This window comes from Caballeronia sp. TF1N1, from assembly GCF_022878925.1.
Taxonomy (GTDB): Bacteria; Pseudomonadota; Gammaproteobacteria; order Burkholderiales; family Burkholderiaceae; genus Caballeronia.
The window spans coordinates 459,365-517,035 of the sequence record NZ_CP084628.1; the positions used below are offsets into that span (position 1 = coordinate 459,365).

Here is a 57,671-nt window from a genome sequence, read left to right on the forward strand (position 1 = left end):
CGAAAGTCACACGCATACTTGCGGAGTTCATCTGCAAGACGAGCTATCAAGACTTGCCCGCGCCAGCACGCAAGGAAGGCGTGCGCACGCTCATGAACTGGGTCGGCGTCGCGGTGGGCGGCTCGCACGATGAAACCGTCAGTCGCGCCGTCGCCGCGCTCACGCCATTCTCGGGTCCGCCACAAGCCAATCTGCTGGGCCGCGCCGAGCGCTTCGACATCATGAACGCGGCGTTTATCAATGGCGTCAGCAGTCATATCTTCGATTACGACGACACGCATCTCAAGACGATCATTCACCCAGCGGGTCCCGTGGCATCCGCGATCCTCGCGTTCTCGCAATACCAACCGGTGTCGGGCAAGGACTTCCTCAACGCACTCGTGCTGGGTGTCGAAACCGAACTGCGCATTGGCAATGCCGTGTATCCCAACCACTACGATGTCGGCTGGCACATCACCGGAACATGCGGCGTATTCGGCTCGGCCGCCGCGACCGGCAAGCTCATGGGACTGAGCGTTCAGCAAATGGTATGGGCGCTGGGACTTGCAGCGTCGCAACCGGTAGGACTGCGCGAGTCATTCGGCTCGATGAACAAGAGCTTCAATCCGGGGCGTGCCGCCGCGAACGGCATCTTCGCGGCCTTGCTGGCGGCAAGGGATTACACGAGTTCTGACGGCATGATCGAAGCCAAGCGCGGATGGGCGAACACCATTAGCACGAAGCAGGATTACCGCGAGATTACCGAAGGTCTGGGATCGCATTACGAATCGACCTTGAATACGTACAAGCCGTTTGCATGCGGCATCGTCATTCATCCGGCAATAGACGCTGCAATTCAGCTTCGCAACGAAAACAAGCTGCAAGCGGATCAAATAGAACGTATCGATCTTCGCGTGCATCCTCTCGTCATTGAGTTGACGGGGAAGAAGACGCCGCAGATCGGGCTCGAAGGAAAGTTCAGCATCTATCATGCGGTAGCGATTGCGATCATCGACGGCGCGGCCGGTGAGAAGCAGTTCAGCGATGCGAAGGTGCGCGACCCGAACACCATCGCGTTGCGCGACAAGGTGAATGCGATCATCGATCCCGCGATAAAACCGGAACAGGTCGACATGACGATCGTGCTGAAGGACGGCCGCAAGCTGCACAAGTATATTCAGCATGCTATCGGCAGTAGCGAAGTGCCGATGACCGATCAGCAATTGGAGAAGAAGTTCTCCGATCTCGCCGATGGCATTCTCTCGCCCGAGCAAACTCGCGCGTTGATGGATAAATGCTGGCAGGTCGAGCAATTAGGGAACGCGGGCGATATTGCGTTGGCGGCGCTTCCACGTTGAATCGTGCATACAGACTCAGCCAAGCAAGTGCTCCAAACCGATACCTCATCAACCGATCCGACCGACTGCCCTTCAGTCCACGCAGTTTCGAACTCTGTGCGTCGCATTGTCCCCGGATGGTTGCTGGCAATAGCGGCACCGCTTAACGAAGGCAAGGTGGTGCCAGCACGGAGTCGTTATGTCGCGACGGGCTGTCACTGTGTGCTCGAACATCGCTCGTCGAATCCTTCGGAGCTTGCCCGGCAAGTCGCGCAATGGCTAATCAACGAAATGCGGAGCGAACTGGCAAGCGCGTGGCCCTTGCTTGACTCGCTTGGGCAATCCGTCGATAAACCGCAGCATCAACCGTCAGGCTAAACTCAACCCGCCAACCCATGCGCCGGCTGCTTCGGCAAGCGCACGCGAAAAATCGCGAACTTGCCTTCGCGCGGATAAGGATTGGAGAAGTTGTTCAACTCATGCAAATGCGAATCCGCGATATACAAGTAGCCGTTTTGAATAGCAAAGCCATCTGCCCATGAAAGCTGCGGATGCTTGCCCACCAGCGTCTTCTGCACGAGCCCGGGCTTGCCATGCTTCTCGACGACATCGAAGCCCACCACGGTCCGGTTCTCCAGATCGCCACCGTATAGCACGCCAGCTGGACTCATGATGAGACCGCCGGTCAACGCGCCGTCGCCGAGAAACTGCACCTTCTTCGATAGGGCGTCAGCAGAAAGCGACGTATCGATAAGCGCCTTGGTCGGCACTCGCCAATAGTGGTGATCCGTGAGCGGCCGGTAATAAAGCCATTCGCGATCGGGCGAAAGCGCAATGCCATCGGTCTGTAAGACGAGGACGCTGCCATCGCCCTTGCGCGCAATCTGATCGCGGAACATGAGATGCTGCTGCGGGTCCGACACGCTCGACTTGTCGCCCGCGAGCACGAGACGCGACTCGCCAGTTGCAAGGTTCGTCACTGCCACGCCGCCCTGATTTGCAGCATTGCTCAAATACACGTAGCCGTGTTTCAGATCGACGCGAATGTCGTTGAGCGAGTCCTTCGGCGTCACCACACTGCCATAGTCGAACCGACGCACGATCTTCTTCGTAGCCAGATCGAACTCGATCAGCTTCGGTGGCTGACGTGTCTGATCGACCGATGTCAGCGACGAGTCGAGCGCCCACAGATGGTCCTGTTCATCGACCCATAGCGCCTGCACCGAGATCCACTGATGCGAACCATCTTCATCCGGTTTGAAAACATTCCAGCTTTCGTCGGGAAACGGCGTGAGCGCGCCGGTCTTCGTATCGACTTCGACCATGCTGTAACGCGATCGCTTCGCCGAAGCCGGCGCCGTGGCGAACACACGCCCCTCTTTCGATACGCCGATTCCCACGAGACGAAAATCATCGTCGAAAGTTGCCACGGTTTCCAGACGAGGCGCGCTTTTTGCACCTGCAGCAAATGCCGCCTGCGTCGCTGCACCCACACTCATCGTGCCGAGCAAACCCGCGCCGATGGAAGCAAGCACGCGTCGCCGCATGTTCGATTGTCGTGATTCATCGTTGTGCATCAAGTCTCCTTCCCATGGCTTGGAATGTTTCCGTGGCGCGTTGAAAGGGAGTAACCCGTGTTCAACACATAAACCGATGCCGCAAGTTTGGAACCAGCCCGCAGCAGAGGTGTCGCACCAGTATTCGAGCGGTTCGCGTCGTTCGGCAATCCTGCACCATTCGAGGGACGCGCGCCGTTTAATCAATCGATACGCTCATCGAAAGGAGCCCGCATGTCACGTTTGACGATCGCTTTCGCTTTTCTTTTCACGTTGCTGACAGGATGTAGCGCTATTCGAACGCATGAAGCCCGCAACACCGACGGCGCGCTCATCGGCTCCAATGTGCTCGATCTGGTGCAGTCCGTCGGCATTCCCGACAAGACCATGAAGCTCGTGGATCGCAATAGCCCAAGCGACCGTATGGAAGTGCAGTGGAATTTTTCCAACTCCGATGCGGCGCTCGACTTGAACGCGCTCGTGCTGGATTTGAAGGTGGGTGGCGCTGGCAAGTGCAGCATGACCGCGACCGTCAATCGTTGGGGCGGTCAGGTCACGGGCGTGAACTTCCCACAAGCGCATAGCGACAGTGTCGGTTCGGATTACGGCGCATGCGAACCGCTCGTGGCTGAAGCGCTCACGCACAATCCGCACACGCCTATCGATCCGACCTGGGACGCTTTCTCGCTCGTCGGCGCAGCCAAGTAAGCGCGCCCTTCGTTTCCTTACTGCGCCTCGGCGACGATCTTGCGGATGGCCTCCTCGAACGCTTCCACGGGCTGGCCACCGCTCACGAGATATTGTCGATCGAAGATGATCGCGGGCACCGAACTGATGCCGAGTTGCTGGAACTCTCGTTCCTCGTCTCGGACTTCGTTCGCATACGCACCGCTCGTCAACACTTCACGCGCGGCGTCGCCGTCGAGTCCGACGGCCTTGGCGGCTTCGATCAATACATCTCGATTGCTCGGGTCTTTACCATCGGAATGATACGCACGCAGGAGTTCGAGCTTGAGCGGCACTTGCTTGCCTTCGATACGCGCCCAATGCAGCAACCGATGTGCATCGAATGTGTTGTACACCCGATCGCGCTGACCAAAGGTAAAGCCGGCGCTCGCGCCACGCTCGCGGATCATCGCTTGCGCTTCCTTTATTTGCTCGGGCGTGCGGCCGTACTTTCTGCCCAGGTAATCGACAATACGCTCGCCTTCCGGACCCATGTCCGGGTTCAGTTCGAACGGATGCAGCGTGATGGTTGCATCGACGGTATCGCCTAGGCGTTCCAGCGCGCGTTGCAATGATGAAAGACCAACGGCGCACCACGGGCACGCGATGTCGGAAACGAAGTCGATTTGCAGGGGACGAGACATGATTTTGCAGCCATGAGTTGAGTCGAGACATCAAGCCTAGCTCAAAACTCGAAGGCTGGCTAACTCCGCCCCATGCACGCCGTACTCACGAAGCGCCGGTGCGCTTCAACCGCGCGCGCGGCCTTGCCTCTCGCTCCAGATAGCCCAGACATAGCGACTCGAGTTGACGCGGCAGGGCCCGCAACATGGCGCGCGGTGCTCCGCCTTCGACCATCAAGCGCGTGGGTCCAACCATCGCCGCTGCGAGCATGAAGGCAGTGGTATTGAGATCGTCGAAGATGGCGTCCGACGCTGTCGCGAGCATGGCAACGAGCGTCGCTCGGCTTCGGCGTTCCGCGCCTTGCGCAAGCTCCCGCACATCGAGTTCGGCCGCGACCGTATACAGCGCGCGCGCTTCATCTATACGTGCGGTCTTTGCTCGTACGAATGCCTCCACGACTGTAGACACCATGGTCGCCAGCGACTCGCCATGCACCGACTCCGCCGCCTGCTGGAGCACGTCGCCTACTCTGCCGAGATGCCGCTCCAGCACCGCGAACAACAACGCCTGCTTGTGCGGAAAGTATTGATACAAGGTGCCGATGGACACACCGGCCCTCTCGGCCACGCGAATGGTGGTGAGCCGCTGCAAACCATCGGCCAGCAAAACCTGAATAGTGGCGTCGAAGATTGCATCGACGGTGGCCTGCGAACGCGCCTGGCGCGGCAGCTTGCGGGGCTTCAACGCGGTCTTGTTGTCGCTCGACATATGCGAATGCACAATCTGAAGGATTATTCGTATTATAGACGAGCAGTTTCAAGAATCCATTTCGCATCGACGGATGCAAGGAGCATTGCAATGACCGACGCAAACCGCGCTGGCCTCTATCAACTCGGCGAATCGTCCGTGACGCGCATGGGTTACGGCGCCATGCAACTCGCAGGGCCGCATGTGTTCGGGCCACCCAAGGACCACGACGAAGCCATCGCCGTGCTGCGTGAAGCGATCGACAGCGGCATCACGCATCTCGACACGAGCGACTTCTACGGCCCGCACGTGACCAATCGACTGATTCGTGAAGCGCTCTATCCGTATCGCGACGATCTCGTGATCGTCACCAAGGTTGGGGCCAAACGCGGCGACGACGCATCGTGGAATCTCGCGCGGTCTCCCGCCGAACTCGAATCTGCCGTGCACGACAATCTGCGCAATCTCGGCGTCGACGTGCTGGACGTCGTGAACATGCGCGTCATGTTCGACATAGCCGGTCCCGCTGAAGGCGATATCGAGGAACAGGTTACGACGCTTGCGGAATTGCAGCGCAAGGGCCTCATCCGGCATATCGGCCTGAGCAACGTCACGGCGAAGCAACTCGCGCAAGGACAGAGCATCACGCCCATTGTCTGCGTGCAGAACCAGTACAACCTCGCGCATCGCGGCGACGACGCCATGATCGATCATCTTGCGCAGCAAGGCATAGCGTATGTGCCGTTTTTTCCGCTCGGCGGCTTCTCGCCCTTGCAATCCGACATCTTGAATCGCGTCGCGCAACAAGTGAACGCCACCACCATGCAAGTAGCGCTTGCATGGCTTCTGCAACGCTCGCAAAACATCCTGCTCATTCCGGGTACGTCCTCACGCGCGCATTTGCGGCAGAACATCGAAAGTGCGGGCCTCGAATTGTCGCCGGAAGTGATCGAGGAACTGAACGGCATCGGGGCTGCCGCGAAATAAGCCTTACGGAGTCGGATCAGGAACACGCCGGAATGCGCCGAATCGTCAATGTGAAGTAAGAGGTGCGAAAGCGCTTCGACTTCGACGCGCAACACGCGAGTGTTGTAATCCGCGTCGAGGAGAAGCCTTTGCGCCTCATCAAGCAAAATCACATCGACCCCCGGAGTTCCTTCATGTTTCGTCGAGCCATCATGGTCGCAACATCGGCCGCGATCGCCGCCTTCGGCCTCTACGCCTGCGGCAGCGATCACGACAACAACGCTCAACAGAGCGCGCAAAACAAGCTCGTCACCGCCACGCCCATCAAGCACGTAGTCGTGATCTTCAACGAGAACGTCTCGTTCGATCACTACTTCGCAACCTACCCGAACGCCGCCAACCCCGCGGGCGAGCCCGCCTTCACGGCGGCCGCCGGCACGCCGACGGTCAATGGCCTCACTGGCACGCTGCTCACGGCCAACCCGAACTTCGTCAACACGCTGAACGGCGCGGCTGCCGCCAACCCGTTCCGGCTCGATCGCACGCAAGCCGCGACCGCCGACCAGAACCACGCTTACACCGCGGAACAACAAGCCTATAACAACGGTGCAGCCGATCTCTTCCCGAAATACACGGGTAAGGGTTCGAGCGGCGGCGCGGGTGCATTCGGCACGGCAGGCCAGGTCATGGGCTATTACGACGGCAACACGGTCGCCGCGTTGTGGAACTACGCGCAAAACTTCGCGATGAGCGACAACGCGTACACCGACACCTACGGCCCGTCCACGCCCGGCGCGCTCGAAGTCGTCTCCGGCCAGAACAACGGCATGCAGATCGTGAAGACGAGCAAGCCTGTGTTCAACCTGACGACGGCATCGGGCTCGTACTATGTCGCCGACGGTCAAGGCGGCTTCTCGATGATCAACGACGTCGATCCCGCCAACGACGTCTGTTCGAGCACGACGGATCAGGCGTTGATGACCTCGAAGAACATCGGCGACTTGCTCAATGCGAAGAGCATCACGTGGGGCGGCTTCATGGGCGGTTTCAATCTCGCCACCGTGAACAGCGACGGCTCGACCGGTTGCAAGCGCGCGACCTTCTCGAACGTGGTCAATGCATCCACGGCCGACTACGTTGCACATCACAACTGGTTCCAGTACTACGCGTCGACGGCGAATCCGCAGCATTTGCGTCCGAGTTCGACGGCGGCCATCGGTTCGTCGCTGGAGGCGGATGGCAAGACCGCCGAGCCCGCGAATCACGAATACGATAGCGACGACTTCTTCGCTGCGGTGAAGGCCGGCAACTACCCTTCGGTGAGTTTCATCAAGGCGCCCGCGTTCCAGGACGGTCACGCGGGCTATTCCGATCCGCTCGACGAGCAGGCGTTCACGTCGAAGATCGTGAACTTCCTGCAGCAACAGCCGGACTGGAACACGACGGCCGTGATCGTTGCATGGGATGACTCGGATGGCTGGTACGACCACGCTTATGCGGTACCGACTTCATCGTCGTTCGATCCGCAAGCCGACCAGTTGAACGGTGCGGGCAAATGCGGCTCGGGCGCGGCGCCCGTCGGCGTGAACGGCGGCGCGGTGAATGGCCGCTGCGGTCCGGGCACGCGCATTCCGTTTCTCGTGATCTCGCCTTGGGCGAAGGTAAATTACGTGGATCACACGGCGATCTCGCAGGCTTCGGTGGTGCGCTTCATCGAAGACAACTGGCTTGGTTCGACGCGTCTCGGCAGCGGTTCGTTCGACGCCACGGCCGGCAGCATCATGGGCTTGTTCGACTTCTCGGGCAAGGGCAACAACCCGAAGGTCTTCGTCGATCAGTCGCTCGGTTCGCCGGTCGCATCGGTGCCCGCAATCTGAAGGTGGCGCATGGCGTGCGCGTTCAATGCGCGCCATCGCCACTCGTATCGTGTCGCCGCTCGCCGGCGACATCGCGTTTTTCCGAACTCATCCGCACATGTCCGCTACTGTCGAACCCCCCTTCGGTCGTTCCCTTCACAAGCCGCCGCTCAGGCGTCATGCGTTACGCGGCGTTGCTGCCCTCGTGATCGCCGCAGGCGCGTTCGGTGCGTTTGCGTCGATGTATCCATCGCATGTGCCTGCGGCCGTCGGCGAGATCGTGGAAAACCTGACCGGCGCGAATCCCGCGCCGGTTGTCTTGCAGCGTCCGCCGGCCGTGCAACTGAGTGCGGTCGCGCAACTCGGCAAGAACATCTTCTTCGACAAGACGCTTTCCGCATCCGGCAAGCAGTCGTGCGCGTCATGCCATGACCCGGCCCATTCGTTCGGGCCATCCAATGATCTGTCCGTGCAGGAAGGCGGACCGCATTTGAGCTTGCAGGGTTATCGGCCGCCGCCTTCGCTCATGTATCTGTATCGGCAACCGAACTTCAGCATTGGTCCCGATGCAGGCGATGCCGACGCCCCGCCCGATCTCGCACAACTCGCCGATCAGGCCAAAAGCACGCAGCGCGCCACGAAGAACGCAGGCGTGGCGCCCGCCGCACCCGCGCTGGTTCCACAAGGCGGCCTCTTCTGGGACGGCCGCGCGGATACCTTGCAGGCACAGGCATCCGGTCCCATGCTCAACCGGGTCGAGATGGCGAACACGAGTCTCGACGAAGTGTCCGGCAAGCTCGCGCATACGGCCTACAAGGGCGAATTCGAAAAGCTCTTCGGCCCGCGCATCTTCGATACGCGCGGCCTGGCCGTGTCGGAAGCCATGTTCGCGGTGGCGCGTTATCAGGTTGAGGAACAGGCGTTTCATCCTTATACGAGCAAGTACGACTACTGGCTCGAAGGCAAGACGCGCCTCACGCAAGCGGAGTTGCACGGCCTGCACCTCTTCAACGATCCCGCCAAGGCCAATTGCGCGGGATGCCATTTGTCGAAGCCTGGCGGCGATGGCCTGCCGCCCATGTTCACGGATTATCAGTACGAGTCGCTTGGCGTGCCGCGCAACGACAAGCTCGCGACCAATCACGATCCGAAGTTCTTCGACATGGGCGTATGCGGACCTTTCCGTGACGATCTGCGCGACCAGACGCAGTATTGCGGCATGTTCCTCACGCCAACGCTGCGCAACGTCGCTACGCGCCACGCGTTCTTTCACAACGGCATCTATCATTCGCTCGACGACGTGATGGCCTTCTACAACGAGCGCAATACCGCGCCGCAAAAGTTCTACTCGAAAGACGCGAAGGGCGCGGTGCGTAAGTACGACGATCTGCCGCCGCGGTATCACGCGAACATCGATGACAAGGACGCGCCGTTCGACCGCAAGTTCGGCGACAAGCCCGCGATGACGGACGCGGATATTCGCGACATCGTCGCGTTCCTGCAGACGTTGAACGACGGCTACAAGCCCTGAGCTTTGCGATGGCTTCATCGCCTCGTGATGAAGGCGATTTGCGCTGAAAATCCACGCGAGCGCAGGACACTTCGCCGTGCCTCGTCCGGTGAACGGCTTCAATGCAGCTTAGAAAACCTTCCCTTCGGTCAAATGGGTGGTCACGCCGTTCAATTCGTAGTCACCGATCACGCGTGCCTTGTGCAGCAGCGGATTGTGGCTGAAGATGGTCCGCAGATTGCGCCAGTGCCGGTCGAAGTTATGCGCCCGGGAAGTCGCCGATGCACCGCCCGCCTCGAACATCCGCTCGCCTGCAAACAGCGCGAGCTTGCTGACCACGATCTGCGTGCGCGCCGTCGCAAGCGCGCCTTCGAGCACGAGCGCCTCGGCATTCGCAACGCCATTGCGAATGGCTTGCGCGGAACGCTCCAGCTCGCGCGCGTTTTCGCGCACCAGTGCATCGATGCTGTGACTATGCGCACTCAGTTCGCCGATCACCTGCTGAATGAACGCATCCTCGCGCGCGGTGGGCGCGGTGCTGTGCATCACCGGCCGGCCATGCTTCAGCACATAACGCTTTGCATCCGCGACGATATTGCGCACGATGCCCGCCGCCACCGTCACGAGATGCAACTGACGCAACGCGCCGCCATGACGTCCCGTGAGCGTCGATTGCACGCGCGGCGTGACTTCATCGGCATGCACGAGCAGATTGTCGAACTCAAGACTGCCGCTTGCCGTCATGCGCTGGCCCATGCCGTCCCAGTCGTCGATCACGCGAAAACCCTCACGTTGCACGGGTACGATGGCAACGGCCGCATCGCCGTTTTCGTCCTGCACGTTGAGGCGCGCGTAGTCCGAGAACGCCGTGCCCGTCGAGTAATATTTGCGGCCGCTCAGGCGAAAGTGTTCCCCGTCGCGCTGCAAACGGGTCGTGATCTCGCCGGGACGCGACGTGCCCGCTTCGGTCGAAGCTCCGCCGAAGATCGCGCCATCCACCACGCGCCTGATCTGCAATTCGTTGAACGGCGTGCGGGGCGAGAGCAACAGCGCTTCGGTCTGATCGAAGTGAATACGCAGCGCATGCGCGACATTGCTTTCATGCGCGGCAAGCGTGGCGATCACATGAAACACGTCTTCGAGCGACCCGCCGAGACCGCCCCATTCCACCGGCAAGCGCAGCTTGCCAAGACCCGACTGACGAAACAATGCGAAGCCCTCGAAGGGCAACTCGCGGCGCACCTCGCGTGCGGCCGCATCTTCGCCGATCGCCTCGGCGAGCGTGGGCAGCGCATCGAGCGCGGCCTGGCGCGGGTCCTGTTGTGACATACCTTCTTCCTTGTTTGAATGGTTCTGTGTCATGCGGCTTCCGCATCGAATTGCTTCACCGGAATGGCTTCGAGCAGCGTGCGCGTATAAGCATGCCGCGGCGCTCGCCATATCTCGCGATGATGTCCACTCTCCACGATGCGTCCGCCCTGCATCACATGCACGCGGTCCGCGATATAGCGCACCACCGAAAGATCGTGCGAGATGAAGAGATACGCAAGCCCGAGATCGCGCTTGAGTTCGACCAGCAGATTGAGAATCTGCGCCTGTATGGATACGTCGAGCGCGGACACGGGTTCATCGCAGATGAGAAGCGCGGGTTCGAGAATCAGCGCACGCGCAATGCCTATGCGCTGACGCTGACCGCCCGAAAATTCATGCGGATAGCGCCCGAGCGCGGCAGTGGGCAAACCGACGCGGTCGAGAATGGCCGCAGCGCGTGCATGCCGTGTCTTGCCATCGCCGATGCCATTTACTTCGAGCACCGCTTCGAGTATTTCACCCACGCTACGGCGCGGATTGAGCGACGCATACGGGTCCTGGAACACCATCTGCACCTGACGGCGCAGCGGGCGCAAGGCACGTTCGGAAAGCGGCGCGAGGTCCGTGCCGCGCAGTTGGATCGCGCCGGCAGCGGACGGCACGAGCCGCATGATCGCTTTCGATAGCGTGGACTTTCCGCAACCCGATTCGCCAACGAGACCGACCGTCTCACCGCGTGCGATGTCGAACGACACGCCATCGACCGCACGCAGCAAGTCCTTGCCATGACGATGCGCGTAATGCACCGACAAATCCCGCACTGAAAGCAAGGGCACATCGTCCGCCTGTGCGGTCGGCACGATCCGATGCGGCGCAAGCGGCGTAACGTCGAAGACGGGCTTACCGTCTTCGGTGACGGTGTGCCTTATCTCCGGCAGCTTCCACTCGCGATAATGCAACTCGCCGGACAGATTCAACGACGCCCCGAGCAATCCCCGTGTATAGGCATGGCTGGGCGCGGTAAAAAGCTGCTCCACGCTTGCTTCCTCGACCTTCTCGCCCGCCAGCATCACCGCCACCCGGTCCGCATGGTTCGCGACGACGCCGAGGTCGTGCGTGATGAGCAACAACGACATCGAGAGTTCGCGCCGCAGCTCCGCGAGCAATTCGAGGATGCGCGCCTGAATGGTCACATCGAGCGCGGTGGTGGGTTCATCGGCGATGAGAAGACGCGGCCTGCACGCCACCGCCATGGCGATCATCACGCGCTGACGTTGCCCGCCCGAAAGCTCATGCGGATAGTCGGACACGCGCCGCTGCGGCTCGGGAATATGCACGAGGTCGAGCAATTCGATGGCACGTTTATGCGCGGCTTCCTTCGAGAGCGCCTCATGCTGCCGCAAGGTCTCGACGATCTGCGCGCCGATCGACAGCACCGGATTGAGCGATGTCATCGGCTCCTGGAAGATCATCGATATCTGTCGGCCGCGCATCGCACGCATTTCACGTGGGGCCAGCGCAAGCAGATCGCGTCCGTCGAAACGCACGCTGCCCGTCACGCGGCCGGGCTCCGGCACGAGACGCATGAGCGAAAGCGCGGTCGCGGACTTGCCGCAGCCCGATTCGCCGACGAGCGCCAGCGTCTCGCCTTCCGCGATATCGAGGTCGATGCCGCGCACCGCGTGTTGCGCGCCGAAGCTCACGCGCAGGTCGCGCACTTCAAGTAGATTGGCCACGTCGCGCCTCGTCATGGTCGTTCGCGCATGCGCGGGTTGAGTGCGTCGTTGAGACCGTCGCCGAGCAGGTTCAATGCGAGCACGGCGAGCACGATGGCCGCGCCCGGTATCGCCGTCAGATACCACGCGGTACGCAGCGAATCGCGTCCCGCGCCGATCATGCCGCCCCACGTGACGACGTTTGGGTCGCCCATGCCGAGAAACGAAAGCGACGATTCGATCAGGATGGCGCTCGCCACCATCACGGATGCAGTGACGATCACCGGCGGCAACGCGTTCGGCAGAATCTCGCCGAAGATGATGCGCGCGTTGCTGAAGCCCTGGCTGCGCGCCGCAAGCACGAAGTCCGACTGACGCAAGGCGCGGAACTCGGCACGCACGATTCGCGCGACCGTGGGCCACGAAGCAATGCCGATGGCAAGCGCAATGATCGTCACGCTGGGCCGTCCTATAGCGACTATCACGATCACGAGCAGGAACGACGGCACGGTCTGAAAGAGTTCGGTGATACGCACGAGCAGATCATCGACGAGGCCGCCGAAGAAGCCGCCGATAGCGCCCACGAGCGTGCCGATCAACAAGCCGATCGCAGCCGCCGATGCGCCGATCAGTAGCGACACGCGCGTGCCGTGGGCTACGCCCGCGGCGACATCTCGGCCAAGCGAATCGGTGCCGAGGCGATACATCGGATCGGCGCCAGGCCATTCGAATGGAAGCGCAACCATGTCGAGCGGATCGCCCGGAAAGAAGTGCGGCGCGCTCAACGCAAGCACGATGAACGCCGCGAGCAACACGAGTCCCGCAAGCGCCGAAGGGTTGCGCAATAACGCGTGCCATGCGCCACGCCGCGCGCGGGCCGTGGGTGCGCCTCCACCACGGCGGGTGCCGAACAACGCGCCCGCGAGCTGACGTCGCCAGGGCGAGGCATGGGATGAAACGAGTTCGGGGGAATCGGAAGCCATGCGTCCTCGAATGAATGTCAGGCGTGCCGGGCGTGCCGGGCGTATCAGGCTATACGCGGATCGAGCCATGCCTGCAACAGATCGACCACTACGTTTGCCACGATCACGAGCAGCGACGAAAGCAGCAGCACGCCGAGCAGAACGCTGAAGTCGCGCGCCATGACGGCATCGAGCGCGAGGCGGCCAAGCCCTGGCCAACTGAACACGGTCTCGGTCACGGCCGCGCCGCCGAGCAAGGTACCGAAGTGAATGCCGACCATCGTCGTGAGCGGCATCAGCGCATTGCGCAGCACATGCCGCACGGTGACGCGCAACGGATGCAATCCTTTTGCATGCGCCGTGCGCACGAAGTCCTGCCGCTGCACTTCGAGCATGGCGGCGCGCGTGAGACGCGCATAGATCGCGACGAAGAACGTGGCGAGCGTGACCGCGGGCAACAGCACGTGCTTGCCGATATCGGCCAGATAAGCGAAGCCATGCAGGTTCGCGCCAACCGTCACGTCGCCGCCGCTCGGCAGCCAGCCGAGATGCACCGAGAACAGCACGATGGCGAGAAGCCCGATCCAGAAGCCCGGCGTCGAATAGAGCAACAACGCAAGCACGGACAGCACACGGTCCGGCCACTTGCCGGCCCAATGCGCCATGACCGCGCCGAGTACGATGCCCGCCACGATTGCAATGCCAAGTGCCGCGCCCATCAGAATGAGTGTATTGGGCAACCGCGAAAGGATCAGCTGCATGACGGGCGCGTCGTAACGCGGCGAGAAACCAAGACTGCCGTGCGCGAGATGCGAGAGATAAGACCACAGCTGATGGAGCACCGTCTGATCGAGACCGAACTTCGCGCGCAATGCCTGCAAGCTCTCCGTCGTAGCCGAGCCGGACTCTCCCGCGATGACATCGGCGGCATCGCCCGGCATGAGCTTCAGCAGGAAGAAGTTGAGGATCACGATGGCAAGCATCGTCGGCACGGCTTGCCAGGCCGTGCGGCGAACGATGGCGGCGAGGCGCGTGCGTCGGCTCATGTGGATGCCTTCACGCGCTCAGCCAGACATCGGCGAGATTGCCTTCCAGACCTTGCGCCGACACCGTGTGGTTATGCACGCGCTTGTTGGCGACCGTGATCATGCGCGGCGCGATGAGGTTCAGAACAGGCAAGTCGCGATTCACGATCTGCTGAAACTGCTGATAAAGCGCGACCCGTTTGCCTTCATCCGTTTCCACGGATGCCGATTCGAGCAGCGTATCGACTTCCGCATTGCTGTAGTGCGGCGCATTGGAAAACGGCACGCCCGGACGAATATTCTTCGACCAATAAAGACGCTGCACGCCCACGCTCGGATCGAACAGCGTATTCACGCCTATGCTGGTGAAGTCGAACTGGCGGTCCGCATACACGCGCTTCAGGAACGAAGGCAAGTCCTGCGAGCGCACTGTCACGTCGATCCCCACGCGCGAGAGCGCCGACTTCACATAGTCCGCCTGACGCCGATGCATATCGCCATAAGGCAGGAAGTCATGCGTGAGACTGAAACGCGGCCCGCCGTTCTTGCGCGGATAACCCGCCGCATCGAGCAGCTTCTCGGCGCTCGCCGTATCGAACGCATAGGGCGTGATCTTGGCGTCGTGATAGGGCGATGCAGGCGTGATCGGTGTCGGCGAAATATCGGCGTAACCGTATGCAATCGTGCGCTGCACTATCTGCGGATTGATGGCGTGCGCAATGGCCTGACGCACGCGCAGATCCTTCAGGATCGGATGATCGAGATTGAAGTCGATCTCCGATTGCGGCTGAAGAAAACGATACCCGCGCGTTTCCGTGGCAAGCTGCGGCAGTTGCCCAAGACGCGGCAAGTCCGTGAGCGGCACCGGATTCTCGCCGCCAAGATCGAGCGCGCCGGTTTCGAACGCAGCGGAACGCGCCGCCGCATCGGGAATGACCTTGAACACGAGCGAATCGATATACGGCTTGCCCGCATCCCAGTAGTCCGGGTTGCGCTCATAGACGATATTCGCGCCGCGTGTCCACGACTTGAAGCGGAACGGTCCCGTGCCGACGGGTGCGTTGTTGTGCGGATTCGAGAGCGGGTCGCCCGTGGCGTAGAGATGCTTCGGGACCATCGGCGATTCGCCCGCCGACAACGCCTTCAACAGATACGGTGCGGGCTTCGACAATTCGATCACGGCGGTGCGCGCATCGGGAGTCGAGACCTTCACCACGTTGGCAAACGTGCTGCGCCCGCGAGGATGGATCGACTTGAGCAAATCGATGGAAAACGCGACATCGGCCGAGCTGAACGGCTGGCCGTCGTGCCATTTGACGTTCTCGCGCAGCGTGAACGTGTACTTGAGACCGTCCGGGCTTACGTTCCATGCGGTCGCCAATTGCGCTTTCGGTTTCAGATCGAAGTCGTAGGCGAGCAAGCCTTCCAGCACTTTCGAGCTGGCGACGAGCGCGGGTCCCGTCGTCTGAAAGATGGACACTAGCACGGGCGGCTCGGGATTGATCAGCATGTTGAGCGTGCCGCCGCGCTTCGGACTTCCGGCGTCGCCCTGAGCGAACGCCAGTGAGGACAGGCTTGCGGACGCGAGCGCCGCGCCCGATGAAATGAGAAATCCCCGTCGATCGATGCCTGCCATGTAATGCCGTTCCTTTGTTTCGTCTGTCGTCGATGATCTTGGCGGCGTTGCTGGGCTGCTGCCGCAGCGCACACGTTAAAACGCCGTCACGCGGACGCGAACGAATCGATTTGCATATGCAAAAGCACGAACGGGTGGAAAGCTTATGACGGGATTGGGACTGCAAGGACGACTTCGCCTAATCGTCAGACATGAATCCATGGCATTGATGCGATGAATTTCGTCGCATCTGAAGATTGTTTCGGGTTCCGATCTAATTCCATGCAAGCGATGACGCCGAGGCATCGCCCTTCGGTTTCCTTTCATATTCCCCTCTCACGGATTTCAACGCCAACCGGCTTTTACCGTCTCGCTCGGGTCATCGTGTGGTGAAGCGAACAGATCGAAAAAGATTAGGGATACGACATTCTTCCAATCACCTAATGTCCTCTTGCAGCGAGCCAACCGTGTTCGTCCATGCAAGGAGCGGATCATGAAATCCCTCGTTCGTCGTTTCAAAAGCGCTCTGCCGATCGTGCTTCTTGCTTGTGCATTCGCGCCCGCTATGAGCTTCGCGCAGAGCACGTCGAGCACGCTGACCACACGTTCGTTCGACGATCTCAGCGACGACTCCGACACCACGGCGGACAACACAGCGGTCGCAACGCCGGGCGGGCTTGCTTCGATACTCGCGCGGCTTCAGTGCTTGCAAGGGCTGAATCCATCGGGTAATTCGGCCTCGGTCACGCTGTCGGTGCAAAAGGGCAGCTACCGCATCTACAACCCCTCCACCAACGCCTTCGATACCGTGTCGATGCGTTCGTACAATGGCTGCCCATCCGGGCCGACCATCAGCATCAAGCCGGGCGCCACGCTCAGGCTGAAGCTCAACAACAGGTTGCAGGTGAACGATCCCGTGGACGACTGCCCGGACAATCCGGATCACTCTTCGCCGCATTGCTTCAATCACACGAACATCCATACGCACGGTCTGCATGTCTCGCCTTCCGGCAAGTCGGACAACGTGCTGCTGACGGTGCTGCCTCAGCAGTCGCAGCAATACGTCTACAACATTCCGTCGACGCATCCCTCCGGCACGTTCTGGTATCACGCGCATCTGCACGGCTCGACTGCCATCGATGTCGCGAGCGGCATGGCCGGCGTGCTGATCGTGCGCGGTTCACGTCAGGCGCGCCGTGGCGTCGTCGATGGCAGCGCCGATATCGACACCATCCTGCATCGCCGCTTCCTGCTGTTGCCCTTGCCGATGCGCGAACACGTCATGCTGTTTCAGCAGATCGAATACGGCTGCTTCAGCGACGCGCAATCCACCGTGCCATTGGCCGACCCGACCACCTTCGAATGGATCTGCCCTTCTGGAAAGATCGGCGAGATCCGCGGCTATACGAACCAGCTTTCCTTCGTTCAGGACCCGCGGCCCGGTCACACGGGGCAGTTCAATTCGACGTGGCAAATATCCGGCCGTTACACGCAGATCAACGGCGTGGTTCAACCAGTCTTTCCGAGCGCAACGACCTTCGTACCCGCAGGCGAAGTGCGCCGTCTTCGCATGGTGCATGGCGGCAATCGCGACACCATCAATGTGAAGATCGTGCGTGCAAATCTCTCGGCCGTTGGCGTGGCGGATTCGCAGTCCTTGAGCGCGGCGCAGGTCAACACGGCGACGAGCGCGGCAGCCTCGGCGCTCGCGAAGGACAACACCAAGACGTCGCAGACCCTGACGCTCGATCAACTCTGCAGCGGTGAAACCGTCAAGCAACTCGAGTTCGCCGAAGACGGCATCACCATGAACGCGATGGTCGAAAAGGACGTCAATTCGATGAACCCCGGCTACCGCAGCGACGTGCTCGTGGCCTTTCCATCGCCGGGCGTGTATTGCATACTCGACGAAGCCGCCTCGGCTTCCGCGACCATCAACTTCAGAACCAATTCATCGAAGGCGAAGGACCGGCGTCTGTTGTCGCTCGCGCGTGTCGGTCCCGGCGTCAACATTCCGAACACCACGGTCGGCAATCACTCGCGCTACTGGCAATACATTCGCAACCAACTGGTCGCGGCCAATCCCACGCTCGCGGAACCCGCGAAGACGGATCTCGCATCGCTTACGTTGCGAGCGTTCGCGCCCAGTGTGCCGGTGGATGGCAAGGTGGTCAACGTCGTTCCTGCCGTGTTCGACATCAAGCCGCCCGCATTCACCATCAACGGCAAGAGCTACGATCCGAGCGTCACTGCTTACACCGGCGTGCTCGGCAACATCGATCAATGGAACGTCTCCGCCACGGCCTTCGCCACACACGTGTTTCACATTCACACGAATCCGTTCAGGATCATCGACATCAAGAACGCAGCCGGCAACTCTATTTTCAATGGCTCGGGGGGTTGCACCGACGAAGAGCTTCAAACCGGCGACACGGAGTACTGCAACCTGCAAGGCGTGGAGCGCGATACGCTTTTCATCAAGGCCGGGTATCAGCTTTCCATGCGCACGATCTATCAGGACTTCACGGGCGAATTCGTCATGCATTGCCATATCCTCGATCACGAAGATCGCGGCATGATGGAGAACGTCAGTATCGTCTCGCCGATGACAGCCTATCTGCAACGCGTGACCGCGCCGTTCGCTACTGCATCGGCAAACGCGGGCAAGTGGCTCGCGCGTCTGCGCGGCGAGGATGAAACGCAAGTCGCGCTGGCAGCCTCGCTGTGTTCGGCGAAAGACTATGCCAGGCGTTGAGATGCTTTTGTAAGTTATCCGGGTCGGGACGTTTTGATGTTTAATGAAGACATCGAATGCGTGCACACCCGGAGAATCATCTTGGCTCAGTCGAAGTTTCAGGCCGTCTACATGCGCGGCGGCACCAGCAAAGGCGTATTTTTTCGCGACGACTGGCTACCCGCCGACGCTGCCGTGCGCGACGCCGTCCTGCTGCGCGTGATCGGCAGCCCCGACCCTTATGGCCAGCATATCGACGGCTTGGGCGGCGCGACCTCCAGCACGAGCAAGGTCGTGATCATCGGTCCTTCCTCGCGTGAAGATTGCGACGTGGACTATCGCTTCGGTCAGGTCGCCATCGACCGGCCGGTGGTCGACTGGTCCGGCAATTGCGGCAACCTGACTGCGGCGGTCGGTCCGTTCGCCATCGCGCAGGGTCTCGTCGATGCCCCGCGTAACGGCACGGCCACCGTGCGCATCTGGCAGGCGAATATCGGCGCGAAGATCATCGCGCATGTGCCGATGAAAGACGGCGAAGTGGTCGAAGAAGGCGACTTCGAACTCGACGGCGTGACCTTCCCCGCAGCCGAGATCAAGATCGAATTCCTCGATCCGGCCGGCGATGCAAACGAGACCATGTTTCCGACCGGCAACGCTATCGACGTGCTCGACGTGCCCGGCGTCGGCTCGGTCGAAATGACCATGATCAACGCGGGAAACCCGGCCATTTTCGTGGATGCGGCATCGCTCGACTTGAAAGGCAGCGAACTGCAGCGCGACGTGAACAGCGACAGCGCCTTGCTGCAACGAGCCGAAGCCATTCGCGCTCACGCCGCGGTGCGCATGGGTCTCGCCGCGTCAGCTGACGAAGCCACGCAATCGCGCCCGCATACCCCGAAGCTCGCCTTCGTCGCGAAGCCCGCGAGCTATGTCGCATCGAGCGGCAAGCATGTCGATGCGAGCGCGCTCGACATCAACGCGCGCATCTTTTCCATGGGCAAGCTGCATCACGCGATGACGGGCACGGGCGCCGTGGCTATCGCCGTCGCGGCGGCCATTCCGGGGACGGTCGTCAACCGGCTCGTCGCGAATGCGCACGCACCGGTGCGCTTCGGGCATCCTTCCGGCAGTCTCGAAGTGGGCGCGAAAGCCGAGCAACGCGACGGAAGCTGGACCGTGACGAAAGCCATCATGAGCCGCAGCGCGCGTCGTCTGATGGAAGGTTTCGTCTTCGTGCCGTCGTCCGTCACGACGAAGTAAGCTGGACGTGGCGTGACTTTTGGTGCACCCTCGCACAGGTCATCGCCCGTGCCTCGCCTTTCATGAACGCCTCTTTCGAATCTTCCACGCGCGACGCGTCTCACGTCGGCGTCTATGTTCATCCCGCCGATGCAAACGCCGGCCAATGGACCGTCAGTCACGCGGACCGGCCGCATCTGTATCGCATCCTGCATCGTCTGAATGCGGGCGAAGTCCGTGTCGATACAGTGGTCGATCTCGACAATCTCGAAGCCAAGCTGCAAAAGTGGCGGCGTGAAGGCTTCGTGAAGCATCGGGAAGATCAGGCGTCTTCGCCTAATCGTCATGCGTTCATGCAGGACTTGAAGCGCGCGGCCGTTGCAAGCGTGGGCGTCGTGAGCATGGTGGGCAGCACGGTCATCGACTCCGTGCCCATGCCGACGGGTGCGGGCGGACCCTTCGTTCCCGCACGGAACCCGGCCTATCTCTTCGCGGCACGCTCACGCGACATCCTCTTGGACATCGTCGAGAACCGGCGCCTATTGCTGATCGGGCATACGGGAACGGGCAAGACGAGCCTCATCGAACAAGTCGCCGCGCATACGAATCAGGGCGTGCTGCGCTCGAACATGAACGGCCAGACGACAGTCGGCGACTTCGTCGGCTTCTGGACCGTCAAGGGCGGCGAGACTATCTGGATCGACGGCGTGTTGCCCACCGCCATGCGCGAAGGTCTCTGGCTGATCGTCGACGAAGTGGACTTCGCCGAACCCGCTATACTCGCCGTCCTCACCGCCGTGCTGGAACCCGGCGGACGTCTCCTGCTCAAGGAGAAGGGCAACGAGATCGTGACGCCGCATCCCTCGTTTAGATTGTTTGCGACAGCCAATGCAGTCGGCGCGATGAGTCAATATCGGCACTTGTATCAGGGCGCCAACGTGATGAACGAGGCGTTCCTCGACCGCTGGCGCGTGTATCAATTCGACTACCTTTCTCCCGCCGATGAAGCCGAGGTGCTCATGCGTACCTTCGGCGAAGGCGTGAGCGCATCCATGGCGACGACGCTTGCCTCCATCGCGGCGGACTGTCGCGCTGCCTTCGCGCGCGAAGATCTGTCGAGCGCGTTCTCCACGCGCAGACTGCTCGACTGGACCGCGCTCATGCTGAGAAGCGGCGACCCGGAAGCCGCCGCGGGTCCGACGATCTACGCCAAGGTCAGCGCCGAGGACGCCGCGTTGATCCGCGATATCGTGCAGCATTACATCGCGAGATGAACGCATCGACGCCGATGGATGACGACAATCTCGCGAAGCTCGCGCGCACGCTGGCTCGTCGTGACGATCTGGAAATCGGCTTCTCACCGGACGGGCCTGTTGTGCGCGGCAAGCTGCTTTTGCTGCCGGATACGCTCGACCCGACGACGCAAAACGACATGGTTAAGGGCTATCTCGACTTGCTCGTCGCGCGGCATTGTCATTGCGATTCAGACGCACTCGACAAGACGGCAGCAGGTGCACGCGGTATCGCTCGCGCACTCGACGACAGACGCGCATGCGCCCTTCTGCTCGATGCTTACCCCGGTGCCGAAGCGTTATTGCGTTCGTACCGCGAGCATCGGCAGGAACTCGTGCTTGGCGGCTGGCAGAAGCTCGGTTGGCGCGAGCAACTTGCTTGGCGCGTCGAACGCGCGCTCTGGAACGAGCAAGCGACGGCCGTGGAGGACACGCCATCGTTGGGCACGGCGCTTCATGTGATGGAAGATATCCTGCGCGAAGGGCGCGCGAGCGTATCGACGGAACAAAGCGTGCGTCTTGCAATGCGCGCGCTCGTACGCATTGCAGCGCTATCGGCGGGCGACATCAACAACATGATGTTCATCGTGGACCACGAGTCGGCATCCGAGCCCGAATACGACGCAAGCAGCGAAGAGTCGACGCCCGCGCATTCCAGCGCGGCGCCACTCGACGATTCCTCGCCCGATTCTCAAGGCGATGCCATCGCGCCCGAACGCAATGCATCGCCGATCGAACGACCGACACGCTCCGTTCCCCTCACCACGGAATTCGATCGCGTGACCGATCTCACCGGCATGGGCGACCCCACCGCATGGCGCAAGCTGCGCACGCTGGCGCGCGCACAAACAGGGCCGTTGAAGGCACGTCTTGAACGCGCATTGAAGGCCGACGAACAAACGCACTGGCAGCGCGAACAGGAACGCGGCGAACTCGACCGGCCGTCGCTCATGCGTCTTGCAACATCGCCTGGCTATCGCACGCCGTTTCGTGCGGCACGCGCGCGTCCCGGCCGCGATGCCGCCGTCACGCTGCTGATCGATCGAAGCGGCTCCATGGCTGGGCGCAAGATCGAACTTGCACGGCTATGCGCGACCGCGCTGTGCGACGCGCTCGAACAACTCGGCTTCGCGTGCGAAGTGCTGGGCTATAGCTCGATAGAAGACGCGGACATGCGCGCTTATTACGAGCGCTGGCTCTCTAGTGGACACACGCCGCCCGAAGGCTTCAATCGCTTTGTCGAAAGACTCGATTTGCAAGTCTTTAAGCGCTTCGATTCGGCCAATCTCAGCGGGCTTGCGCGCATAGCATGCGGCCACGAAAATCCCGATGGCGAAGCGCTGACCTGGGCCGCCGAACGATTGCTCGCGAGACGTGCGCGCCGTCGCATACTGATGGTTTTGTCGGACGGTTATCCGGCGACGGGAGAAGGTCATCCCGCGCTTTTGCGTAGCGATCTGCGCGAGCGTGTGCGCGAAGTGCTCGCGCGTAAGGTGGAACTCATCGGTATCGGAATACTCGATGACGCGGTCGAAGAGTTCTATCCCGTATGCAGCGTCGTGGAAGAGCTTCAGCAGTTGCCCGCGGCGGCGTTCGAAGTGCTGGGGCAGACACTGCTCGGGCATCGGGAATGGATGCTGGAACACATCTAAACGCGCTTCCTCGCCATATAGCGGCCGGGCGTCGTGCCGAAGGTGCGGCGAAACACATCGATGAATGCGCTGATTGACCTGAACGATGTGGTGTTCTGGCGTTGCGACGGGTTCGGCGAAGTCGCCGTAGAACGGTTGCTGTCCTGCTGCATTGACGATTGCGGCTTTCATAGTGCCTCCATGACGAATGCATCCAGTCTAGCCATGCGAGCGCGGCCAATCTCCGGTATAAAAGCCAATCGAAACGGCAAACCGGCCATGACTACACCGCTCATTCGCCCCGACCTTGTCACTTCGCAAGACGGGCCTTTTCTCGCTGCCGCCGAACACACGCAAGCCGCGCCACGCGAAATGTCCCTGCACAGTCACGCGCGCGGACAGTTGATGGGCGGGTTGAGCGGCCTCATGTCGATAGGTCTCGAATCTAGGGCGCAACGCGGCGGTGCTCGACGCGCTGCGCGAAGCCGGCGCCGATGTCACGATCGCCCTTAATGAAAACGAGGATGCGATGTCGCGTGCTTTCGAAGCGCAGTTCGCGGAAGGCGTCGATATCGTGCTCGACTATCTCTGGGGTCCTGGTGCGCGTGCCTTGTTGATCGCCGCCGCGAAAGCGTTGGACGATGGCCGTGTCATGCGCTTCGTGCAGATCGGCTCGATTGGCGGCGCCGAGATCGGCTTGCCGGGCGCCGTGTTGCGCTCCACTGCAATCACGTTGATGGGCAGCGGGATCGGCAGCGTTGCACTGCCGCGCTTGCTCGAATGCGTGAAGGCGGTACTGAACGCGGCTGCATCGGGAGCATTACGTGTCGATGCAAAAGCGGTGCCGCTCTCGCAGTTGAGCGAGCACTGGGACGGCAACGACAGCAAACAGCGCACGGTGTTCGTCATGCGTTGAAGTTTAAAGTCCCGGCGCACCGCTCTCAGCGCAAGTCCGCGCGAAGGTCCCGCACACCGCGTCCCAGGCGTTGACGCAAGAGCGTGCGCAGCGTTGCGCCATCGACATAACCGACTTCGGCCGCGATAGCTTCGAGGTCGAGACCGCTGCCATGCAAAAGCGCCTGCGCGCGTTCCACCCGCAGATCCTGAAAGTACGCGAGCGGAGACTTGCCGAGCACGTCCTGACACCGGCGTTGCAGCGAACGCGTGCTCGTCGCAAGCGCGCTGGCGGCCTCCTGAAGCGAGAAGCCTGACTTGAGGTGCTCTCGCGACCATCGCTCGAAACGCAGAATGAGCGGATCGGCTTGCGCCAGATGATTGGGGATCATGTAAGGCGCTTGGGAGGAGCGAAGGTCCGCAAGCAGATAACGCGACACCAAATTCGAGAGTTCTGGGCTTGCCTTGCGGATCAGCCACAACGCCAGATCAAGATGTCCCAGTGCCGCGCCGGCCGTCACGCCCACATCGGTCGGCACGAGCATGCGCGATTCGTCGAGCAGCACATGCGGATAGCGCTGCCGGAAAAACGGACCGAGCCACCAGGTCGTCGTCGCTTCGCGATGATCGAGCAGCCCGGTTTCCGCCAGCAGGAACGTGCCGATGCACGACGCTGCGATAAGCGCGCCCTCGTCGTGCCATTGCAGCAGTTGCGCTCTGGCCTTTCTCACATCCGGCCGTTCGAGCGCGGGAACGAGCAACTCGGGTGTGCCGGTGCTCAATGCCGGCACGATCACCCAGTCGGGCTTCAGGTCGGCTGCAACCGGCCGAACCGGAATGCCGAATCCCTGCGCCGAGCGGACCTTCTTGCGCACACCGACCAGCGAAACATCGAACCGAGGCGCACCGCCCGTGGCCTGAGCGGAGAACTTGTTGGCGAGCGTGAACGCATCGAGCAGGACCGTGAGCCCGGTATCGAACAGGCCTTCCAAAGCGACGATTGAAATTCGCATGGCGTAAATGCCCTCAAAGTTGGCATTTGCGACGATACCGGTTTTTGCGCCCTAAGACTACAGTGAGCTCCGTTGTACATCGCAACGCAGTCAAGGAAGGAGTTCACCCATGAAGGTATTCGCAGTTGGATCGATCACCAATCCGCCCACACCGGAGCAGCAGCAAAGGATCATGCCGAAGGAGGTTCCGCATACCCTGCAACTTTATCTCGATGGCAAGATCGAGCAATTCTGGTTCCGTCAGGACCGTCCGGGCGTGATGTTTCTGATGGACGTCGAATCGGTCGACGCGGCCCGAGCGGAAGTCGGCGCGCTGCCGCTGACCGAAGGCGGTTTCATGACTTTCGACCTGATTCAGGTGGGTCCGCTCGCGCCGCTTGGGCGGTTGATTCAGAAGGGCTGATCAGGCGCGTCATGAAAGTCGAAGGGCGGCCATTCATCGGCCGCCCTTCGACACGCTACTTCGCAAACGTCTACTTCTTTCCGTCGATCACCGCGACGACCTCATCCCGCGTGTATTCCTTGTTAGCCAGTGCGCCCGTTGGCGTCTTGGCCAACACCGCGTCCAGTTCTTCAGGCTTCACTTCGAGCACCGGCATGCGGATATCGTGCGGAATCTTCTTCCCGGCCAGCACCTGCTGCGTGACCCAGAACGCAAACGACGAAGCCCCCGGCGGAATGGTCACCGACATGGTCTCGTAGCCGGTCTTCTTCTGCTCCGCCCACCACGCCAGTTCTTCCTGCCGGTTGCCGAGGATGATGATAGGCGTCGGCCGGCCCGCCGCCTTGATGGCCTGCGCCGTACCGAAGCCATCGCCGCCTTGCGTGACCACGCCATCGATCTGCGGCAGGGTCGGCAAGATACCCGCAACCTGCTTCTGCGCCACGGTTTGCGTCCAGTCGCCATGCACCGAACCGACGATCTTCAGGCCCGGATACTTCTTGAGCTGATCGACGATACCCTGATGAATCTCGTCATCCACGGAAACGCCCGCGAGCCCGCGAATTTCCAGCAAGTTGCCCTTGCCGTTCAGACGCTTCGCCAGATAATCCACCTGCATGCGCCCCATGCCCTGAAAATCCACGGCGATGCGATACGCGCACGGTTCGGTCGCGATGCCGTCGAACGACACGACCGTCACGCCCGCGCCGCACGCCTGCTTGATGACGCCATTGAGCGCGGAGGGCGAGACGGCATCGACGGCAATGGCCTTGAAGCCCTGCAAAATGAGATTCTGAATCTGCTGGACCTGTTCGGTCGCCTGACTCTCGGCGGTCGTAAAGGTGGGTGCGGCCGCGACGACCTTTTGCTTTACAGCCGGGTCCGCCACGTTCGCCCAGCTCTTCAACATCTGCTGACGCCAGCTATTGCCCGCGTAGTTGTTCGAAAGCGCGATCTTGAGCGACGAAGTATCGCCCGTCGCGACTTGCGCCGATGCGCTTGCCGACAACGCCACGAAGCAGGCGCCGGCAAGAAACGACAATACTGTTTTCACGTTGCTGTCTCCTTGTAGATGTGTCTTTATCGTCCGACGCCGCGCACGCTCACGGCCACGGAATAGAGTGAAGAAGTCGCCGCGATGAACAAGCGATCGCGATTCAACCCGCCGAAGGTCAGGTTCGCCACCACTTCGGGAATGAGTATCTTGCCGAGCAACGTGCCGTCCGGCGCATAACAGTGCACGCCGTCTTCCGCGCTCGTCCAGACATTGCCATGTTCGTCCAGACGCAAGCCATCCGGCACGCCGCTTGGCATGTCCACGAACACGCGGCTATTGCGCAGCGCTCCGTCCTTCGCGACATCGAACACGCGGATATGACGCGGCGCGGTGTCGTCGTGCGATGCCGCCGAATCGGCGATATACAGCAATGACTCGTCCGGCGAGAACGCAAGACCGTTCGGCTTGACGAAGTCATCGCAAACCAGCCGCACGTGCGTGTCGTCGGGGGAGACGCAATATACGTTGCATCGGCCGATCTCGCTTGGCGCACGATGCCCTTCGTAATCGCTCATGATCCCGTAATCGGGGTCCGTGAACCAGATCGCGCCGTGTGAATCGACCACCACGTCGTTCGGTGAATTGAGCCGCTTGCCTTCGTATTCCGATGCAATCACGACGATGCTGCCATCGTGCTCCGTGCGCGTCACGCGGCGCGCGCCATGCTCGCAACTCACGAGCCGCCCTTCGCGGTCGCGCGTATTGCCGTTGCTGTAATTCGACGGCGCGCGAAACACGCCCACGCCCATGCCTGGCGCCCAGCGCAACATGCGGTTGTTGGGAATGTCGCTCCAGATGAGCATGTCCGCCGCCGGAAAATACACCGGACCCTCGGCCCACAGACAATCGCCCGTGATCTTCTGCAGTGGCGCATTGCCCTGCATCAGCCACTTGAAACGCGCGTCGTGAATCTCGAACTCTCCTGACTTCATGTGTCTCCTCCTTTTTTGAATCCGTTTCAGCGCACCACCTTGCCGCCCGCAGCCACCGTCACCGCAATGATGAGCACGCCATACACGATGGAGCGCACGCCCGCATCCGCACCTACCGCGTTGAGCACGGCATTCGTGAGAAAGAGGAACATGGACGCGCCCCACACGCCCGTGATGGTCGGCTTGCCGCCTGTCACGAGCGTGCCGCCGATCACGACCACCGCAATCGATATGAGCATGTATTCCACGCCCATGTCGAGCGATGCGCCGCCCGATACCGAAGCGAGCAGCAAGGCCGTGAGCGCGGCGATCATCGAAGAAAGCACGTACGCGATGCAGCGCGTGCGGTGCACGTTCACGCCCGCAAGCCATGCCGCGCGCGAGTTCTGACCGATAGCGGAAAGCTGGCGCCCATACACCGCGCGATGCAAGAGCACGCCCAGCACGAGGGATAGAACCAGCGCCACGAGCGCGATATACGGCACGTTGAGGAAGCGTCCCGTCGCAAAGGCTCCGAGCGCGGGAGGTGGCGGTGGCAGTTGCCGTCCTTGCGTGATGGCGACCGACTGAATGATGAAGCTCGACGACAGCGTGGCGATGATCGGCGGAATGCGCAGCAAGCGAATCAATGCGTAATTCACGAGGCCGATCACGATCCCCACGCCCAGCACCGCCGCGATGCCGAGTGCAATGCCGCCGTTCGTGCCGCCCATCACGTGCATGCCGACGACGCCCGCAAGCGCTATCGTCGATGGCACCGACAAGTCGATATTGCCCACGCCCGACGTGATGACGAGCATCTGCCCGAGCCCGACGAGCACCATGAAGACGCCGTAAGTGAGCGCGGTCTGCGCGACATTGCTCGCAATGCCGAAGCCGAAGATCACGACGATGGCGAACCACACCAGCACCGCGCCGACGAACGACCAGGCCCAGGGCGCCTGAATGCTCTTGAGGCGCGTCCAGGTGCTTCCATTCTTGTCCGCGAATGTGTTCATCGGCGCTCTCCACGTTGCAGCAGCACGCGCAACGAAAGCACGACGATGAGAATCGCGCCTTGCATGCCGACCTGCCAGTCCGACGAAATGTTGAGGAACGCGAGGAACGATGCCGCGAGCGTCAGCGTGATCGCACCCAGCACCGCGCCGATCACCGACACGCGTCCACCGACGAATTCGCCGCCGCCGAGGATCACGGCCGCGATGGAAAGCAGCGTGTAACGCAGTGCAAGGTTGGCATCGGCGGAAGTGGTGAGACCGAGCAGCGACAGACCCGACAGGACGCCGAACACGCCCGCTATGCCATACAGTGTCGCCTTGCTGCGCACGAGCGACCAGCCGAAGCGGCGCATTGCGCGCGGATTGCCGCCCGCACCGCGAATGCGCACGCCCGCCGACGAGCGCATGAGCAGCAAGTGACCGATGATCGCGATCAGCACCGACCACACGATAGGCGCGGCGATGAAGGGCGTCTGATAATTCATTGCGTTGCCGAGCCACGTAGGACTCGTCCCGCCAGGCGACGGCAAGAGCACGATTGCAAGGCCGCTCCACACGAACGAAAGCCCGAGCGTGACGACGATAGACGGTATCTGCCGCAACTCGATGAGCGCGCCGACAGCCGCGTATGCAAGCACGCAACCGACGAGCGTCAACGCGCCGAGCCACGGCGTCTTCACGAGCAGCGTCGCGCCGATGCACGCGACGAGACTCACGAATGGCCCGATGGAAAGGTCGAGGTCGTTCACGGTGATGATCGCAAGCTGCGCAAGCGTGGCGAGCACGATCGGCACGGCGAGATTCAGCAGCAGGCTGGAACCGAAGTAACTCATCACCGTGGGCTGCATGACGAGAATCGGCACCAACACGGCGACGAGCGAGATGGCGGGAAGCAAGGCGCGCAAACGTGCTTGCGGATTCGATGCGTTGGCGCGGGTGTTACTACTGGCGGGCGTCATGCTGCTTGCTCCTCGAAACTCGCCGCGAGCAGCGCTTCTTCCGTGCATTCGTCCGCATGCAGCACACGCGTGACGTGACTCGAACGGAACACGTAAGTGCGGTCGCAGTGCGACAGTTCCTCGTTTTCGGTCGTGTACCAGATGAACGTGCGGCCTTTCGCGGCTTCCGCATGCACGAGCTGATAGATGTCGCGTTTCGTGCCGACATCGACGCCGCGTGTGGGATCGTCCATCAGGATGAGTTCCGCATTCGATGCAAGCGCGCGGGCAAACAGCACCTTCTGCTGATTGCCGCCCGAGAGCGACAAAATGCCCGCGTTCATCGACGCACCGCGTATGCCGATCTTCACGCGCCATGCTTCGACCACTTCACGGGCCGCCGCGAGATCGACCAGACCGCGCGCGCGTTTCATGCCGCCCGCAAGCCAGCGCAAGTCCAAATTCTGCGCAATCGACCACACCGGGAACACGCCGTCGCGAGCGCGATCGCCCGCCACGAAAGCGACTTTCGCATTATTCGTCGCGGCTTCGTAGATGGCGAGCAACGCTTCGGTCTGCCCTTGTCCCGCAAGTCCCGCAAAGCCGACGACTTCGCCACGCGCGGCATCGACGGATGTCTCGCGTTTGGCACCCAGCGTCCAGCGAAAATGCCGCTCGTCATTGCGCGCGTTCTGCTCGCGCACCGCGCCCGGCGTCTTGTCGGCTTCAAGGTGCTGCCCCATCGCCTGGATGATCGATTCGCGCTTCGCATCGTCACGGCCCAGCACGCTGACGATACCGCCATCGCGCATGACCATCACGCGGTCCGCCACGCGCTCTATTTCACCCAACATATGCGTAATGAGCAGACACGTAATGCCGCTTTGCGCCGCCTTGCGGACGAACGCAAGCAACTGGTCGGCGGTGTGAGCATCGAGCGAAGACGTCGGTTCGTCGAGAATCACGAGACGCACGGGCGCATCCGTCACCGTGAAGCCGCGCGCGATTTCCACCATCTGTTGCTGCGTGAGGGTGAGATCGGAAACGAGCTCATTGCCCTTCAATCCGTTGCCGGGAAAAATCTCTTCGAGCTTCTCGCGCATCAACGCCGTGGCGCGACGCCGCCAGCCGCGTCCATGCAATTGCGGGTGCACGACGCACATGTTCTCGGCGACGGTCAGGTTCGCGCATAGCGACAGTTCCTGGAACACGCAGCGCACGCCTGCATCGCGTGCGGAGTTGGCGTCGTAGCCTTCGGCATGCTTGCCGTCCACTTCGATGGTGCCCTGCGTCGGTTCGTACACGCCCGCGAGCACGGCCATCAGTGTGGACTTGCCTGCGCCGTTATGCCCGGCAATACCCACGCACTCGCCTTGCAGGAAGGTGAAATCGACATCGGCCAGCGCGCGCACGCGGCCGAACGTCTTGCCGATGCCTTCGAAGCGAATCAGCGCGGCGCGCTTACCGGCATGACCGGTGCCGCCGCTGTTACCGGTATCAAAAGTTGCACTCATTCACGTGCTCCATGTGTGGAGAAAGCGGCGCGGCCCTTTGAGGCATGCGCCGCCATGGAGATCACTTCTTGTCGAGCAGCGCGACGGTTTGCGGCAACGTGTAGGTGACATCGCTGATGCCGCCCGGCGGCGTCGCCGCGAGCTTCGCGGGCAATTCCTGTTGCGAGATTTCAAGCAGCGGCACGTTGATGGTCACTTCCTTCGGGATCTTCTTGCCTGCCAGCACTTGCTGCGCGACCCAGAAAGCAAAGCTCACCGCGCCCGGCGGATTCGACAACGAACGCGACTGATAGCCGGTTTTCGTCTGCTCATTCCACCAGTTGAGTTCGGGATACGTGCTGCCGATAATCATCGGCGGCGTCGGGCGATTGGCTGCCTTGAACGCCTGCGCGATACCGAAGGACATTTCGCCTTCGGTCGCGACGCCATCCACTTGCGGCAGCGTCGGCAAGATACCCGCCACGGCCTTTTGCGCGACCGATTGCGTCCAGTCGCCATACACGGAGCCGACGAGCTTCATGCCCGGATGCTTCTTCATGCCTTCGAGCACGCCTTCATGCATGAGGTTGTCGACCGAGATGCCGGCCACGCCACGCACTTCGAGGATATTGCCCTTGCCGTTGAGACGCTGCGCCAGAAAATCGACGCCCTGTTCCGCCCAGCCCTTGAAATCGAAGTTGACGCGATACGCGCAGGGTTCATCGACGATGCCGTCGAACGACACCACGACCACGCCGGCCGCGCATGCCTTCTTGATGGTGCCGTTGAGCGCGGTGGGCGAGACGGCATCGATCACGATGGCGTTATAGCCTTGCAGGATGAGGTTTTGCACCTGTTGCGCCTGCTCCGTGACCTGATTCTCCGCCGTGGTGAACGCGGGCGCGGCGGCGACCTTCTTGTCCTTGACCGCCTGCTCCGACACGGCGTTCCAGCTCTTCAGCATCGACTGCCGCCAGGCGTTGCCGCCGAAGCTGTTGGACAACGCGATCTTCTTCTGCGAGGTATCGCCGGTTGCGACTTGCGCGTGCGCACCGGTTGCGATGAGGCATGAGGCCAGCGCGAGCGCGGCCGTCTTTCCATTGCGGAACATCCTTGTGTCTCCTTTCATGTCGCCTGCTATCGTTGATTGAATTAGCGTTTTGTCAGGCCGAATGCGTATGGACGATCAGGGCGCGTTCGGCCCTCCCTCTGTGTCGAGGGATAAAGAATGGCACGACTGTTCGAGAAAATTGCGGGCGTTGCGCGGGGCGAGGCCGAGGCTTTGAGACGACATCATGATCACACGCCTTTCGTAAGCGCACGGGCGCGAATGCCGGTGCGATGCTTGCCAGGAGTTGCCATTACCTTTGTCTGTCGCGGTCAGGCCAATTGCAGTGGTCAGGCCACTATGCCGCCGAGGCAGTATAACGACTGCCTTTGGCTCGCGCAATTCGATTAACGGAACGGGTAAGGAGATGTCTCCGCGAGCGCGGAGCGCGGGCAACGCCGCGCCTGACGAAGATAAGCCTAGCGCGAACGCAAGCGCCGCTCGACCGCGCGGGTCGCAAGCGTCACCGGATAGCAATAAACGAAGAACAACGCGAGCGCGCTCATGTACATGAGCACGGTGAAGCTCGAATGCGCGACCGTCGTGCTGGCGATCTGCGCGGTATCGAGCACGTCGTGAATGCCGACGAGCGATGACAGCGCCGTGCCCATCGTGATGATCGCGTAGACGTTCATCCACGGCGGCAGCATGCGGCGCATGCATTGCGGCAGCACGATCAGCAAGAGAATCTGCCAGCGCGACATGGCGAGCGAACCGGCGGCATCCCATTGCGTGGAGGGAATGGACTGCACCGCGCCGCGAAATACCTCGGCAATATTCGCGCTCGCCGGCAGCGCGAGCGCCGCAACCACCTTGAGCCAGTCGGGAAACGGCACGATATGTCCGCCGAGATCGAACTCGAACGGAAACACATAGGTCGTGAAAAAAATCAGCACGAGCCACGGCGCATTGCGAAACGCCTGCACCCAAAGCCGCGCCGCCCGGCCGACGATACCGCGAGCCAGCGAGAGCGAACCGACGAACACACCCAGCACCGTGCCGAATGTCAACGCGCCGATGCTCACCGCGACATTGATTGCGAAGCCGTGCAGCAACGCGGGGAGCCATTGAACGAAATCGGCAAGCAGTTGCGCGCCGGGAATATCGCGCGGCGCCATGAGCCATAGCACGAGCGCGGCCACGGCGATGGTCGCGCCCGCATAGGCGCCGGGTCTATCGCTGACCATAACCGGGCACCGCAAGCCGCCGCTCTATCCAGCGGCCCGACACATTGACGAGCGCCGTGAGCGCGTAGAAGAACGCGAGTATCAGCAGCATCAACGCGAGTACGTTGTCGCGCTGCGTCCAGATCATGATCGATTGATACGTGATGTCTCCTACCGCGATAGCCGATGCAATCGCCGATGCCTTGACCAGTTCCACCGCATTGTTGACGAGCGCGGGCAGCGCCGCGCGTAACGCCAGCGGCAACTCCACGCGCAAGAAGCGCGTCTTGCGCGAGAAGCCGAGCGAGTCCGCGCCTTCGAGCGTTTCGCGCGGCAAGGCATCGAAACCGGCGCGCAGCGCTTCGGCATGAAACGCGCCCTTGTTGATCGAAAGCACGATCACGACCCACAGAAATGGTTTGAGCGGATTGTCAGCGCCATGCGCCTGCAGATGCTGCGTGATGAGCGTATTGAGCACGAGAAACGCGCAGTACAGTTGCACGATGGTCGGCGTATTGCGCGTGAGTTCGATCACGCCGCGCGCAATGCCTTCGAGCAACGCGCTGCTCGAACGCAACGCCACGAGCAAGACCACGCCGACGATTGCGCTGCCGAGCAGCGTCGCCGCAACGATGCCGATCGATAAGCCGATGCCGCCCACGAACGACGCGCGATCGTAGCTATCGAGCAGAAAGCGGTAGTCGAGTCCCGCGTGCTGCGCGCGTGCAATCAACTCGTGCGCGAACGATGTCATTTCGACGACACCTGCGTCGTGTGCCATTGCGCGAGCGCGGGCGATGGCGGTGTGAGTCCGTTCTTCGCTTCGACATCGATCAGCCAGCCTGTGCGATGCCAGTCGCGCACGAAGGTATCGATACGTGCGGCCGTGTCCTTTTCGCCCTGCCGCACCCAGATCACCGAAGGCGCGGGCGCGAGTTCGGGCTGCAAGGTTCGATACGCGCGCCACTCGGGATCGCGCTGTTGCAGCGGATAGAGCAGCGGCGCGGCATCGTGAACCGCGGCCACGCAGTTGCCGCCCCTCAGCGCGAGCAGGGACTCGGCCGCGCCGGGAAACGCGCGCGGAATCGCGCCATACTTTTCGACCACGGGTTTGATGTAGCTGCTGCCCTGCGAGATGCAAACCGGTTTGCCGCGCAGATCTTCCCAACGCGTGATGCCGCTCGTATTCGCCGTGATCGCCGTGCCGCCCACTTGATAGTAAGGCGTCGCGACATGATCGAGAATCTCGCCGCGCTGCTCGGTGAATTCCATATTGGCGACGAGTATGTCCACCTTGCCCTGCTGCAAGAACTGCACGCGCGTGGAAGGCTGCACTGAGACGAGTTGCGCGTTCACGTTCAGACGCTTCGCAATGTCCTGCGCGAGATCGACATTGAAGCCGCGCAGCTTTTGCGTGGCTGGATCGATGGAACCGAATGGACCGCCTGTGATCATCACGCCCACGACGATCTCATGACGCGAGTCGATGCGATCGAGCGTGGCATCCGCGTGCGCCGTTCCTGCGCTAATGCTTGCGAGAGTCAGCGCGGCGAGCGTCGCGCGCTTGAGCGTGAAAAGAAGAGAAGATTGAAGCGATACGGCAGATGACATCGAAGCCTCGGCTTGCATGTTCGAATTGCGGGACACGCTAGCGTAGGCACAGCGCCGCGCGCTGCAAACGAATCTGATCTGCTAAGGAAAGCACGCGCCGAGAAAAGCGCCGTTACGCCGCATATAAGGTTGTGAAGATTGCTTCGTTCGGAAAGCATCGCGCCATTCCTACAATGGGCCTCTCACCCAAGAGGTAGCGCCGGAGCGCCGAATGATTCCCCTTTCTAGCCACGCATGATGTCTCTCGTCTACGGGCGCGCCGTCGCCAGACTCGATATGGAACCGCCAGCGGGCCTCGTCACGATGCGCGACGTCCATCTGTCGTATGGGACCACGCCCGTGCTGCGCGGTATCGATCTGAGCGTGAAGCGCAATCAGGCCGTATCGATCATCGGGCCTTCGGGCTCGGGCAAGTCGACGATACTGCGTTGCATCAACGGCCTCAGCACGCCCGAGCGTGGCGAAGTGCGCGTAAACGGTGTGGATGTCGCGGCCTTGACGCGCGACGAGCAGAAGATCGAATTGCGCAAGCGCATTGGCTTCGTGTTTCAGCAATACAACCTCTTTCCGCATCTCACCGCGCTCGAGAACCTCACCATCGCGCCCGTCCGCGTACTCGGCACGAGCCGCGCCGAAGCCGAACACACGGCGCGCGCATTGCTTGCCAAGGTGCGTCTCGCCGATAAAGCCCACGCGTATCCCGGCGAACTCTCGGGCGGACAGCAGCAACGCGTGGCCATTGCACGCGCGCTTGCCATGCGGCCCGAACTCATTCTCTTCGACGAAGTGACCTCCGCGCTCGATCCGCAAACGGTCGGCGAAGTGCTGAACGTAATCGGCGAACTCGTGGACGAAGGCCTTACGTGTGTGCTCGTCACGCACGAGATGCGCTTTGCCGAGGACATCAGCGACCGAGTGGTCTTCACCGAAGGCGGCGTGATCGTCGAGGAAGGCACACCCGCACAACTTTTTCATGCGCCGCGCGACGAACGCACGCAGCGCTTTCTCGACAGCGCGGGCACACGCGTGCGGCGCACGCGTTCGCGCTCATCCCTCACGCTAGCATCGAATCAATCGTGACGACACCCTCCATCGCCCCTCACATCACGCAGCGCGTCGATACGCTCGTCGCTCAAACGCATGCCATTCTCGAACGCGATGGGCTCACGCGTAACGCGCTCGCCAACATCGCGGCCGCATTGCAGACACTTGCAGACCAACCCGAGCTTTTCACCCGCGAAGCCTTTCCTCCGCCCGATCCGGCCAGTGGCGATACGTCGACGCGCTACCGTCTCAATCCGGGCAGCGATGGCATCGCGCTCTATTTGAACTCGCTGTTGCCCGGCAAGGCGACGATCCCGCATAACCACGACACGTGGGCCGTGATCGTCGCGGTGGAAGGCAGCGAGTTGAACCGCGTGTATCGCCGCACGGACGACCGCAGCGACGAGGACCGCGCGAGCGTCGAGGTGGACCGCGAAGTGCTGGTCGAACCGGGCACGCCCATCGCTTTCCTGCCCGACGATATCCACAGCATCCACGTGACCGGCGAGCAGCCGACGCTGCACTTCCATCTCTACGGCAGGCCGCTCGAAACGCTCACGGGACGTCTCGGTTTCGAAAACGGCAAGATCGTTCGATACAACCAGACGCATCTGCACCATCAGACCCAGGCGGTCGGCTGATGACGGACGAGCGTACCGCGCTCGCCACGCGGCTCATGCACGCGGGTCTCGCTGGCTTCGAGAATGGCGCGGCGCCGGTGAACATGCCTGTGGTACGCACGAGCACCGTGCGCTTTGCCAGCAGCGCCGACTACGAGCGGTTGCACAAACAACGCCACGATGGCGAGGATGTCGCGACTTACGGCCGTCATGGCACGGCGACGCATCGAGCGCTCGAAGCGGTGATCGGCGAACTCGAAGGCGCGGCGCACGCGTTGCTTGCGCCGTCGGGTGCATCCGCGATTACGCTGGTGTTCCTCGCGTTGTTGTCGCCGGGCGATCACGTTTTGATTCAGGACAGTGTGTATGGCCCGGTGCGCGAGCGCATCGAGCCTCTGCTTGCGCGGTTCGGCATCGCAGCCACTTACTTTGCCGCGCAAGACGGGCCGCCGCGCCATGCGTTGCGCGCGACGACGCGGCTCGTCTATGTCGAGTCGCCGAGTTCGTTTCTGTATGAGGTCGTCGATCTTCCCGCGTTCGGTGCGTTCGCCCGCGAGCACGGCCTCTTGCTCGCCGCGGACAACACGTATAGCGCCGGCGTTCTGCATCGACCGCTCGAACACGGCGCGCATATCTCCATTCAGGCGACGACGAAGTACATAGGCGGACACTCGGACATCATGCAGGGTGCGGTTGCAACGAACGACCGCGCGCTTGCACTGCGTCTGCGCGATACCCACGATGCTCTCGGCCTGGCTGTCGGCGCGGACGATGCCTATCTGGCGCTGCGTGGCGCGCGCACGCTCGGCGTGCGGCTTGCGCAACATGCGCGGCATGCGCTGGCCCTCGCCGAATATTTGCAGACGGAGAGCGCGGTCGCGCGTGTCTATCATCCCGCGTTGCCGGACGATCCGTCACACGCGCTTTGGCGTCGTGATTTTCAAGGCGCGAACGGTCTCGTGTCGTTCGCATTCGCACGCGGCAAGACGCCCGATGCAACCCGCGCCTTCGTCGATGCCCTGCGTCTCTTTTCTCAAGGCGCGTCGTGGGGCGGCTTCGAAAGCCTTGCGCTCATCGCACCTGCATCGCGGCTTCGCGTGCATGGCTATTTCACTGAAGATGCGCCGGTCGTGCGGCTGCACGCGGGTCTCGAAGACCCTGCCGATCTGATCGATGATCTTCGCCGTGCCTTCCGGCTCACCTGTACCTGATCTCCCATGCCTTCAACATTTGACGCCGTGCGCTTCATCGACGCCGAAACGCTACGCCAGTGGCTCAACGACGGCCGCGAACTCGCGCTGCTCGATGTGCGCGAAGCGGGCCAGTTCGGCGAAGGCCATCCATTCTTCGCCGTACCGTTTCCCTTCAGCCGGCTCGAACTCGATGCGCCGCGCCTCCTGCCGCGCGCCGATGTGCGCATCGCGCTATGCGACGATGGCGCCAACGAAGACGCCGTGGCGCGTCGCGCGGCAGCCCGTCTGCAAGGGCTCGGCTACGGCGATATCGCGATCCTGCAAGGCGGCACGGCCGCATGGCGGCAAGCAGGCTATACGCTCTTTCGCGGCGTGAACGTGCCGTCGAAGACCTTCGGCGAACTCGTCGAACACGAATACGGCACGCCGCATGTCAGCGCCGCGCAACTGCAACGCTGGCGCGCCGAACGCGGCGGCTGTCCGATCTCGCTCATCGACTCACGCACGCGCGACGAACATCGCAAGATGGCGATTCCGGGCGCGGTGTGCGTGCCGAACGGCGAACTGGCGGCGCATATCGACGCCTTCGCGGGCTCGCCCGATACGACCATCGTCGTGCATTGCGCGGGGCGCACGCGCAGCATCATCGGCGCGCAGACCTTGCGCAATCTCGGCATCCGTCGCGATGTCTTCGCGCTGGAAAACGGTACGCAAGGATGGGCGCTCGCCGGTCTTGCGCTGGAACACGGCAGCACGCGCAGTTACGCCGACATCATCCCGAGCGCGGCAAGCGCGCACGACGAGGCCAAGGCACGCGAGCGTGCGCAAGCGCTTGCGCGACGCTTCGGCGTGATTGCGCTCGATGAGGCGAACGCGAACCAGTGGCGTCGCGATACCGCACGCACGACCTATCTGCTCGATGTCCGCACGCCCGAGGAATACGCGCGCGATGGTCTGCCCTTCGCCGCCCATGCGCCGGGCGGTCAGCTCGTGCAGGCGACGGATCAGAGCGTGGCGGTGCGTCATGCGCGTCTCTTGTTGATCGACTACGACGGCATCCGCGCGCCGGTCATCGCTCACTGGCTCGTGCAATTGGGCTACGAAGCGGCGACCATCGACGTGGCCATCGTGTCGAAGTGGAATACGCATGCGCCCGCTGCCGCTGCGCTGGATCGAACCGATCTCCTCGAAGAAGCGCCATCCGCGAACGCAATCGTGCTCGACCTGCGGTCGAGCGCGGCGCATGAGAACGGCCGGCCGGTTGGCGCGCGCTGGACCGTTCGCCCGCGCGTCTTCGATACGTTGACCGCCTTGCATGCGCGCCTCGACACGCCGCTGGTTTTGTTTGCCGATGCAGCGTCGGAAGCATCGGCGCGTCTCGTCGCCGCCGATCTGCGCGAAGCAGGTTTCACCGATATCGAACTCGCCGCGTTTGGGCTCGATGCGTGGGAGCAACGTGGCTTGCCCGTGGATCGCGATGCCGTGAAGTTGCCGCAAGAGACGCGCATCGACTATCTCTTCTTCGTGCATGACCGTCATGATGGCAACCTCGATTCCGCGCGCGCGTATCTCGCATGGGAGACGGGGCTGATTGCGCAATGCGAGCCGGACGAGCTCGCCGCGTTCAAGGTCGGCCGGGCGGCGGAACTCGTCTGACGCCGCTTCGCCTTACATGACGAAGCGGGTCGCGCGCTTCAGCTAGCCGGCTGTGCATCCGTTTTCTCACGGAGCCGATGCGCGTAGCGCGAGGCGTCGAAATCGGCGGGCACGTCGCCATGCATGCGCGCTTCGTGCACATCGAGGTCTTCGAGAAACAGATCTTCGCTAATGCGCCGGATCACGGCCGGTATGTCGCGCTTCATGCTCGGCACGTCGCCGACGGGCACGCCACGGCTCACGAATGCCGCCGGATTGAACACATGAATGTTCTTCAGAAACGGCGCGCTGCCCGGCGTTTTCTCGAGATATTCCAGTGCATCTCCAAGGTACGGATGCGCGCCGAGGGCGTCGTCGCGTTCGTCGGCGGCAGCGTCGTATCGATCGCGCCAGAGCAGAACGTGATCGGCTATCCGCGCAAGCTCGGGCCGTGCATGCAGGTCCACCGCGTAACCCGTGCCGGCGATGACGAAATCGAACGAGAACGTTTCGTCGCCGACTTGCGCCTTCACTTGCTTGCCCGCGGCTTCGGCATGCTGCCAGGGCGCGCCGAGATGCAAATGAAAATTGTCGAAGCGCGCGACGCGATCGATCGCATCGGCGGGCGCGGTCGAACCGGCGCGTCTGAAGCGCAGGGCGAGCTTCCAGCGCGTGGCATCGGGCAGAGCGGGGAAATTGTCGTAGGCGCCGGGATATGCCTTTGCGCGGCTCACAGGCACCGAAGGCAGCGACGCACGCCGCACGAACAGATGCACGGTGGCCGCGCCCGATTCGAGCGCGGTCGCGGCGGCATCGAAGGCCGAAGCCGCCGAGCCGATCACCGCCACCGACTTGCCGCGCAACGCGTTGAAATCGATCGCGTCGGTGGTGTGAGCGACGTGCGTGGCGGGCAGACCGGCGAGCGGCGGCACGATATTCGGCCGGCCGTTGCCCGCGACGCCATTGCCTAAAATTACCTTGCGCGCGGTTTCCACGCGCGTCTGAGTGCCTTCGTCGGTCCGCACTGAAAGATGCAGCCGGAAATGCGTGCCCAACGGTTCGATCAGCGTCAGGGTCGTGCCGTATCGAATGGGAATGGCGAGAAAGTGCCGGTACCACGCGAGGTATTCGGCCCATTGCTCGCGTCCGAGGCGCTCGATATCCGCATACGACGCTTGGCCATGCCGCGCCTCGTGCCACGCCTGAAAGCTCAAACCCGGCAAACCGGCCTCGGGTCCGGCGAGATTTTTCGGCGTGCGCAGGCGATTCATCCGCGCATAGGTTTGCCAGACGCCCGCGCGCGTATCGTCAGGCGCGGCATCGATCACGCTCACCCGCCCGATGCCCGCGCGCCGCAGCCCGAACGCGAATGCCGCGCCCGTCTGGCCGCCGCCGACGATCACGACGTTATGGTCGATGCCCTCGCGGCTCGCGACCCAGTCGTCCGGATCGGGACCGATGAGGCGCAGCGTTTCGCGTGCTTGCTGATCGAAAGCTTGGGTCATGGAACGGGGCATCCTGAGATTGTCGGGATACCGAGTATCGAGCCTCGGATTGGCGGTGCAAACGAAGGAATCATGCTTTTCTAATGAGCACGCCGCGAACCGCGCCCATATCCTTATGCCAATCCGCTATTTCGCTTGCGCCCCGCGCGGTGATAGCCTCGAACGCCTGGAAAACCGATGGAAGACCGCACGACATGAAGACCTATCCCGTTCGCACCTTCGAGGACGTGCGCGAGCGCTTGCTTGCCCGCCAGGAGATCGCGCTGCTCGACGTGCGTGAAGAAGATCCGCATGCGCAGAGCCATCCGCTTTTCGCAGCCAATTTTTCGTTGACGCGTCTCGAACTCGACGTGCATGCGCGTCTGCCGCGCCGCGATGTGCCGATCGTTCTCTTCGATGCCGGCGAAGGTCTCGCCGTGCGCGCCGCCGACAAGCTCGACGCGCTCGGCTACACGAACATCGCGCTGCTCGCAGGTGGTCTCGATGGCTGGATTCGCGCGGGCGGCGAAGTCTTTCGCGATGTCAACGTGCCGAGCAAGGCCTTCGGCGAGTTCGTCGAAGCGAAGCGTCACACGCCTTCGCTTTCCGCTGAAACGCTCGACGCGCTGCAGAAGAACGGCGACGATCTCGTCGTGCTCGACGCACGCCGCTTCGACGAATATCAGACCATGAACATTCCGGGCAGCGTGAGCGTGCCCGGCGCGGAACTCGTGCTGCGCGCACCCGCGCTCGCGCCCGATCCGGCTACGCGTATCGTCGTGAATTGCGCGGGGCGCACGCGCAGCATCATAGGCGCGCAATCGCTCGTGAATGCAGGGCTGCCGAACAAGGTGGCGGCGCTGCGCAATGGGACCATCGGCTGGACGCTCGCGGGGCAGCCGCTGGAACACGGCAGCAAGCGCCGTTTCGAGGATGACACGGGACGCGCGCCTCGCGATCTGCAAGCGTCCCGGCAGGCCGCGTTTGCCCTTGCGCAACGTGCAGGCGTTCGACGTTCCTCGCTCGATGAAGCCGCCCGCTGGGCGCGCGATACGTCGCGCACGACGTATCGTTTCGATGTACGCACGCCAACCGAATACGAAGCCGCGCACGCGCCCGGTTTTCAGAGCGCGCCGGGCGGTCAGCTCGTGCAGGAAACGGAGATGTTCGCGCCGGTGCGCGGCGCGCGCGTCGTGCTCTTCGACGACGACGGCGTGCGCGCCAACATGACCGCCTCATGGCTCGCGCAGATGAACGTCGAAGCGTATGTCGTCGATGAAGCCGGCCCCGATGCGTTGACCAAGAGCGGCCCGTGGCGTCCCGAACGGCCCGCGCCCGCTCCCGTGCCGACCATCGCGCCGAAGGAATTGTCGGCTTTACTCGACGATCCCGCGAGCGGCGTCGTGTTGCTCGACGTTGCACCGAGCGCAAACTACGTGAAGGCGCATATCGTCGGCGCGCACTGGATTCTGCGTTCGCGCATCACGCCCGCTCACGACGATCTGCGCGACCTTCCCGATGCGAAGCGCTACGTCGTCACATGCGGCACGAGCGCGCTTGCGCCCTACGCCGCAGCTGAAATCGCGACGCTCACGAACAAGCCCGTGCATGTGCTCGAAGGCGGCAACGCCGCGTGGGTGCGCGCCGGTTTGCAGACCGAAGGCGGGGAAGCACGGCTTGCGTCGCCACGCATCGACCGGTATCGCCGTCCGTATGAAGGCGTGGGCAATGCGCGCGAAGCCATGCAGGCTTATCTCGACTGGGAATACGGCCTCGTTGCGCAACTGGAGCGCGATGGCACGCATGGGTTCTTCGTGGTGTGATGTCGGGAGAAAGGCGCGTGGTCGGTTCTCATGACGACGCGCCTTTGCGCAATGGCCGCGAGCGGCCTTTAAATCAATGGTCGGGGTTCCAGGCTGCGTTGGGTTTTGAATCGGGGCATGCTCGTGTTCGCTCGATGAACCCGAGCCGAGGTTGGCATGACATCGTCTCGTACGTTTTCATGCGCGAGTACCGAACAGCGTACAACCCCAGCCCTCACGACCGCCGCAGAACCCGCGACAAAACCGCCTCCTCCAACTCCGCAAACCCCTCCGCCGCACGCGAGCGCGGACGCGGCAGCGCCACTTTCGTATCCAGCGTGATACGCCCTTCCTCGATCAGCACCACGCGGTCGCCAAGCGACACCGCTTCCTGCACGTCGTGCGTGACAAGCAGTGCGGTGAATCGATGCTCTCGCCACAGCCGTTCGATCAACCCGTGCATTTCGATGCGCGTCAACGCATCGAGCGCACCGAGCGGTTCATCGAGCAGCAGCAAATCCGGCCGATGCACCAGCGCCCGCGCCAGCGCCACGCGTTGCCGCTGACCGCCCGACAACTGCGAAGGCCAGTCGCGTTCGCGCTCGGAAAGGCCCACTTCGGCAAGCGTCGCGCGGGCTTCGTCACGCGCCGAACGCGGCAGACCGAGCATCACGTTGTCGAGCACGCTCTTCCACGGCAAAAGACGCGCGTCCTGAAACATGATGCGAACCTGCAACTCGGCATCCGGCGTAGCGGCCCGGCGTTGCAGCACGCCAGCCGTGGTCGCTTCGAGGCCGGCTATCAGCCGCAGCAGCGTGGACTTGCCGCAGCCGCTGCGTCCGACGATCGACACGAAACTGCCGCGTTCGATCGAAAAATCGAGCTTCGACAACACCGTGCGCTCGCCGAAACGCTTCTCCACGCCTTGCAGCCATACCGCGAGATCGCCCTCCGCCGCACGCGCGACCGAGCCTGGACGAGGAGCATGACGCGCGATAACGCCGCGTTCGAGAGTGGGATTCACCGTGCTCATGTGCGCGCCTTGGTCTGATAAGCCGGATGCCAGCGTAGCGTGACGCGCTCGATGGCCCTTGCCGCCATGTCGGCGAGCTTGCCGAGCAGCGCGTAGAGCAGAATGCCGACGAGCACCACGTCGGTCTGCAAAAATTCACGGGCGTTCATCGTCATATAGCCAATGCCCGATTGCGCCGAAATGGTCTCGGCGACGATCAGCATTACCCACATCAGCCCGAATGCGAAGCGCACGCCGACGAGTATGGAAGGCAACGCGCCCGGCAAGATCACATGCCGATACAACGCCATGCCCGACAGCCCGTAGCTGCGCGCCATCTCGATGAGATCGCGATCCACCGAACGAATGCCGTGATACGTGTTCACGTAGATGGGAAAGAACACGCCGAGCGCAACCAGCACGAGTTTCGCTTCCTCGCCAATGCCGAACCACAGGATCAGCAACGGAATCATCGCGAGTGCAGGGATGTTGCGGATCATCTGCACAGTCGAATCGAGCGCAACTTCCGCAGGCTTGAAAAGCCCCGTGGCCAGGCCGAGCACGAAGCCGGTGGCGCCGCCCATCGCAAAGCCCGCGAGTGCACGCCACGCACTGACCTTCACGTTGGCCCACATGTCGCCGGACAAGATGAGCGCCCACGCCGCCTTCACCACGGCGAGCGGTTCGGGCAGCACGCGCGAAGAGAGACCGCCCGTGCGCGCCGCCGCTTCCCATGCGACGAGAATCAGCAGCGGCACGAGCCAGGGCAGCGCCTTTGCACCGATGCCGCTCAAAGCCGTTCGAGCAGATTGATTTGCCATGACGATACTCAGCTTTGCGCGACCTTCGGCAGTTCGGACGTGCCGATCACTTCGCCGAACGGCCCCGAGAGCGGCCCGTTCGCCGCTTCCTTTTGCTGGCGCGGCAAGAGCGGGAACACGAGTTCGGCGAACCGATACGACTCTTCCAGATGCGGATAGCCCGAGAGAATGAAGGTATCGATACCGAGTTCCGCGTACTGCTTCATGAGACCGGCGACCTGTTCCGGATTGCCGACGAGCGCCGTGCCCGCGCCGCCGCGCACGAGGCCGACGCCCGCCCACAAATGCGGATACACCTCGAGCTTATCGCGATTGCCGCCATGCAACGCGGCCATGCGGCGCTGTCCTTCCGAATCCATTTTCGCGAACGATGCTTGCGCGCGCTGAATGGTTTCATCGTCGAGCTTGCTGATGAGGCGGTCCGCGTCGGCCCAGGCTTCCTTTTCGGTTTCACGCACGATCACATGAAGGCGAATGCCGAACTTGATGCTGCGGCCTTCGGCGGCAGCGCGCTTGCGGATGTCCGCGAGCTTCTTCTCGACTTCGGCGGGCGGCTCGCCCCACGTGAGATAAGTGTCGATATGCTTGGCCGCGATCTCGTGCGCAGCCGGCGACGACCCGCCGAACCATAGCGGCGGATGCGCTTTCTGCACCGGCGGATACAGCACCTTGCCGCCTTGCGAACGCAGATGCTTGCCGTCGAAATCGATACTGCCGCTGTCGTGAGACTTTTCGAGCAGACCGCGCCAGATGCTCAGGAACTCGTCGGTGATTTCATAGCGCGTGTCGTGGCTTTCGAAGACGCCATCGCCCGCGAGTTCGGTCGGGTCGCCGCCCGTCACCACGTTGATGAGCAAGCGCCCGTTGGAAAGCCGGTCGAACGTCGATGCCATGCGCGCCGAGAGCCCCGGCGTACTCAAGCCCGGCCGGATCGCGACGAGAAACTTGAGGCGCTTGGTGGCGGGAATCAGGCTCGAAGCCACGACCCAGGCGTCCTCGCAAGAACGGCCCGTCGGCAAGAGCACGCCTTCGTAGCCGAGCGTGTCGGCGGCGACCGCGATCTGGCGGAAGTAGTCGTAATTAGCGGCACGCGCGCCTTGCGACGTGCCGAGATAACGACTGTCGCCATGAGTTGGAATGAACCAGAAAACATTCATCGGGAGGTCTGCCTTTCGAATTCGTTGTGTCGTGAAGACGGGCGTGCGGCTATGAGAAACAGCCCGGCGCTCGGGTCAGTCTAGCGACGCGGCGACGCTTGCCCAACCATCGATTCGCGCTAAGAATGTGCGCGAAACTGCTAACCCGAATTTACTGAGAATTACGCGACGTTCCAGCGCGCTTCGGTGACGTCGAGCTTCTTCGGAATGAGCTTGAGGTTGCTGAAAACGTCGGCGATCTGCTGCTGATATTCGAGCGTTGCAGGCGCGACGCTCTGCACGCCGTAAGCCGTCCGTTTCAGCGCGACTTCGAGAATGCCCGCATCGAGACCGACGAGGGGCGCGAGTTGCGTGGCGACGGCAGGGATGTTGTCGCGCGCCCAGCGATCGACCAGATCCAGTTCTTCGAGCACGGCACGCACGAGTTGCGGTTGCGCGGTGGCGAACTTGCGCGTGGCGAGGTAGTACTGGATGTTGCGCACGAGGTTCGTGCCATCGGTGATTTGACGTGCGTTCGCCTGCTTCTCGGCGGCGGCGAGATACGGGTCCCAGATCGCCCATGCATCGACGCTGCCTTGCACGAAGGCGGCGCGTGCATCGGCGGGGGCGAGATAGATGGGCTGGATATCCGTGTAGGCCAAACCCGCTTTCTTGAGCGCTTCCACGAGCAGATAGTGAACGTTGGAGCCTTTGTTCAGCACGACTTTCTTGCCGCGCAGCTCGGCCACCGTTCGAATGGGCGAATCCTTCGGCACGACGATGGCTTCGGCGCGCGGCGCGGATGGCTCGTTGCCGACATAGACGAAATCGACACCCGCGGCTTGCGCGAAGATCGGCGGCGTTTCACCGACGGTGCCGATATCCACCGCGCCCGCGTTGAGCCCTTCGAGAAATTGCGGACCAGCGGGAAATTCGAGCCATTGCACGGTGACGCCTTGCGCCGCAAGCCGCTTGTCGAGCGTGCCGCGTGCCTTCAACACCACGAAGTTGCCGTACTTCTGATAGCCGATGCGCAAGGTCTTGCCTGCATCGGCGGCAAAGAGGCGGCTCGACGCGACGGCGCCTGCGCTGACGGCGGCCAGTTGCGCGAGCGCACGCCGGCGCGACAGCGAGAGAGAACGATCGGACATGCGGAGTTCCTTGGGATAGGGTCGTAAAGCCGAGGCAGACAGGCGCCAGAACGTCTTCAGAAAAGACGTCTATAGCCATCAATCCCTACTATGCGAGACGCGCGCCAAAAGCGGAACCAAGCAAATGTCATTTGCAAATGAATACGCCGTGACGCGGCTAGGCGCACGGCGCATATAAGGCGGTGGACATGCGTGTGTGCGAATAAGCTTATGCGTTATTCACGGGGAAAAAGCGATTGCCGGGTCTTGGTAAGCCGAAGTGCTCGCGCAACGTGTTGCCTTCATACGCGCGCCGAAAAATGCCACGCCGCTGCAATTCCGGCACCACCTTGTCGACGAAATCGTCGAGACCCGCGGGCAGATACGGGAACATCACATTGAAGCCGTCGCTGCCTTCCTCGGCGAGCCACTGCTCCATTTCATCGGCGATATCGGTTGCCGTGCCGATCATCTGCAAGCCCGAAAAGCCGCCCGCGCGTTGCGCCAGTTGCCGGATGGTCAGCCCTTCCGTGCGCGCCATTTCGACCACGCGTTCGCGCGCGCTCTTGCTCGCATTGGTCTCGGGAATCTCGGGCAACGGACCATCGGGATCGAACGAGGAGACATCGTGACCGAGCGCGATGGAAAGCGAAGCGATACCGCTTTCGTAATGCACGAAGGTATCGAGCAATGCGCGCTTCTCGCGTGCTTCCTCGCGCGAGTCGCCTACCACGACGAACGCGCCGGGAAGAATCTTCAGATGCTCGCGCGGGCGGCCGAGTGCATCGAGCCGGCTCTTTACATCCGCAAAAAAACGCTTGCCCGCGGCCAGATTCGGTTGCGAGGTGAAGACCGCGTCGGCGGTTTCAGCCGCAAGCTGCTTGCCCGCTTCCGATGATCCGGCCTGCACGACGATCGGCCAGCCTTGCACCGGCCGCGCGATGTTCAACGGGCCGCGCACCGACAGATATTCACCCTTGTGACCGAGCACGTGAAGTTTGGCGGGATCGAAGAAGAGGCCGCTTTCGGTATCGCGCACGAACGCGTCGTCGGCCCAGCTGTCCCACAGGCCCGTGACGACATCGTAGAACTCGCGCGCGCGGCGATAGCGCTCGTCGTGCTCCATGTGATCCTCGCGGCCGAAGTTCAATGCGGCATCCGGGTTCGACGTGGTCACGAGGTTCCATCCGGCGCGTCCGTCGCTCAAGTGATCGAGCGAGGCAAAGCGCCGCGCGATGTGATACGGCTCGTCGAATGTCGTCGATGCCGTCGCGACCAGCCCGATCTTCTCCGTCACCGAAGCCAGCGCGGAAAGCAGCGTGAACGGCTCGAAGGATGTCGCGGTGTGGCTGCGTTTGAGCGCGTCCACGGGCATGTTGAGCACGGCGAGGTGATCGGCCATGAAGAATGCGTCGAAACAGGCGCTCTCAAGCTTTTGCACGAACTGCTTGAGATGGCGGAGATTGAAGTTGGCATCCGCATACGCGCCGGGAAAACGCCACGCGCCGGTATGCAGGCTCACCGGCCGCATGAATGCGCCGAGATGCAGTTGTCGGGAAAGGGTCATGTGAAAATCGGTTCGAGTCCAGGTCAGCGCTTACGTTACTTCAGGCATGCAAACGTTGCTTGGATCGACGATGAACCGACGCGCCGGAATCGTGGCGCGTCGATGCGGATGCGGATTTAGTGCGGCGGAAGATCGGCGGGCGACTGAAATAGATCGACCGTATAGCCCATGTTGAAGTAGCCCGCGCGCGCATAGAGCGCGATGTGTTCGAGCCGGTCGGCGCGCGTGCTTTCGTCGTCGGGCAGCTCGATTACGCTCGTGGCATTGCAGCCGCATGCGGCGCGCGCGCGTTCCAGCGAACGCAATTGCCAGCGCTCACGCATGCGTCCGGCGGGCGCGTAGATGGCTTGGAGATAGTGCGACAGGAACTGCGGCATGGCTCATCCCCTTCAAATGGTGAATGAATCAAATCTAGGCCGCCCGCAACGCTTTCACAAACAAGGTTTTCTGCAAAGCAATACACCGCCTGCATGCCTTATATAGCGCTCAAACCGCCCGTCACGGCAAACGAAAAGGCGCTATATCGATAGCGCTCGATATTATTTGTCGCGAGGCGCTGCCGCCTCTAGCATCACGTCTCTCCCAACTTATCAGCTTTTGCCCCATGAAAATAAAGTCGCCGATAAAAACCGCGCTGTTTTCCCTGCTGCTTGCATGCGGCGTGATGAGCGCCGCACCGTCGTTCGCGGCGAATCAGACGGTGCGCGTGGGCATCATGTCGGGCGAGGACGAGGATGTCTGGCGCACGGTAGCGGCCAACGCAGCCAAACAGGGCCTGACGGTGAAGGTCACCACTTTCGCGGATTACACCCAGCCGAACGAAGCGCTCGCGCAACACGATCTCGACGCCAACTCGTTCCAGCACAAGCCTTATCTCGATGCGCAGATTCAGGCGCGCCACTACGACATCGTGCCGGTCGGCTTCACTTACGTGCAGCCTATCGGCCTCTATTCGCGCAAGGTGAAGTCGGTCGCCGCGCTGCCGCAGAACGCAACCATCGCCGTGCCGAATGATCCGAGCAATGAAGGCCGTGCGCTCTTGCTGCTGCAGGCGAACGGCGTCATCAAGCTGCGCGACAACGTCGGGTTGCTGCCGACGGCGCGTGACATTGCCGACAATCCGAAGCACGTGCAGATCATGGAACTCGATGCGGGCATCGTTGGCCGCGCGATCGGCGACGTGGACGCTGCCGTGGTGAACACCGACTGGGCCATCAAAGCGGGCATTCAAATTCCGCAGGAACGCATTGCGCAGGAGAAAGTGCCGGGCAATCCGTATCGCAACTTTCTGGCGGTGAACGCGAAAGATGCACAGGCGCCGTGGGTCAAGACGCTGCAGACGAGTTATCAGCAGGCCAACGTCGCCGCGACGATCCTGAAGGTGTATCACGGTGCGACCTTGCCAGCATGGGACGGCGCGCCGCAGAAGTAATGCGCGTGTGATGTAAGCGACGACGCCCGGCATGACCGCCGGGCGTTGATCGACTGAGCGCTGTCTAACTCGCCTAAACCGCCTCTTCCACTCGATACCCGGCCGGCACATCGAGCCCGAGATGCCCGCGCAAGGTAGTCCCTTCGTAAGCGCGTCGGAAGATTCCGCGCTTTTGCAGAATGGGCACGACGCCATCGACGAATGCTTCGAGCCCGCCCGGCAACGCGTCGGGCATGAGGTTGAAGCCATCGGCGGCGCCGTTCTCGAACCAGTGCGCGATGTCCTCGGCAACCTGTTCGGGCGTCCCGACAATCACGCGATGCCCGCCGCCGCCCGCCAACGCGCGGATGAGTTCGCGCACCGTATAGCCATGCGCGCGCGCCTGCGCGATGGTCGCGTGAAAGAACGTGTGATTACCGTTGCCGTTGTTGGGCAGCGTGAGATTCTCGGGAAGATGCTCGTCGAGCGAGAGCGAATCGGCCGGAATGCCGAGCGTGCCGGCAATCCGGTTCAGGCTGTAGCGCCATGGAATGAGATCGACGAGTTCATCGCGACGGCGGATGGCTTCGGCCTGCGTCGCGCCGATGATCGTCGTGAGACCTGCGAGCACTTTCACCGCATGCGGCCCGCGTCCGTAACGCGCCGCACGCGCGTTCAGATCCTCGCGATACGCCTTCGATTCGTCGAATGATTGCGACGCCGAGAACACCGCTTCCGCATGACGCGCCGCGAGATCACGCCCGTCGCCGGATGCGCCCGCCTGCACGAGCACCGGATGCCCTTGCTTCGAGCGCGGCAGATTGAGCGCGCCTTGCACCGCGAAGAAGCGTCCGCGATGCGCGGCGGGATGCAGCTTGCCGAGATCGACGAACTGGCCGGTCGCTTTGTCGGCAACGAGCGCATCGTCCTCCCAGCTATTCCACAACGTCTTCACGAGCGTGGCGAACTCTTCCGCGCGCGCATAGCGTTCGGCGTGATCCGGGACGGCTTCCAGCCCGAAGTTGCGTGCCGAAGGCAGATCGGCCGTCGTTACCATGTTCCAGCCCGCGCGGCCGCCGCTGATCAGATCGAGCGTGGCGAAGCGCCGCGCAAGGTTGAACGGCTCGTTGTAACTCGTGGATGCCGTCGCGATCAGCCCGATATGCTTCGTCGCGGCCGCGACGCTCGCGAGCAGCAGCGTGGGTTCGAGCGCCGTGATCGGGCGCATGTCGAGTTGGTCGGTGATCGCGGCGCTATCGGCGAGGAAGATCGCGTCGAGACAGCCACGCTCCGCGATCTGCGCGAGACGCACGTAATGATCGATATCGATGAAGGCGCGCGGATCGGCGTCGGCCAGACGCCATGCGGAAGGCACGAAGCCGGAATGAAGCGCATTGATGTTCAGATGCAACTGGCGCGGGGCTTCGCCGCTCATGGGTGACACTCCGGGAAAAGTCGGACCTTCGATTGTCCGATGCGAACCGGGTGCCGCGCCACGAACAATTTCGTGGATTCAAATTCGCTGGGGCGCTAAGGGACGAGCGGCATTTATCGATAGCTCGCGCCGACGTGCGGCGCTTGCAGATAGGCGCCGTTGCCAAACAGCTTCTCGCGCAGGGTGCCTTCTGCATATTCGGTCTTGTACGCACCGCGCCTTTGCAATTCGGGCACGAGATATTCGACGATATCGTGGAACGTGCGCGGCGAATCTACCCACGCGAGATTGAAGCCGTCGATATCCGTTTCTTCCGCGAGCGCCTGCAATTCGTCGGCAACCTGAGCCGCATCGCCGACCACGACCGCGCCGCGTCCGCCGATCGTCACGAACTCCACCGCATCGCGCACGGTCCACACGCGTTCCGGGTCCAGCTTGCTGAACGATGCAAGTGCGGACTGGCCGGCATCGGTATCGACGTAAGCGAGGGTATCGTCGGGCTTATAGCGCGAAAGATCGATGCCCGTCCAGCCGGATAACAACGCCAGGGCACCTTCGTAACTCGCGCGCGCCTGATACGCGGCATAGCGTGCCTGCGCGCGTTCGGCGGTTTCATCGACGATCACGGTCAGCATGGCGAACAGCAATGCGCTGTCCGGTGCGCGGCCCGCTTCCGTGAGCGCGCTGCGGATGGACTGCGCCGACTTGCGCAAGCCATTGCGCGTGGGCGCGCCGAGAAAGATGCATTCCGCATGCTTGGCCGCGAATGCCGTGCCGCGCGTCGATCCGCCCGCCTGGAACAGAAGCGGCGTGCGCTGCGGCGAAGGCTCGCACTGAAAAATGCCTTCGCTTTCGAAGTAGCGGCCCTTGTGTGTGATCTTGCGCACGCGCGCGGGGTCGGCGTAGATGCCGCGTTCGGCATCGCGCAACAATGCGCCTTCTTGCCAGCTTCCTTCCCAAAGTTTGTAGCAGACTTCGAGAAACTCATCGGCGCGATCGTAGCGTTCGTCATGGGCGCGCAGTTCCGTCTGCCCGAGACTCAACGCGCCGCTTTGCAGATACGACGTCACCACATTCCATGCGACGCGTCCCCGGCTCAACTGATCGAGCGTCGTGAAGCGCCGCGCCAGCAGATACGGCGCTTCATAAGCCACCGATACCGTCACGCCGAAGCCCAAGTGCTCGGTCGCGTGCGCCATCAAGGGAATCAGCGGCACGGGGTCGTTCATCGGCACCTGGGCGGCGGTGCGCAACGCGGCGGCGGGACTGTCGCCGTAGACATCGTAGATGCCGGTGACATCGCCGAGAAAGAGGCCGTCGAAAAAGCCCTCTTCCAGCACCTTTGCAAGCTCGACCCAATAGCGGGTGTCGAGATAGCCGACTGAATCGTCTGCAGGCGCTGTCCACTGACCGGGCGCGAGATGCCCCACGCAATTCATCATGAAGGCATTGAACCGGATCTGGCGAGGCATAATCGACTTGGCTGGACGCGTGAAAACCTTCGAGTCTAGTCATTTGATCGCGCTTGGAGAAAGGCCGTATCGTCATGCGCTTATTACCGTCGGAAGAATATGCAAAGCGTGGATGCATCTATAAGCGGCATCCATGAGGCTGACCCGCCGTCTTGCTCCGACGAACCCGCGCATTTCAGATTCGCACGCTATTTGTCTTCCCGCCCGCGCGCCAGCGGCATGTCGCCCTTTCGCTATACATACGTATAAATGCCGAAGGTGTTTGCAGAAGCCATGATGTCGTCAGATTGACACCGGCCCGTCAGGCGTTTCCAAGAAGCGAACGCCCCGGCCCGATGACGTGGCCCGTGATTCGCCATGCGCGGATCACGGTTCGATGAACCGCGCCAAGGTCCGCCGGGCTAGCGCGCAGCCTTGGTGGATGCTCCGATGAATCTCGACGCTCTCGACCTTTCGCGCCTTCAGTTCGCCTTCACGGTCTCGTTTCACATCATCTTTCCGGCATTGAGCATCGGGCTTGCGAGTTTCATCGCCGTGCTCGAAGGCTGCTATCTCAAGACCGGCAAGCCGCATTACAAGGTGCTTTGTCTCTACTGGTCGCGCATCTTCGCCGTGGGCTTCGGCATGGGCGTGGTGTCGGGCGTGGTCATGGCCTATGAGTTCGGCACCAACTGGTCGGGCTTCGCACGCTTTGCCGGACCCATCACCGGTCCCTTGCTCACCTATGAAGTCATGACCGCCTTCTTTCTCGAAGCGGGCTTTCTCGGCATCATGCTGTTCGGCTGGGAGAAGGTCGGCCCGAAGGCGCATTTCGGCGCGACGATCATGGTGGCGATCGGCACGCTGATCTCCACGTTCTGGATTCTCTCGTCCAATAGCTGGATGCAGACGCCGCAAGGCTTCAGGATCGAGAACGGACACGTGGTTCCGGTCGACTGGTTCGCCATCGTGTTCAACCCGTCGTTCCCGTATCGGCTCGCGCATATGACGCTTGCGGCGTTCATCGTCGCCGCGCTCGTGGTTCTGGCAACGGGCGCATGGCATCTGCTGCGCGGCAGGCGCGACGCGGAAACGCGAACCATGGTGTCGATGGCGCTCTGGCTGCTGCTTGTGCTCGCGCCGGTTCAGGCGCTCGTGGGCGACCAGCACGGTCTCAACACGCGGCGCTATCAGCCCGCGAAGATCGCGGCGATAGAAGGCCTTTGGCAAACCGAGAAAGGCGGCACGGCGCTCAATCTCATCGGCTTTCCCGATATGAACGCGGAAGTCACGCGTCATGCGATCCAGATCCCGCATCTCGGCAGCTTGATTCTCACGCATAGCTGGGACGGCGAGATTCGCGGGCTCAAGGACTTTCCCAAAGCGGACCGGCCGAATTCGTCGCTGATCTTCTGGACCTTCCGCGTGATGGCCGGTCTCGGCATGCTGATGATTCTCGTCGCCGTGACGGGTAATCTGCTCAGGCGCGGCGGACGCTTATTCGAAGCGCGCTGGTTCCAGTGGACCGCCGTCCTGATGGGCCCGACTGGTTTCATCTCGCTGCTCGCCGGATGGATCACGACGGAAGCGGGCCGCCAGCCCTGGGTGGTCTATGGCGTGTTGCGCACCTCCGATGCAGTCTCGCCCATCACCCAGGCTTCCGCCGGGCTTTCCCTGCTGCTGTTCGTGCTGGTGTATTGCCTCGTCTTCGGCATCGGGCTCTACTACATCTTCCGCATGATCGGCCAGGGACCGCAAGGAACGCCGCCGCTGCCTGCCGACGCCACGCGCGATCCCACCGAAGCCACGGGCCGCCGCCCCTTCTCCGCCGTCTCGCGCTAACCGTGCGGCACGCCAAATCACGTGAGGTGACGACATGGATCTGACAATCGTTTGGGCTGCGATCATCGCCGCAGGCATCTTCATCTACGTGGCGCTCGATGGCTTCGACCTCGGCGTCGGCATGATCTTCCCGTTCTTTCCCGACGATGCCGAACGCGACCTGATGATGCACAGCATCGCGCCGATATGGGACGGCAACGAAACCTGGCTCGTGCTCGGCGGCGCCGCGTTGTTCGCGGCCTTTCCGCTTGCGTATTCGATCGCGCTGTCGGGGCTTTACCTGCCGATCATCTTCATGCTGGTGTGTCTGATCTTTCGGGGCGTGAGCTTCGAAGTGCGCGCCAAGGCAACGCGCACGAAAAATATCTGGAACCTGTTCTTTATCTGCGGCTCGGCTGGCGCGAGCTTTTTTCAGGGCGTGATTCTGGGTGCCTATCTGCACGGCATACCCGTGAGCCAGAACGCATTCTCGGGCGACCCGTTCTTCTGGATCGCACCTTTTCCGTTTCTCACAGGGCTTGGTCTCACATGCACCTATGCGCTGCTGGGCGCGGGTTATCTCGTCCTCAAGACGGATGGCGATCTGCAACGACGCATGCGCGCGCTCATCCTTCCGCTCACGGCCGTGCTGCTTGCGTTCATCGCGGTCATATCCGTGTGGACGCCGCTCACCGATGCGCGCATCGCCGAACGCTGGTTTCATTCGTCGTTTCATCTCTGGCTGTATCTGGTGCCGGTCGCGGTGGTGCTGACGGCGGTCGCCATGTACTTCGCGATCAAGCGCGAGTCAGAGGCCGGTCCGCTCGCTATCGCGCTGCTGCTCGTGTTCCTGGGATATATCGGGCTGCTCTTGAGCGTGTGGCCTTATGCGTTGCCGGGCAGCGTGACCTTATGGGAGGCGGCATCGCCGGAAACGAGTCAGGCGTTCACGCTCGTGGGTGCGGTCGTCATCATCCCGATCATTCTGGCTTATACGACGGTGGGCTACTGGGTGTTCCGGGGCAAAGTGAAGCCCGGCTCGGCTTATCACTAATCTCGTGCGGAGGATGACGCTTATGAAACCGAGCCCGGCACTCCGCCGCTTTCTCTGGTTCGTACTGCTCTGGTGCGTGGGTGTGGCGGGTACCGCGCTCATTACTTACCCGTTCCACTATCTGGCCGTCAAGGCGATGGGGCATTGACCGAGGCGACGTTCTCGCGCAAAGAGCATCGACAAAACGTCCACACGCAGGCGTATTCGCGTTGCCAAAGCGGCGATCCGGGTTGCGATGCACGGCGGGCGTCTGGATTGCTGGCATGAGGAGATTGTTGCCAAAATCTCCACGCCATTGCCATGACTACCTTGCGCCTGATTCTCGGCGATCAGTTGAACCCCGCGCATAGCTGGTTCGTCGAGCCCGACGCCACCGTGCATTACGTCATGATGGAGGTGCGTCAGGAGACGGATTACGTGCTGCATCACGCGCAAAAGATCATCGCCATCTTCGCGGCGATGCGCCGTTTCGCGGACGGTTTGCGTGAGGCTGGACATCGCGTTCACTATCTGAAGATCGACGATACGGCCAACGAGCACTCCGTTCCCGCGAATCTGGACGCGTTGATTGCGTCGCAGGGAATCGATCGCTTCGAGTATCAGGCACCCGACGAATGGCGGCTCGATCATCAGCTCGACGCGTATGCGAAGGCGCTGCCGATCGCCACGCAAATGGTCGACAGCGAACACTTCTTCACCGGGCGCCACGAAACGAAGCAGTTCTTCGACACCCACGGCAAGGGACAATGGCTGATGGAGCGGTTCTATCGGCATATGCGTACCCAGCATGGCGTGCTGATGGAAACGGAGCATCGGCCAGCAGGCGGCCAGTGGAATTACGATCACGACAATCGCCGCGCATGGCATGGCGAACCGCCGCCGCCCGAAGACCCTCGGCCGGTACATGACCATTCGAAGCTATGGCGCGATATCGTCGCCGCAGGCGTGAACAGCTTCGGCAATCCGCAGGCCGCGCGTATTCGCTGGCCGCTCGATCGTGCAGAAGCGCTTCAGCATCTCGCGCGCTTCATCGAGGAAGCCTTGCCGAACTTCGGCGCATGGCAGGACGCGATGAGCACGCACGAGCCGCGTCTCTTCCACTCGCAGCTTTCGTTCGCGCTCAACACGAAGATGCTCAACCCGCGCGAAGTGGTCGAAGCGGCTGAAGAGGCGTATCGTGCGCACCGTGCCGAATTGCCTTCGGTGGAAGGCTTCATTCGGCAGATCATCGGCTGGCGCGAATACATTCGCGGCGTGTACTGGGCGCAGATGCCGCGCTACGCAAGCAAGAACGTGTTCCGTCACAAGCGCGCGCTGCCGCAGTGGTTCTGGTCCGGCGACACTCGCATGCGTTGCCTGAAGCATGCGGTCGGCCAGTCGCTCGAAGAGGCGCACGCGCATCATATTCAACGGCTGATGATCATCGGCAATTTTGCGTTGCTCGCGGGTCTCTCCGTCCCCGAAGTCTGTGCGTGGTATCTCGGCGTTTATATCGATGCCTTCGAATGGGTCGAATTACCCAACACGCTAGGCATGAGCCAGTTTGCCGACGGCGGCTTGATGGCGAGCAAACCTTATGTTTCGAGCGCCGCGTACATCGACCGCATGAGCGACTACTGTAAAGGCTGCGCATACGACAGAAAAGGCCGCAACGGAGAAGACGCTTGTCCCTTCAACGCGCTCTACTGGGACTTTCTCGCGCGCAACGAGGCGACGCTCGGGCGTAATCATCGGCTTACGATGATCTATAAGCAGTTGAGCCGGATGCCCGATGAAGAACGCGCGGCCATAGCCACGAAAGCGCGTGCGCTGAAGGCGAATCTGGATTCGCTATGATGGCCCGCACGGTGTAACGTTGGCTGGCACGCAGCGCTTGAGAACTGGACTTCACTGGAGACATGACATGAAGCACTTGCCGAGATTCCGGCCTCTGATTTGCGCGACGGCCATCCTGCTCACCGGTTGCGCCACCAGCATGCAGAACGGCACGACGCATCTTAGCCCTGCACAGTGCCGCGATCTGACCGCGCTCAAGAACAATGCGCCGATCACATCCGAGCGCAATCGCAGCGAATTGGCGGCGCTGGAAACGGCGGGCTATCACCCGTCCATGTTTTTCGATCCGTATTACCCCGACGATCTGCAAGCGGCGCAACGTCAGGTGGATCGTTGGTATCAAGTGGAATGTCAGCCGATGCCGCCAAGCTGAAACGCCGCGTGCCGACTCGGGACGAGGGAACGCGCCCGATATAATCAGGTTTTGACAAACGAGGATCTCGCATGAAATTCGTCATTGCTTTGCTTGCTGCTTCGACTCTTGCATCGACTGCATTCGCTGCAAACCCGGTCGACAAGTTGCCGTCGGGTGTCGTCGTCGAACACATCAAGCAAGGAACGGGACCGCAACCTACGGCCGACGACGTCGTGCGCGTGAACTATCGCGGCACGCTCGCGAACGGCACCGAATTCGACGCGTCGGACAAGCACGGCGGCCCTGCCAGCTTCCCGCTCGGTCGCGTGATTCCCTGCTGGACGCAAGGCGTGCAGAAGATGAAAGTCGGCGGCAAGGCCAAGCTGA

Annotated in this window: 50 protein-coding genes (2 of these 50 running past the window's edge); 23 read left to right on the forward strand and 27 right to left on the reverse strand. The window is 62.1% G+C overall.

Annotation, left to right across the window (positions count from 1 at the left end; all coding sequences use genetic code 11):
• Positions 1-1,337: the 3' portion of an MmgE/PrpD family protein gene (locus LDZ28_RS22860; RefSeq protein ID WP_244830885.1), read on the forward strand. It extends 148 nt beyond the left edge of the window; 1,337 of the gene's 1,485 nt are visible here — the last part of the coding sequence; its start codon lies off the left edge, out of view; its stop codon occupies positions 1,335-1,337.
• A gap of 359 nt (positions 1,338-1,696) precedes the next feature.
• On the opposite strand, the gene LDZ28_RS22865 is transcribed toward LDZ28_RS22860, so the two are convergent.
• Positions 1,697-2,893: a major royal jelly family protein gene (locus LDZ28_RS22865; RefSeq protein ID WP_244830886.1), complete on the reverse strand. Its 1,197-nt coding sequence runs from the start codon at positions 2,891-2,893 to the stop codon at positions 1,697-1,699.
• A gap of 213 nt (positions 2,894-3,106) precedes the next feature.
• On the opposite strand from LDZ28_RS22865, the gene LDZ28_RS22870 reads away from it, so the two are divergent.
• Positions 3,107-3,580, forward strand: a complete 474-nt coding sequence (locus tag LDZ28_RS22870) for a hypothetical protein (protein ID WP_244830887.1) — start codon at positions 3,107-3,109, stop codon at positions 3,578-3,580.
• 17 nt (positions 3,581-3,597) lie between these two features.
• On the opposite strand, the gene LDZ28_RS22875 is transcribed toward LDZ28_RS22870, so the two are convergent.
• Both LDZ28_RS22875 and LDZ28_RS22880 read right to left on the reverse strand, forming a co-directional pair.
• Positions 3,598-4,242: a DsbA family oxidoreductase gene (locus tag LDZ28_RS22875; RefSeq protein ID WP_244830888.1), complete on the reverse strand. Its 645-nt coding sequence runs from the start codon at positions 4,240-4,242 to the stop codon at positions 3,598-3,600.
• Between the two features lie 85 nt (positions 4,243-4,327).
• The gene (locus LDZ28_RS22880; RefSeq protein ID WP_244830889.1) at positions 4,328-4,990 is read right to left on the reverse strand and encodes a TetR/AcrR family transcriptional regulator; all 663 of its coding nucleotides are present in this window, start codon (positions 4,988-4,990) and stop codon (positions 4,328-4,330) included.
• Positions 4,991-5,080: 90 nt separating this feature from the next.
• On the opposite strand from LDZ28_RS22880, the gene LDZ28_RS22885 reads away from it, so the two are divergent.
• From LDZ28_RS22885 to LDZ28_RS22895, 3 genes are all read left to right on the forward strand, one after another.
• Positions 5,081-5,956 (forward strand): aldo/keto reductase family oxidoreductase, encoded by an 876-nt coding sequence (locus LDZ28_RS22885; RefSeq protein WP_244830890.1) that lies wholly within the window; start codon positions 5,081-5,083, stop codon positions 5,954-5,956.
• 173 nt (positions 5,957-6,129) lie between these two features.
• Positions 6,130-7,812 (forward strand): phospholipase C, encoded by a 1,683-nt coding sequence (locus LDZ28_RS22890; RefSeq protein WP_244830891.1) that lies wholly within the window; start codon positions 6,130-6,132, stop codon positions 7,810-7,812.
• Positions 7,813-7,909: 97 nt separating this feature from the next.
• Positions 7,910-9,322 (forward strand): cytochrome-c peroxidase, encoded by a 1,413-nt coding sequence (locus LDZ28_RS22895; protein WP_370652261.1) that lies wholly within the window; start codon positions 7,910-7,912, stop codon positions 9,320-9,322.
• A 108-nt stretch (positions 9,323-9,430) separates the two neighbouring features.
• On the opposite strand, the gene LDZ28_RS22900 is transcribed toward LDZ28_RS22895, so the two are convergent.
• From LDZ28_RS22900 to LDZ28_RS22920, 5 genes are read right to left on the reverse strand one after another with little or no spacing between them, the layout of a single operon-like run.
• The gene (locus LDZ28_RS22900) at positions 9,431-10,630 is read right to left on the reverse strand and encodes an acyl-CoA dehydrogenase family protein (protein WP_244830892.1); all 1,200 of its coding nucleotides are present in this window, start codon (positions 10,628-10,630) and stop codon (positions 9,431-9,433) included.
• A 29-nt stretch (positions 10,631-10,659) separates the two neighbouring features.
• Positions 10,660-12,348, reverse strand: coding sequence for an ABC transporter ATP-binding protein (locus LDZ28_RS22905; RefSeq protein WP_244830893.1), 1,689 nt, complete (start codon positions 12,346-12,348; stop codon positions 10,660-10,662).
• An 11-nt stretch (positions 12,349-12,359) separates the two neighbouring features.
• Positions 12,360-13,310: an ABC transporter permease gene (locus LDZ28_RS22910; RefSeq protein ID WP_244830894.1), complete on the reverse strand. Its 951-nt coding sequence runs from the start codon at positions 13,308-13,310 to the stop codon at positions 12,360-12,362.
• Between the two features lie 44 nt (positions 13,311-13,354).
• The gene (locus tag LDZ28_RS22915) at positions 13,355-14,335 is read right to left on the reverse strand and encodes an ABC transporter permease (protein ID WP_244830895.1); all 981 of its coding nucleotides are present in this window, start codon (positions 14,333-14,335) and stop codon (positions 13,355-13,357) included.
• A 10-nt stretch (positions 14,336-14,345) separates the two neighbouring features.
• On the reverse strand, positions 14,346-15,950 hold the full coding sequence (locus LDZ28_RS22920) for an ABC transporter substrate-binding protein (protein WP_244830896.1): 1,605 nt from the start codon (positions 15,948-15,950) through the stop codon (positions 14,346-14,348).
• 472 nt (positions 15,951-16,422) lie between these two features.
• Here LDZ28_RS22920 and LDZ28_RS22925 point away from each other — a divergent pair, with 472 nt between their 5' ends.
• The 5 genes from LDZ28_RS22925 to LDZ28_RS22945 all read left to right on the forward strand — a co-directional run bounded on the left by LDZ28_RS22925 (position 16,423) and on the right by LDZ28_RS22945 (position 23,741).
• Complete coding sequence (locus LDZ28_RS22925) at positions 16,423-18,684, forward strand: multicopper oxidase family protein (protein ID WP_244830897.1); 2,262 nt, start codon at positions 16,423-16,425, stop codon at positions 18,682-18,684.
• 36 nt (positions 18,685-18,720) lie between these two features.
• Entirely contained in the window at positions 18,721-19,923 is a 1,203-nt protein-coding gene (gene prpF / locus LDZ28_RS22930; RefSeq protein WP_370652255.1) for a 2-methylaconitate cis-trans isomerase PrpF, read from the forward strand.
• 62 nt (positions 19,924-19,985) lie between these two features.
• Positions 19,986-21,176: an AAA family ATPase gene (locus tag LDZ28_RS22935; protein ID WP_244830899.1), complete on the forward strand. Its 1,191-nt coding sequence runs from the start codon at positions 19,986-19,988 to the stop codon at positions 21,174-21,176.
• Entirely contained in the window at positions 21,173-22,846 is a 1,674-nt protein-coding gene (locus LDZ28_RS22940; protein ID WP_244830900.1) for a VWA domain-containing protein, read from the forward strand. The genes LDZ28_RS22935 and LDZ28_RS22940 overlap by 4 nt, the downstream gene beginning before the upstream one ends.
• Positions 22,847-23,354: 508 nt before the next feature.
• Positions 23,355-23,741: a hypothetical protein gene (locus tag LDZ28_RS22945; protein ID WP_244830901.1), complete on the forward strand. Its 387-nt coding sequence runs from the start codon at positions 23,355-23,357 to the stop codon at positions 23,739-23,741.
• 25 nt (positions 23,742-23,766) lie between these two features.
• Here the strand turns inward: LDZ28_RS22945 and LDZ28_RS22950 are convergent, their stop codons facing one another.
• Positions 23,767-24,732, reverse strand: a complete 966-nt coding sequence (locus LDZ28_RS22950) for a GlxA family transcriptional regulator (protein ID WP_244830902.1) — start codon at positions 24,730-24,732, stop codon at positions 23,767-23,769.
• A 109-nt stretch (positions 24,733-24,841) separates the two neighbouring features.
• Here LDZ28_RS22950 and LDZ28_RS22955 point away from each other — a divergent pair, with 109 nt between their 5' ends.
• Positions 24,842-25,135, forward strand: a complete 294-nt coding sequence (locus LDZ28_RS22955) for a hypothetical protein (RefSeq protein ID WP_244830903.1) — start codon at positions 24,842-24,844, stop codon at positions 25,133-25,135.
• A gap of 70 nt (positions 25,136-25,205) precedes the next feature.
• On the opposite strand, the gene LDZ28_RS22960 is transcribed toward LDZ28_RS22955, so the two are convergent.
• The 9 genes from LDZ28_RS22960 to LDZ28_RS23000 all read right to left on the reverse strand — a co-directional run bounded on the left by LDZ28_RS22960 (position 25,206) and on the right by LDZ28_RS23000 (position 34,477).
• Positions 25,206-26,228 carry an ABC transporter substrate-binding protein gene (locus tag LDZ28_RS22960; protein WP_244830904.1) on the reverse strand — a complete coding sequence of 341 codons (1,023 nt, stop codon included), beginning with the start codon at positions 26,226-26,228 and terminating at the stop codon, positions 25,206-25,208.
• Positions 26,229-26,254: 26 nt separating this feature from the next.
• Entirely contained in the window at positions 26,255-27,163 is a 909-nt protein-coding gene (locus LDZ28_RS22965; protein ID WP_244830905.1) for an SMP-30/gluconolactonase/LRE family protein, read from the reverse strand.
• 26 nt (positions 27,164-27,189) lie between these two features.
• A complete protein-coding gene (locus tag LDZ28_RS22970; protein WP_244830906.1) occupies positions 27,190-28,161 on the reverse strand; it encodes an ABC transporter permease in 972 nt (323 codons plus the stop codon).
• A complete protein-coding gene (locus LDZ28_RS22975) occupies positions 28,158-29,120 on the reverse strand; it encodes an ABC transporter permease (RefSeq protein ID WP_244830907.1) in 963 nt (320 codons plus the stop codon). The genes LDZ28_RS22970 and LDZ28_RS22975 overlap by 4 nt, the downstream gene beginning before the upstream one ends.
• A complete protein-coding gene (locus LDZ28_RS22980) occupies positions 29,117-30,613 on the reverse strand; it encodes a sugar ABC transporter ATP-binding protein (RefSeq protein WP_244830908.1) in 1,497 nt (498 codons plus the stop codon). Before LDZ28_RS22980 ends, LDZ28_RS22975 begins: the two co-directional genes overlap by 4 nt.
• Positions 30,614-30,674: 61 nt before the next feature.
• Positions 30,675-31,703, reverse strand: coding sequence for an ABC transporter substrate-binding protein (locus LDZ28_RS22985; RefSeq protein WP_244830909.1), 1,029 nt, complete (start codon positions 31,701-31,703; stop codon positions 30,675-30,677).
• Positions 31,704-32,119: 416 nt separating this feature from the next.
• Entirely contained in the window at positions 32,120-32,887 is a 768-nt protein-coding gene (locus tag LDZ28_RS22990) for an amino acid ABC transporter permease (protein WP_244830910.1), read from the reverse strand.
• Positions 32,874-33,647 carry an ABC transporter permease subunit gene (locus LDZ28_RS22995; protein ID WP_370652256.1) on the reverse strand — a complete coding sequence of 258 codons (774 nt, stop codon included), beginning with the start codon at positions 33,645-33,647 and terminating at the stop codon, positions 32,874-32,876. Before LDZ28_RS22995 ends, LDZ28_RS22990 begins: the two co-directional genes overlap by 14 nt.
• Entirely contained in the window at positions 33,617-34,477 is an 861-nt protein-coding gene (locus LDZ28_RS23000; protein ID WP_244830911.1) for a transporter substrate-binding domain-containing protein, read from the reverse strand. The genes LDZ28_RS22995 and LDZ28_RS23000 overlap by 31 nt, the downstream gene beginning before the upstream one ends.
• A gap of 234 nt (positions 34,478-34,711) precedes the next feature.
• On the opposite strand from LDZ28_RS23000, the gene LDZ28_RS23005 reads away from it, so the two are divergent.
• Genes LDZ28_RS23005 through LDZ28_RS23020 form a run of 4 tightly spaced genes read left to right on the forward strand, consistent with a single transcriptional unit; the run spans position 34,712 to position 38,990 of the window.
• The gene (locus tag LDZ28_RS23005; protein WP_305038188.1) at positions 34,712-35,557 is read left to right on the forward strand and encodes an amino acid ABC transporter ATP-binding protein; all 846 of its coding nucleotides are present in this window, start codon (positions 34,712-34,714) and stop codon (positions 35,555-35,557) included.
• Entirely contained in the window at positions 35,551-36,162 is a 612-nt protein-coding gene (locus LDZ28_RS23010; RefSeq protein ID WP_370652262.1) for a cysteine dioxygenase, read from the forward strand. Before LDZ28_RS23005 ends, LDZ28_RS23010 begins: the two co-directional genes overlap by 7 nt.
• Positions 36,162-37,352, forward strand: coding sequence for a cystathionine beta-lyase (metC, locus tag LDZ28_RS23015; protein WP_244830912.1), 1,191 nt, complete (start codon positions 36,162-36,164; stop codon positions 37,350-37,352). Before LDZ28_RS23010 ends, metC begins: the two co-directional genes overlap by 1 nt.
• Before the next feature lie 6 nt (positions 37,353-37,358).
• Positions 37,359-38,990: a rhodanese-like domain-containing protein gene (locus LDZ28_RS23020; RefSeq protein ID WP_244830913.1), complete on the forward strand. Its 1,632-nt coding sequence runs from the start codon at positions 37,359-37,361 to the stop codon at positions 38,988-38,990.
• A gap of 38 nt (positions 38,991-39,028) precedes the next feature.
• Here LDZ28_RS23020 and LDZ28_RS23025 read toward each other — a convergent pair whose 3' ends face one another.
• Positions 39,029-40,474, reverse strand: a complete 1,446-nt coding sequence (locus tag LDZ28_RS23025) for an NAD(P)-binding domain-containing protein (RefSeq protein WP_244830914.1) — start codon at positions 40,472-40,474, stop codon at positions 39,029-39,031.
• A gap of 194 nt (positions 40,475-40,668) precedes the next feature.
• Between LDZ28_RS23025 and LDZ28_RS23030 the strand changes: the two genes are divergently transcribed.
• Positions 40,669-42,276, forward strand: coding sequence for a rhodanese-related sulfurtransferase (locus LDZ28_RS23030; protein ID WP_244830915.1), 1,608 nt, complete (start codon positions 40,669-40,671; stop codon positions 42,274-42,276).
• Between the two features lie 214 nt (positions 42,277-42,490).
• Here LDZ28_RS23030 and LDZ28_RS23035 read toward each other — a convergent pair whose 3' ends face one another.
• The 6 genes from LDZ28_RS23035 to LDZ28_RS23060 form a co-directional block, all read right to left on the reverse strand.
• Positions 42,491-43,288, reverse strand: coding sequence for an ATP-binding cassette domain-containing protein (locus LDZ28_RS23035; protein WP_244830916.1), 798 nt, complete (start codon positions 43,286-43,288; stop codon positions 42,491-42,493).
• Positions 43,285-44,088 carry an aliphatic sulfonate ABC transporter permease SsuC gene (ssuC, locus tag LDZ28_RS23040; RefSeq protein WP_244830917.1) on the reverse strand — a complete coding sequence of 268 codons (804 nt, stop codon included), beginning with the start codon at positions 44,086-44,088 and terminating at the stop codon, positions 43,285-43,287. Before ssuC ends, LDZ28_RS23035 begins: the two co-directional genes overlap by 4 nt.
• A gap of 8 nt (positions 44,089-44,096) precedes the next feature.
• Positions 44,097-45,245, reverse strand: a complete 1,149-nt coding sequence (gene ssuD, locus LDZ28_RS23045; protein WP_244830918.1) for an FMNH2-dependent alkanesulfonate monooxygenase — start codon at positions 45,243-45,245, stop codon at positions 44,097-44,099.
• A gap of 161 nt (positions 45,246-45,406) precedes the next feature.
• Entirely contained in the window at positions 45,407-46,375 is a 969-nt protein-coding gene (locus LDZ28_RS23050) for a sulfonate ABC transporter substrate-binding protein (RefSeq protein WP_244830919.1), read from the reverse strand.
• Between the two features lie 208 nt (positions 46,376-46,583).
• Positions 46,584-47,921, reverse strand: a complete 1,338-nt coding sequence (locus LDZ28_RS23055) for an LLM class flavin-dependent oxidoreductase (RefSeq protein ID WP_244830920.1) — start codon at positions 47,919-47,921, stop codon at positions 46,584-46,586.
• A 116-nt stretch (positions 47,922-48,037) separates the two neighbouring features.
• Entirely contained in the window at positions 48,038-48,298 is a 261-nt protein-coding gene (locus LDZ28_RS23060) for a hypothetical protein (protein WP_244830921.1), read from the reverse strand.
• Positions 48,299-48,525: 227 nt separating this feature from the next.
• On the opposite strand from LDZ28_RS23060, the gene LDZ28_RS23065 reads away from it, so the two are divergent.
• A complete protein-coding gene (locus LDZ28_RS23065; protein ID WP_244830922.1) occupies positions 48,526-49,353 on the forward strand; it encodes a MetQ/NlpA family lipoprotein in 828 nt (275 codons plus the stop codon).
• Between the two features lie 73 nt (positions 49,354-49,426).
• Here LDZ28_RS23065 and LDZ28_RS23070 read toward each other — a convergent pair whose 3' ends face one another.
• Positions 49,427-50,767 (reverse strand): LLM class flavin-dependent oxidoreductase, encoded by a 1,341-nt coding sequence (locus LDZ28_RS23070; RefSeq protein WP_244830923.1) that lies wholly within the window; start codon positions 50,765-50,767, stop codon positions 49,427-49,429.
• Between the two features lie 113 nt (positions 50,768-50,880).
• The gene (locus LDZ28_RS23075; protein WP_244830924.1) at positions 50,881-52,239 is read right to left on the reverse strand and encodes an LLM class flavin-dependent oxidoreductase; all 1,359 of its coding nucleotides are present in this window, start codon (positions 52,237-52,239) and stop codon (positions 50,881-50,883) included.
• A gap of 429 nt (positions 52,240-52,668) precedes the next feature.
• Between LDZ28_RS23075 and LDZ28_RS23080 the strand changes: the two genes are divergently transcribed.
• From LDZ28_RS23080 to LDZ28_RS23100, 6 genes are all read left to right on the forward strand, one after another.
• A complete protein-coding gene (locus LDZ28_RS23080) occupies positions 52,669-54,060 on the forward strand; it encodes a cytochrome ubiquinol oxidase subunit I (protein ID WP_244830925.1) in 1,392 nt (463 codons plus the stop codon).
• Between the two features lie 34 nt (positions 54,061-54,094).
• Positions 54,095-55,093 carry a cytochrome d ubiquinol oxidase subunit II gene (gene cydB / locus LDZ28_RS23085; RefSeq protein WP_244830926.1) on the forward strand — a complete coding sequence of 333 codons (999 nt, stop codon included), beginning with the start codon at positions 54,095-54,097 and terminating at the stop codon, positions 55,091-55,093.
• Between the two features lie 22 nt (positions 55,094-55,115).
• The gene (locus LDZ28_RS32725; protein ID WP_255784860.1) at positions 55,116-55,241 is read left to right on the forward strand and encodes a hypothetical protein; all 126 of its coding nucleotides are present in this window, start codon (positions 55,116-55,118) and stop codon (positions 55,239-55,241) included.
• Positions 55,242-55,393: 152 nt separating this feature from the next.
• Positions 55,394-56,929 carry a cryptochrome/photolyase family protein gene (locus LDZ28_RS23090; protein WP_244830927.1) on the forward strand — a complete coding sequence of 512 codons (1,536 nt, stop codon included), beginning with the start codon at positions 55,394-55,396 and terminating at the stop codon, positions 56,927-56,929.
• Between the two features lie 67 nt (positions 56,930-56,996).
• Positions 56,997-57,302, forward strand: coding sequence for a DUF4148 domain-containing protein (locus LDZ28_RS23095; RefSeq protein WP_244830928.1), 306 nt, complete (start codon positions 56,997-56,999; stop codon positions 57,300-57,302).
• Positions 57,303-57,373: 71 nt separating this feature from the next.
• A protein-coding gene (locus LDZ28_RS23100; protein ID WP_244830929.1) for an FKBP-type peptidyl-prolyl cis-trans isomerase crosses the window boundary here: on the forward strand, positions 57,374-57,671 show its 5' portion. It continues 101 nt past the right edge of the window; only the first 298 of its 399 coding nucleotides appear in the window; it begins with the start codon at positions 57,374-57,376; its stop codon lies off the right edge, out of view.

Coding starts and splice junctions, on each gene's coding strand:
- LDZ28_RS22865 (WP_244830886.1), bottom strand. CDS start 2,893: ATGCACAACGATGAATCACGACAATCGAACATGCGGCGACGCGTGCTT.
- LDZ28_RS22870 (WP_244830887.1), top strand. CDS start 3,107: ATGTCACGTTTGACGATCGCTTTCGCTTTTCTTTTCACGTTGCTGACA.
- LDZ28_RS22875 (WP_244830888.1), bottom strand. CDS start 4,242: ATGTCTCGTCCCCTGCAAATCGACTTCGTTTCCGACATCGCGTGCCCG.
- LDZ28_RS22880 (WP_244830889.1), bottom strand. CDS start 4,990: ATGTCGAGCGACAACAAGACCGCGTTGAAGCCCCGCAAGCTGCCGCGC.
- LDZ28_RS22885 (WP_244830890.1), top strand. CDS start 5,081: ATGACCGACGCAAACCGCGCTGGCCTCTATCAACTCGGCGAATCGTCC.
- LDZ28_RS22890 (WP_244830891.1), top strand. CDS start 6,130: ATGTTTCGTCGAGCCATCATGGTCGCAACATCGGCCGCGATCGCCGCC.
- LDZ28_RS22895 (WP_370652261.1), top strand. CDS start 7,910: ATGTCCGCTACTGTCGAACCCCCCTTCGGTCGTTCCCTTCACAAGCCG.
- LDZ28_RS22900 (WP_244830892.1), bottom strand. CDS start 10,630: ATGTCACAACAGGACCCGCGCCAGGCCGCGCTCGATGCGCTGCCCACG.
- LDZ28_RS22910 (WP_244830894.1), bottom strand. CDS start 13,310: ATGGCTTCCGATTCCCCCGAACTCGTTTCATCCCATGCCTCGCCCTGG.
- LDZ28_RS22915 (WP_244830895.1), bottom strand. CDS start 14,335: ATGAGCCGACGCACGCGCCTCGCCGCCATCGTTCGCCGCACGGCCTGG.
- LDZ28_RS22920 (WP_244830896.1), bottom strand. CDS start 15,950: ATGGCAGGCATCGATCGACGGGGATTTCTCATTTCATCGGGCGCGGCG.
- LDZ28_RS22925 (WP_244830897.1), top strand. CDS start 16,423: ATGAAATCCCTCGTTCGTCGTTTCAAAAGCGCTCTGCCGATCGTGCTT.
- prpF (WP_370652255.1), top strand. CDS start 18,721: ATGTTTAATGAAGACATCGAATGCGTGCACACCCGGAGAATCATCTTG.
- LDZ28_RS22935 (WP_244830899.1), top strand. CDS start 19,986: ATGAACGCCTCTTTCGAATCTTCCACGCGCGACGCGTCTCACGTCGGC.
- LDZ28_RS22940 (WP_244830900.1), top strand. CDS start 21,173: ATGAACGCATCGACGCCGATGGATGACGACAATCTCGCGAAGCTCGCG.
- LDZ28_RS22945 (WP_244830901.1), top strand. CDS start 23,355: ATGTCGCGTGCTTTCGAAGCGCAGTTCGCGGAAGGCGTCGATATCGTG.
- LDZ28_RS22950 (WP_244830902.1), bottom strand. CDS start 24,732: ATGCGAATTTCAATCGTCGCTTTGGAAGGCCTGTTCGATACCGGGCTC.
- LDZ28_RS22955 (WP_244830903.1), top strand. CDS start 24,842: ATGAAGGTATTCGCAGTTGGATCGATCACCAATCCGCCCACACCGGAG.
- LDZ28_RS22965 (WP_244830905.1), bottom strand. CDS start 27,163: ATGAAGTCAGGAGAGTTCGAGATTCACGACGCGCGTTTCAAGTGGCTG.
- LDZ28_RS22970 (WP_244830906.1), bottom strand. CDS start 28,161: ATGAACACATTCGCGGACAAGAATGGAAGCACCTGGACGCGCCTCAAG.
- LDZ28_RS22975 (WP_244830907.1), bottom strand. CDS start 29,120: ATGACGCCCGCCAGTAGTAACACCCGCGCCAACGCATCGAATCCGCAA.
- LDZ28_RS22980 (WP_244830908.1), bottom strand. CDS start 30,613: ATGAGTGCAACTTTTGATACCGGTAACAGCGGCGGCACCGGTCATGCC.
- LDZ28_RS22985 (WP_244830909.1), bottom strand. CDS start 31,703: ATGTTCCGCAATGGAAAGACGGCCGCGCTCGCGCTGGCCTCATGCCTC.
- LDZ28_RS22990 (WP_244830910.1), bottom strand. CDS start 32,887: ATGGTCAGCGATAGACCCGGCGCCTATGCGGGCGCGACCATCGCCGTG.
- LDZ28_RS22995 (WP_370652256.1), bottom strand. CDS start 33,647: ATGGCACACGACGCAGGTGTCGTCGAAATGACATCGTTCGCGCACGAG.
- LDZ28_RS23000 (WP_244830911.1), bottom strand. CDS start 34,477: ATGTCATCTGCCGTATCGCTTCAATCTTCTCTTCTTTTCACGCTCAAG.
- LDZ28_RS23005 (WP_305038188.1), top strand. CDS start 34,712: ATGATGTCTCTCGTCTACGGGCGCGCCGTCGCCAGACTCGATATGGAA.
- metC (WP_244830912.1), top strand. CDS start 36,162: ATGACGGACGAGCGTACCGCGCTCGCCACGCGGCTCATGCACGCGGGT.
- LDZ28_RS23020 (WP_244830913.1), top strand. CDS start 37,359: ATGCCTTCAACATTTGACGCCGTGCGCTTCATCGACGCCGAAACGCTA.
- LDZ28_RS23025 (WP_244830914.1), bottom strand. CDS start 40,474: ATGACCCAAGCTTTCGATCAGCAAGCACGCGAAACGCTGCGCCTCATC.
- LDZ28_RS23030 (WP_244830915.1), top strand. CDS start 40,669: ATGAAGACCTATCCCGTTCGCACCTTCGAGGACGTGCGCGAGCGCTTG.
- LDZ28_RS23035 (WP_244830916.1), bottom strand. CDS start 43,288: ATGAGCACGGTGAATCCCACTCTCGAACGCGGCGTTATCGCGCGTCAT.
- ssuC (WP_244830917.1), bottom strand. CDS start 44,088: ATGGCAAATCAATCTGCTCGAACGGCTTTGAGCGGCATCGGTGCAAAG.
- ssuD (WP_244830918.1), bottom strand. CDS start 45,245: ATGAATGTTTTCTGGTTCATTCCAACTCATGGCGACAGTCGTTATCTC.
- LDZ28_RS23050 (WP_244830919.1), bottom strand. CDS start 46,375: ATGTCCGATCGTTCTCTCTCGCTGTCGCGCCGGCGTGCGCTCGCGCAA.
- LDZ28_RS23055 (WP_244830920.1), bottom strand. CDS start 47,921: ATGACCCTTTCCCGACAACTGCATCTCGGCGCATTCATGCGGCCGGTG.
- LDZ28_RS23060 (WP_244830921.1), bottom strand. CDS start 48,298: ATGCCGCAGTTCCTGTCGCACTATCTCCAAGCCATCTACGCGCCCGCC.
- LDZ28_RS23065 (WP_244830922.1), top strand. CDS start 48,526: ATGAAAATAAAGTCGCCGATAAAAACCGCGCTGTTTTCCCTGCTGCTT.
- LDZ28_RS23070 (WP_244830923.1), bottom strand. CDS start 50,767: ATGAGCGGCGAAGCCCCGCGCCAGTTGCATCTGAACATCAATGCGCTT.
- LDZ28_RS23075 (WP_244830924.1), bottom strand. CDS start 52,239: ATGCCTCGCCAGATCCGGTTCAATGCCTTCATGATGAATTGCGTGGGG.
- LDZ28_RS23080 (WP_244830925.1), top strand. CDS start 52,669: ATGAATCTCGACGCTCTCGACCTTTCGCGCCTTCAGTTCGCCTTCACG.
- cydB (WP_244830926.1), top strand. CDS start 54,095: ATGGATCTGACAATCGTTTGGGCTGCGATCATCGCCGCAGGCATCTTC.
- LDZ28_RS32725 (WP_255784860.1), top strand. CDS start 55,116: ATGAAACCGAGCCCGGCACTCCGCCGCTTTCTCTGGTTCGTACTGCTC.
- LDZ28_RS23090 (WP_244830927.1), top strand. CDS start 55,394: ATGACTACCTTGCGCCTGATTCTCGGCGATCAGTTGAACCCCGCGCAT.
- LDZ28_RS23095 (WP_244830928.1), top strand. CDS start 56,997: ATGAAGCACTTGCCGAGATTCCGGCCTCTGATTTGCGCGACGGCCATC.